Origin of the sequence: Thermus antranikianii DSM 12462 (assembly GCF_000423905.1) — a bacterium.
GTDB classification, from domain to species: Bacteria; Deinococcota; Deinococci; order Deinococcales; family Thermaceae; genus Thermus; species Thermus antranikianii.
In genome coordinates this window covers 1-56,118 of the sequence record NZ_AUIW01000006.1, presented here as the reverse complement: position 1 = coordinate 56,118, position 56,118 = coordinate 1, and the positions used below count along the sequence as shown (strand labels likewise).

Annotated in this window: 50 protein-coding genes and 5 pseudogenes (1 of these 55 only partly in view); 22 read left to right on the top strand and 33 right to left on the bottom strand. The window is 64.4% G+C overall.

Translation table 11 applies throughout. From position 1 onward, the window contains the following. The 5 genes and pseudogenes from G584_RS12055 to G584_RS12670 form a co-directional block, all read right to left on the bottom strand. Positions 1-479 (bottom strand): annotated as a pseudogene (locus tag G584_RS12055) (integrase core domain-containing protein) (its annotated part extends 209 nt beyond the left edge of the window); the annotation flags it as partial. After that, positions 475-1,410, bottom strand: a complete 936-nt coding sequence (locus G584_RS0106760; RefSeq protein WP_418954024.1) for a transposase — start codon at positions 1,408-1,410, stop codon at positions 475-477. The pseudogene G584_RS12055 and the gene G584_RS0106760, both read right to left, overlap by 5 nt. 103 nt (positions 1,411-1,513) lie before the next feature. Next, positions 1,514-1,810 (bottom strand): annotated as a pseudogene (locus G584_RS13095) (helix-turn-helix domain-containing protein); the annotation flags it as partial. A gap of 146 nt (positions 1,811-1,956) precedes the next feature. After that, positions 1,957-2,527, bottom strand: a pseudogene (locus G584_RS12050) (transposase); the annotation flags it as partial. Then, entirely contained in the window at positions 2,515-2,736 is a 222-nt protein-coding gene (locus G584_RS12670; RefSeq protein ID WP_015717266.1) for a hypothetical protein, read from the bottom strand. The gene G584_RS12670 and the pseudogene G584_RS12050, both read right to left, overlap by 13 nt. On the opposite strand from G584_RS12670, the gene G584_RS12835 reads away from it, so the two are divergent. Beyond that, entirely contained in the window at positions 2,719-2,931 is a 213-nt protein-coding gene (locus G584_RS12835; protein WP_015717267.1) for a helix-turn-helix domain-containing protein, read from the top strand. The two genes, G584_RS12670 and G584_RS12835, sit on opposite strands and share 18 nt — an antisense overlap. Positions 2,932-3,231: 300 nt before the next feature. Here G584_RS12835 and G584_RS0106740 read toward each other — a convergent pair whose 3' ends face one another. The 6 genes and pseudogenes from G584_RS0106740 to G584_RS0106715 all read right to left on the bottom strand — a co-directional run bounded on the left by G584_RS0106740 (position 3,232) and on the right by G584_RS0106715 (position 9,085). Beyond that, positions 3,232-4,824 (bottom strand): outer membrane protein assembly factor BamB family protein, encoded by a 1,593-nt coding sequence (locus G584_RS0106740; protein ID WP_028493940.1) that lies wholly within the window; start codon positions 4,822-4,824, stop codon positions 3,232-3,234. 75 nt (positions 4,825-4,899) lie between these two features. Next, positions 4,900-6,162, bottom strand: a complete 1,263-nt coding sequence (locus G584_RS0106735; RefSeq protein WP_028493939.1) for an MFS transporter — start codon at positions 6,160-6,162, stop codon at positions 4,900-4,902. A 90-nt stretch (positions 6,163-6,252) separates the two neighbouring features. After that, on the bottom strand, positions 6,253-7,074 hold the full coding sequence (locus G584_RS12365) for a C1 family peptidase (RefSeq protein ID WP_157626389.1): 822 nt from the start codon (positions 7,072-7,074) through the stop codon (positions 6,253-6,255). Further along, a pseudogene (locus G584_RS0106725) lies at positions 7,051-8,120 on the bottom strand (integrase core domain-containing protein); the annotation flags it as partial. The gene G584_RS12365 and the pseudogene G584_RS0106725, both read right to left, overlap by 24 nt. Before the next feature lie 77 nt (positions 8,121-8,197). Continuing rightward, positions 8,198-8,635: a type II toxin-antitoxin system RatA family toxin gene (locus tag G584_RS0106720; protein ID WP_015717586.1), complete on the bottom strand. Its 438-nt coding sequence runs from the start codon at positions 8,633-8,635 to the stop codon at positions 8,198-8,200. Positions 8,636-8,644: 9 nt separating this feature from the next. Continuing rightward, positions 8,645-9,085, bottom strand: coding sequence for a regulatory protein RecX (locus tag G584_RS0106715; protein ID WP_028493937.1), 441 nt, complete (start codon positions 9,083-9,085; stop codon positions 8,645-8,647). A gap of 17 nt (positions 9,086-9,102) precedes the next feature. Here G584_RS0106715 and G584_RS0106710 point away from each other — a divergent pair, with 17 nt between their 5' ends. From G584_RS0106710 to G584_RS0106685, 6 genes are all read left to right on the top strand, one after another. Next, positions 9,103-9,789 (top strand): metallophosphoesterase, encoded by a 687-nt coding sequence (locus G584_RS0106710; protein ID WP_028493936.1) that lies wholly within the window; start codon positions 9,103-9,105, stop codon positions 9,787-9,789. A gap of 4 nt (positions 9,790-9,793) precedes the next feature. Next, complete coding sequence (locus tag G584_RS0106705) at positions 9,794-10,072, top strand: Lrp/AsnC family transcriptional regulator (RefSeq protein WP_028493935.1); 279 nt, start codon at positions 9,794-9,796, stop codon at positions 10,070-10,072. Positions 10,073-10,084: 12 nt separating this feature from the next. Further along, positions 10,085-10,636, top strand: coding sequence for a CPBP family intramembrane glutamic endopeptidase (locus G584_RS0106700; protein ID WP_028493934.1), 552 nt, complete (start codon positions 10,085-10,087; stop codon positions 10,634-10,636). Positions 10,637-10,758: 122 nt separating this feature from the next. Beyond that, positions 10,759-13,959, top strand: a complete 3,201-nt coding sequence (locus G584_RS0106695) for a serine/threonine protein kinase (RefSeq protein ID WP_028493933.1) — start codon at positions 10,759-10,761, stop codon at positions 13,957-13,959. Further along, complete coding sequence (locus tag G584_RS0106690) at positions 13,956-14,999, top strand: DUF444 family protein (protein ID WP_028493932.1); 1,044 nt, start codon at positions 13,956-13,958, stop codon at positions 14,997-14,999. Before G584_RS0106695 ends, G584_RS0106690 begins: the two co-directional genes overlap by 4 nt. A gap of 3 nt (positions 15,000-15,002) precedes the next feature. Further along, positions 15,003-16,388 (top strand): SpoVR family protein, encoded by a 1,386-nt coding sequence (locus G584_RS0106685; RefSeq protein WP_028493931.1) that lies wholly within the window; start codon positions 15,003-15,005, stop codon positions 16,386-16,388. Here G584_RS0106685 and G584_RS0106680 read toward each other — a convergent pair. The 3 genes from G584_RS0106680 to pdo are packed head-to-tail and all read right to left on the bottom strand — an operon-like array spanning position 16,385 to position 18,241. After that, entirely contained in the window at positions 16,385-17,176 is a 792-nt protein-coding gene (locus G584_RS0106680) for a TlpA disulfide reductase family protein (protein WP_028493930.1), read from the bottom strand. The genes G584_RS0106685 and G584_RS0106680 overlap by 4 nt on opposite strands. After that, positions 17,176-17,550, bottom strand: a complete 375-nt coding sequence (locus G584_RS0106675) for a rhodanese-like domain-containing protein (protein WP_028493929.1) — start codon at positions 17,548-17,550, stop codon at positions 17,176-17,178. The genes G584_RS0106680 and G584_RS0106675 overlap by 1 nt, the downstream gene beginning before the upstream one ends. Position 17,551: 1 nt before the next feature. After that, positions 17,552-18,241: a protein disulfide oxidoreductase gene (pdo, locus tag G584_RS0106670; RefSeq protein ID WP_028493928.1), complete on the bottom strand. Its 690-nt coding sequence runs from the start codon at positions 18,239-18,241 to the stop codon at positions 17,552-17,554. A 164-nt stretch (positions 18,242-18,405) separates the two neighbouring features. Between pdo and G584_RS0106665 the strand changes: the two genes are divergently transcribed. From G584_RS0106665 to G584_RS0106650, 4 genes are read left to right on the top strand one after another with little or no spacing between them, the layout of a single operon-like run. Continuing rightward, positions 18,406-19,842 carry an MBL fold metallo-hydrolase gene (locus tag G584_RS0106665; protein WP_028493927.1) on the top strand — a complete coding sequence of 479 codons (1,437 nt, stop codon included), beginning with the start codon at positions 18,406-18,408 and terminating at the stop codon, positions 19,840-19,842. Between the two features lie 60 nt (positions 19,843-19,902). Next, positions 19,903-20,562, top strand: coding sequence for a rhodanese-like domain-containing protein (locus G584_RS0106660; RefSeq protein WP_028493926.1), 660 nt, complete (start codon positions 19,903-19,905; stop codon positions 20,560-20,562). After that, positions 20,559-21,320, top strand: a complete 762-nt coding sequence (locus G584_RS0106655; RefSeq protein ID WP_028493925.1) for a sulfite exporter TauE/SafE family protein — start codon at positions 20,559-20,561, stop codon at positions 21,318-21,320. The genes G584_RS0106660 and G584_RS0106655 overlap by 4 nt, the downstream gene beginning before the upstream one ends. Positions 21,321-21,329: 9 nt before the next feature. After that, positions 21,330-22,178: a carbon-nitrogen hydrolase family protein gene (locus G584_RS0106650; RefSeq protein ID WP_028493924.1), complete on the top strand. Its 849-nt coding sequence runs from the start codon at positions 21,330-21,332 to the stop codon at positions 22,176-22,178. Here the strand turns inward: G584_RS0106650 and G584_RS0106645 are convergent. Continuing rightward, the gene (locus G584_RS0106645) at positions 22,173-23,096 is read right to left on the bottom strand and encodes a peptidylprolyl isomerase (RefSeq protein WP_028493923.1); all 924 of its coding nucleotides are present in this window, start codon (positions 23,094-23,096) and stop codon (positions 22,173-22,175) included. The two genes, G584_RS0106650 and G584_RS0106645, sit on opposite strands and share 6 nt — an antisense overlap. 13 nt (positions 23,097-23,109) lie before the next feature. Here G584_RS0106645 and hemE point away from each other — a divergent pair, with 13 nt between their 5' ends. From hemE to G584_RS0106615, 7 genes are read left to right on the top strand one after another with little or no spacing between them, the layout of a single operon-like run. Next, entirely contained in the window at positions 23,110-24,141 is a 1,032-nt protein-coding gene (gene hemE, locus G584_RS0106640) for a uroporphyrinogen decarboxylase (RefSeq protein WP_028493922.1), read from the top strand. Next, entirely contained in the window at positions 24,138-25,091 is a 954-nt protein-coding gene (gene hemH / locus G584_RS0106635; protein WP_028493921.1) for a ferrochelatase, read from the top strand. The genes hemE and hemH overlap by 4 nt, the downstream gene beginning before the upstream one ends. Continuing rightward, entirely contained in the window at positions 25,079-26,434 is a 1,356-nt protein-coding gene (hemG, locus tag G584_RS0106630; protein ID WP_028493920.1) for a protoporphyrinogen oxidase, read from the top strand. The genes hemH and hemG overlap by 13 nt, the downstream gene beginning before the upstream one ends. A 35-nt stretch (positions 26,435-26,469) precedes the next feature. Further along, positions 26,470-28,710, top strand: coding sequence for a diguanylate cyclase (locus G584_RS0106625; protein ID WP_028493919.1), 2,241 nt, complete (start codon positions 26,470-26,472; stop codon positions 28,708-28,710). A 39-nt stretch (positions 28,711-28,749) separates the two neighbouring features. After that, positions 28,750-30,843, top strand: coding sequence for a bifunctional diguanylate cyclase/phosphodiesterase (locus G584_RS12360; RefSeq protein ID WP_245563346.1), 2,094 nt, complete (start codon positions 28,750-28,752; stop codon positions 30,841-30,843). 8 nt (positions 30,844-30,851) lie between these two features. Continuing rightward, positions 30,852-31,325, top strand: a complete 474-nt coding sequence (locus G584_RS12940; RefSeq protein ID WP_038050838.1) for an EAL domain-containing protein — start codon at positions 30,852-30,854, stop codon at positions 31,323-31,325. A 9-nt stretch (positions 31,326-31,334) separates the two neighbouring features. Next, complete coding sequence (locus tag G584_RS0106615; protein WP_028493918.1) at positions 31,335-34,289, top strand: PAS domain S-box protein; 2,955 nt, start codon at positions 31,335-31,337, stop codon at positions 34,287-34,289. Here the strand turns inward: G584_RS0106615 and G584_RS0106610 are convergent. The 13 genes from G584_RS0106610 to G584_RS0106550 all read right to left on the bottom strand — a co-directional run bounded on the left by G584_RS0106610 (position 34,286) and on the right by G584_RS0106550 (position 48,115). Continuing rightward, a complete protein-coding gene (locus G584_RS0106610) occupies positions 34,286-34,588 on the bottom strand; it encodes a metal-sulfur cluster assembly factor (RefSeq protein WP_028493917.1) in 303 nt (100 codons plus the stop codon). The two genes, G584_RS0106615 and G584_RS0106610, sit on opposite strands and share 4 nt — an antisense overlap. After that, on the bottom strand, positions 34,585-35,736 hold the full coding sequence (locus G584_RS0106605) for a hypothetical protein (RefSeq protein WP_028493916.1): 1,152 nt from the start codon (positions 35,734-35,736) through the stop codon (positions 34,585-34,587). Before G584_RS0106605 ends, G584_RS0106610 begins: the two co-directional genes overlap by 4 nt. A gap of 66 nt (positions 35,737-35,802) precedes the next feature. Next, complete coding sequence (locus tag G584_RS0106600; RefSeq protein ID WP_028493915.1) at positions 35,803-36,648, bottom strand: protoglobin domain-containing protein; 846 nt, start codon at positions 36,646-36,648, stop codon at positions 35,803-35,805. Then, a complete protein-coding gene (locus G584_RS0106595; protein WP_028493914.1) occupies positions 36,645-37,082 on the bottom strand; it encodes a hypothetical protein in 438 nt (145 codons plus the stop codon). The genes G584_RS0106600 and G584_RS0106595 overlap by 4 nt, the downstream gene beginning before the upstream one ends. A 31-nt stretch (positions 37,083-37,113) precedes the next feature. Next, entirely contained in the window at positions 37,114-37,938 is an 825-nt protein-coding gene (locus G584_RS0106590; protein WP_028493913.1) for a DUF2249 domain-containing protein, read from the bottom strand. Continuing rightward, positions 37,911-38,129: a DUF2249 domain-containing protein gene (locus G584_RS0106585; RefSeq protein ID WP_028493912.1), complete on the bottom strand. Its 219-nt coding sequence runs from the start codon at positions 38,127-38,129 to the stop codon at positions 37,911-37,913. Before G584_RS0106585 ends, G584_RS0106590 begins: the two co-directional genes overlap by 28 nt. 184 nt (positions 38,130-38,313) lie before the next feature. Then, positions 38,314-39,645, bottom strand: coding sequence for an MFS transporter (locus tag G584_RS0106580; RefSeq protein WP_028493911.1), 1,332 nt, complete (start codon positions 39,643-39,645; stop codon positions 38,314-38,316). Beyond that, positions 39,639-40,970, bottom strand: a complete 1,332-nt coding sequence (locus tag G584_RS0106575; RefSeq protein ID WP_028493910.1) for an MFS transporter — start codon at positions 40,968-40,970, stop codon at positions 39,639-39,641. Before G584_RS0106575 ends, G584_RS0106580 begins: the two co-directional genes overlap by 7 nt. A 3-nt stretch (positions 40,971-40,973) precedes the next feature. Beyond that, positions 40,974-41,651 carry a respiratory nitrate reductase subunit gamma gene (gene narI / locus G584_RS0106570; protein ID WP_028493909.1) on the bottom strand — a complete coding sequence of 226 codons (678 nt, stop codon included), beginning with the start codon at positions 41,649-41,651 and terminating at the stop codon, positions 40,974-40,976. 3 nt (positions 41,652-41,654) lie between these two features. Next, on the bottom strand, positions 41,655-42,167 hold the full coding sequence (locus G584_RS0106565) for a nitrate reductase molybdenum cofactor assembly chaperone (RefSeq protein WP_028493908.1): 513 nt from the start codon (positions 42,165-42,167) through the stop codon (positions 41,655-41,657). Positions 42,168-42,176: 9 nt separating this feature from the next. Continuing rightward, the gene (gene narH, locus G584_RS0106560) at positions 42,177-43,712 is read right to left on the bottom strand and encodes a nitrate reductase subunit beta (protein ID WP_028493907.1); all 1,536 of its coding nucleotides are present in this window, start codon (positions 43,710-43,712) and stop codon (positions 42,177-42,179) included. Positions 43,713-43,727: 15 nt separating this feature from the next. Continuing rightward, entirely contained in the window at positions 43,728-47,318 is a 3,591-nt protein-coding gene (locus G584_RS0106555; RefSeq protein ID WP_028493906.1) for a nitrate reductase subunit alpha, read from the bottom strand. A 2-nt stretch (positions 47,319-47,320) separates the two neighbouring features. Then, positions 47,321-48,115, bottom strand: a complete 795-nt coding sequence (locus G584_RS0106550; RefSeq protein ID WP_028493905.1) for a c-type cytochrome — start codon at positions 48,113-48,115, stop codon at positions 47,321-47,323. 96 nt (positions 48,116-48,211) lie between these two features. On the opposite strand from G584_RS0106550, the gene G584_RS0106545 reads away from it, so the two are divergent. After that, positions 48,212-50,023, top strand: a complete 1,812-nt coding sequence (locus G584_RS0106545) for an AfsR/SARP family transcriptional regulator (RefSeq protein ID WP_028493904.1) — start codon at positions 48,212-48,214, stop codon at positions 50,021-50,023. Between the two features lie 3 nt (positions 50,024-50,026). Next, the gene (locus G584_RS0106540; protein ID WP_028493903.1) at positions 50,027-50,680 is read left to right on the top strand and encodes a Crp/Fnr family transcriptional regulator; all 654 of its coding nucleotides are present in this window, start codon (positions 50,027-50,029) and stop codon (positions 50,678-50,680) included. Between the two features lie 270 nt (positions 50,681-50,950). Here the strand turns inward: G584_RS0106540 and G584_RS12020 are convergent, their stop codons facing one another. Next, positions 50,951-52,210, bottom strand: coding sequence for an NAD(P)/FAD-dependent oxidoreductase (locus G584_RS12020; RefSeq protein ID WP_083964867.1), 1,260 nt, complete (start codon positions 52,208-52,210; stop codon positions 50,951-50,953). A gap of 539 nt (positions 52,211-52,749) precedes the next feature. After that, positions 52,750-53,016, bottom strand: a complete 267-nt coding sequence (locus tag G584_RS0106530) for an indolepyruvate ferredoxin oxidoreductase subunit alpha (RefSeq protein WP_038050835.1) — start codon at positions 53,014-53,016, stop codon at positions 52,750-52,752. 140 nt (positions 53,017-53,156) lie between these two features. On the opposite strand from G584_RS0106530, the gene G584_RS0106525 reads away from it, so the two are divergent. Next, a complete protein-coding gene (locus G584_RS0106525) occupies positions 53,157-53,552 on the top strand; it encodes a hypothetical protein (RefSeq protein WP_028493901.1) in 396 nt (131 codons plus the stop codon). After that, positions 53,543-53,701: pseudogene (locus tag G584_RS13145) on the top strand (DUF488 domain-containing protein); the annotation flags it as partial. The gene G584_RS0106525 and the pseudogene G584_RS13145, both read left to right, overlap by 10 nt. A 27-nt stretch (positions 53,702-53,728) precedes the next feature. Here the strand turns inward: G584_RS13145 and G584_RS0106520 are convergent. The 3 genes from G584_RS0106520 to G584_RS12010 all read right to left on the bottom strand — a co-directional run. Continuing rightward, positions 53,729-54,856: a TIGR04053 family radical SAM/SPASM domain-containing protein gene (locus G584_RS0106520; protein ID WP_028493900.1), complete on the bottom strand. Its 1,128-nt coding sequence runs from the start codon at positions 54,854-54,856 to the stop codon at positions 53,729-53,731. A gap of 95 nt (positions 54,857-54,951) precedes the next feature. Next, entirely contained in the window at positions 54,952-55,794 is an 843-nt protein-coding gene (locus G584_RS12015) for a cytochrome D1 domain-containing protein (RefSeq protein WP_245563342.1), read from the bottom strand. A gap of 18 nt (positions 55,795-55,812) precedes the next feature. Beyond that, a partial coding sequence (locus G584_RS12010) for a transposase (RefSeq protein ID WP_038050833.1) occupies positions 55,813-56,118 on the bottom strand: 306 nt, incomplete at its 5' end.

The following is a 56,118-nucleotide window of genomic DNA, read 5'->3' as shown; positions in this document are numbered from 1 at the left end:
TATGCGCTCCACGTGACCGTTGAGCTTGGGGCTCCTGGGAGGCAGCACGAAGAGCCGGATGCCCAACCCCTCGCAGGCCTTTTCAAACCCGGCCATGAACTCAGCCCCCCCGTCCACCTGGATGGCCGGATGGGAAAGGGCGCTTGCGCAATCAGGTAGGCCAGGAAGCCGGCCGCAAGGTCGGCCGTAGCCCGGGTGTGCACCTCCGCCAGCGCAAAGCGGGTGGCAAGGTCCACGGCCGAGAAGTGCCGGATCATCTCCCCGGGTCCTAGGGTGACGGTGAAGGTGTCCACCTGGATGAGGTCGCCCGGCGCTTGGGCCTCGTAGCCCTTGGGCTTCCTTTGGGCGTAGGGACGCCGGGGTTTCCTCCTTGCCTTCCCCCGCCGGGCCCGCGCCGAAAAGGCAGCCACGCTCGCCACCCTCCCTAGCCTCTCCAGGTAGGCCAGGATGCGCCCCACCGTGCGCTCGCTCACCTCAAAACTTGCACCTCCCGCATATCCCGCATAAACACGCATCTTCTACCCCTTTCCCTGGAGGTGGAGGCCAGAGCCCCAGGAGCGAGAGCTCGCGCGAAAGGATCAGGGCCACCGGCTCAGGAAAGAGCCGTCTCGCCGCCTCCCACCAGGTACACCCTTTCTCCTCAGAGGCCAGCTTTACCCAGTGGGCCAGCAGGTAGGCCAGGGGGGAAAGCACCAGAAAACGGTGCACCCCCAAAGCTGTCCGCTGCCCAAACTGACCCAGGGAGAACTCGCTTTTCATGGCCTTGAAGAAGTGCTCGATGCTAAACCGCCGCATCCCTACCACCGCCTCCAATCCCAGCTCCCTGACCCCCCGCAAAAACCGGATGGTGCCGAATGCGGTATCGGCCACCACCCGCACCCGGAAGGCCTTCCGCATCCAAGGGGGCAGGGAGGCTAAGAGCCTGAGGGCCAGGAGGGAGAGGCTCTTTTCCCCCTTGCCCCGCCATACGCGGTAGCTCCAGGGGATGCGGAGCTCGCCGTGGACCAGGTAGACCACCCCCAGGTGGAGGCCCCACTTGCCGTGGAAGAAGGAGAGAGGCAGGGCCCTGAGGAGGCCCCGCTTCTCCAGGGTGACCAGGTCCAGGACCACCAGGAGCCTGGGCTTGGAACCCCGTCTGGGCCTGGCGCGGTCCAGGGCCCTTTCCGCCTCCCTTCGGGCGAGGCGGATGAGGGTGCGGGTGGGCCAGGCATACCGGTTGAAGAAGCGGGAGAGGGCGGCTGCTTTCCCGTGAGGGAAACACCTTGCGGGGGACTTGGTCTGGCTGTGCTGGGGTCTGGCTTTGCCGTGGCCCTGCAAGAGCAGGAGGAGGAGGGCTTCGAGGGACTCCTGGAGGTGGGGGCTTGGCAGAAGGGCTAGGATGGCCGAGAGTAGGTACTGGGCTGTGGGCATGGCACCCGTCATCAGACGGGAAACCCGCAGCCCTTTTCAAGTGCCCCGGTTGCATAGGGTTGAGAGGGATGGATAAGTGCAAGTTTTGAGTCACCCCAAAGCCCTCCTTCCTCAAAGCCTCCACCTTCAGGAGAAGCTCAGGAGTCCAGTGTCGCTTCCGCCGCAAGCGTTTGGGGCGCCTGGACCTGGGGACCAAACCCTTGAGCCCCTCTTCCTTGAGCCTCCTCTTCCAACGGTGGTAGGTGGCCCGGCTGAGGCCCACCAGGTCCTGGACCTCTTCCCAGTCCACCCCGTGGCGGCGTAGGGTCTCCACCTGCTTGAGCTTGCGCAGGCGTTCCTTGACTTTGGGGTCGCCGGCTTGAGCCTCGGCGAGCTGGAAGGCGAGCTTGGCCCCTCTTATGACCTCTTTGCTAACTGTGGCAAGCTGCGCTTGGGGGACCTCCTTTCGGAGTCGGTCCCCCTCCTTTTTATCCCATCCCGGGTCTCTAGAGTCTCACATGTTGAGTCTCACATGTTTCTGTCCGGGCTCAGGCCCCCTGGGCTTGCCTAGTAAATTGGCTTGAACCCCTTGGGAACAGGGGTGAGGGTAAGGAGGATCCGGAGGTCATAGGCGATGGCCTCCAGGAAGATCCGCTTCATCGCCGAAGAGGGCTTGCGCTCCATCAAGTAGCCCCCGGCCCACCGGCTCTTCATCCCCCCAAACACCCCCTCCACCACTCCACGAAACCGATACAGCGCATCCTCCCAGTGGAAAGCCGCCCAACGCCGCACTGCATCCCGGACCTCCCCCTTCTCCCGCAACCGGATCAGGGGCCGCACCCCAAGCCCCTTCACCACCCGCCAAACCTCCTCCCCGTCAAATCCCGCGTCCCCCAAAAGCACCCCACCCTCCCGACCAAACCGCCGCAACCCTCGGCCCAAGCCGGGGGTCCGAGGCATACCCTGGCCCCACCCAAACCCCCTCCAGAACCAGAAGCCTTAGCCCCCTCCACCATCGGGCAAGGGCCCAGAGCCTCCCATGCCCTCGCACCCGCCGCGCCTCCTGTCCCCTGCGCCACCGGGGGAGGCGGTCCTTGCTTCGGTAGGGAAGCCCCGTGGTGTCCCTTAGGCGAAAGGGCCCGCCTCATCCTCCCGGGAAAGCCTTTCCTCAGGTCTCGCCCGGAGCTTTTGCAGTAGGGCCTCCAGCATGGCCTCGTCCAGGTAGCGGTGGGCAAACCAGACCAGGGACTGGTGGGAAGGCGGGGGCTCGGGAAAGAGATCCTGGGCCCAGGCCTGGGTGGCGTGGTAGGTGATACCCTTTTTACCCCCATGACCGTCGTTGATCACCTGACCCTCCCCCAGCTCCAGCAACGGATCAAGAAGGCTCTGGCGGCGTACCACGCCAAGCAGGGCCTCACCGCCCAGGAGGTGGCCGCCATCGCCCTCCATACCTCCCGCTGGGTTTGCGCCACCGTGGCCCGCTACAACCGGGAGGGCCTCGAGGCCCTCCCGGATAGGAGGCACGACAACCGCCAAAGCTGACCCCAGAAGAACGGGAGAGGGTTCTGCAGGCCCTCATCTACCGCCAAGGCCTCCCGCCTGAAGGCGGCTTGTGGACGGGGCTCAAGCTGCAACGCTGGGTGGCGGAGGCGCTGGGGAAGGAAGTCTCTCTCTACCCCATCTACCGCCTCCCTATCTACCTGCACGCCCTGGGCCTGAGCCTTCTGGTGGACACCCGGGTGATGGGCTTACTGCAGGGGCTAAGGGCCTGGCTGAGGGCGGGGGAGGTAAAAGCGGATCCTAGGGGCCATGTAAAATCGAGGCGAGTTTTCCCGTTGACCTTTACGACGGCTTCTTAGCTCGCACATCGCGGGCGCCTGCGTGGGAAATTCGCATTGCCACGCCAGACCACTTGTGGTGTGGGTCCACCTGCCACGTTTCCACCAGATAGTCCGCCATCTCCTTGACGTGCTGCTGGGACACCTTCAGCCCAAAATGCCCAAGCAGCATCGACAACGCGGCAGCACCGCTGGCAGTTGGCTCGGCCTGGGGCTCAAAGATGAGATGTGAGACCCGCGCTTGCTGAGGTAACCCCAATGTAGGCACACGGTTCATTCCGAGATCGACGAGAATCGTGTTCCAGATGAGCTTATCCTGGCGCCACAGTGCCACAGGGAGGGCGTACTTTCCGATGCGCTTGCCGGGGGCGAGCGCAATGCGAAAGTAAGCCCGATCTGCCCGACGAACAGGACGAATCACCGCATCCGCCCCCAGGGGCCGTCCATCGAGCCAGAGGTCTGTAACCAAAGGTGGAACCCGGAAGGAAATCTGAATTTCCCAATCGTTAGCTTGGATTTCAAGATCGGCGAGGTTTTGGTCCGCCATGCTGGTGGGATCGGCCACCGCCAGGTCCACCGCGAAGAGATAGCCCGTGAACGGGGGATCCCCACCGCCCACGAATACATGAGTTCCGGAGGGAACGGGGGCGGAGTAGGGGCCATGACCCACCGCAACTTGTGCCACGGACGACCCGTTGGACGGGTCGATGGCCTCGAGGACACCACCACCCAGGACGATCAGAAGTCCAGCCGCCAGGGCTGGAGGGGCCCAGATCCCCTCCGCGTACAATTGCCGCTCCCACAACCGGGCCCCCGTGTGCAGGCTGTAAGCGAGAATGGAGCCCCCGAGTGTGGTGACGTAGACACGTTCCCCATCCGTAAAGGCAGCGCTGCGAATCGTGACCTCCCCCACGTGATCTGTCCACAATACCTGCCCCGTGGCGCATGCGAAGCAGGTAACTGTGCCGTCGAGCGATCCGATCACGATACGGTCGGCGCCCACGGCAGGTCCGGCCGTTTCCGACGACACAACTCCGGTCTTACCAATTGGCCGTTTCCACTCAAGACTGACGGGTGCTCCCGTGTCGTCTAGGGAGACGCAGTACAGGTAATTGTTTGACGGTTCCGCACCCAAGACAAACAACAAAGGATGGGAGTCAATAAGGGAGACGCAGGGGTTGCCGAACAGAAATGTTCGCCCCACCTGGAACCTTCGTGTTTCCCGCCCATCTTCTTTGTTGACGGCGATGATAGAGTCTCCAGCACATAGGTAGACCATGTCTTTAAAAAGAACCGGGCCGCTCCTGATCCGCCACGGTGTTTTCCATGCCCACTGCAGGTCTCCGTTCTCGACGTTTAGGGCAGCCAACCCGGACTGGCCCCAGAGCATGTAAAGCCTCGATCCGTCCGTTGCTGGACGTCCGTAGCCGCCGGCAGGGAGAGCTAACTTCCACCTGAGCTCCCCGTCGTGGGAGCGGCAGGCCATCACCTCGTACTGGTGTACCGTCCGGTTATATGCCACGATCATGACTTTGTCGCCAGCCAGAACAGGATACCGTGGGACTCCTTGGATGTACTGGATCCACCGCAGCTTCATCTTTGTATCACCTCCTCTTTGTAGCTTCTCCTCGCAGTCTCTCCCCAACCCGGATGGCCCTATTGGAACCCCACCTCATCGGTTTTTCTCTCGCGCACCCCGCACCCTGAGCTGGAGCAAGAGCGCCGCGATGAGAACAGTTATAGAACCCCCCACGATCAAGAACGTTTGCACGCCGAACGTTTGGAGAACAGAACCGGCACTCAGGAACACGACCGCGGGGACGATCCGTAGGGCCGTAAACTGGGCAGCAAAGGCCCGGCCCAGGACATCCGAAGGAAGGGTCCGCTGCAGAATGCTGGAGGTGTAGACCGAAACCAATTCGGCCGTCAGACCGATAAGCGTCATCGCCAGCAGCCCCCACTCCAGTGCCCTCACGAAGCCCAGGGAAACAACCAGGAGGCCGAACAGGACCGTGGCAAGCCCAGACAATCGGCCCTCGTCCATGCGTCCGACCAGCAGAGCGGCTATCAGGGTGGCAACGATGGCCCCGAGCGCCATCGCTCCGGTGAGGAGCCCATAGCCAGCGGCACCCTGGCGCAGGACCTCTTCAGAAATGACGGGAAGGGCTATTGCCAGGACCGGAATACCGACGTTGATCACCACCAGATCCGCCATGGCAAGCACAGCCGCGCTGTGGCGGCGCAGGATACCCACTCCACTCACAAAGTCCTGTAGTACCCTTGGCCGCCAGCCCCGCACCACTGGGGATCCCCCGTCTATGCCCCGGAGCGGCAACAACAGAGCCGCGGACGCGAAAGTCAAGGCGGCATTCGCCAGGAACGTGTACGCCGGGCCCAGCCAGGCCAAGAGTAGGCCGGCCATGACCTTGCCCAAGATGTCGCACAGGTTGCGGCTCAACCTGATGAGCGCGTTGGCGCGCGTTAAGTCAACCTGGTCCACGAGGGCCGGAATAGCAGCCCCGGCTGCCACGGTAAGAAAACTGGCGGTGACCGCATGGGCCACCACCGCGAGATACAGGTGCCACACCTGGAGGCTACCCAGGAGGGACAGCCCAGTCACAGCCAGACCGAGCAGTGCCCGGCAACCCTCCGAAACGAGCATCGCTCTTTTTCTGGAAGCGGCGTCCACGTAAACGCCAGCAAAGGGAGCTAGCAGCAGTGAAGGGACAACCTGGAGGGCAAAGGCCAGTCCGAGTTGTAGGGTGCTGCCCGTCAGCTGAAACACCAGCCACGGGACGGCGATGGAGAATACATTCTCGCCAATGCGGGACAGGGTCCTGCTGATGAAAAAGTACGAGAATGGGAGTTCTCGGGTGAGAAGTACTAGCCCTAACCTAGCCTTCAAGGCCTTCAAGGTGGCGATGGCTTTATGCATAAAACGCCCCCGCAGAGGCTAGTGTTTGAGGAAGCATGGCCTCCGTGAGATGACGGAATAGGGGATACGGTAAGGCTATGCGCTACCTGGCTAGACCATGGCCCGCTCAATAGCAGTGATACGATGACGGGAGACGACCCGGATGGTCTCCTTCCAGTCTCGCAACCAGAGGGAGCGGATGACAAGATCAATCTCTGCCGTAATCTCGCCGTTTACAGGGTCTTCCAAGATCACGGGAATAACCACGGAGCGTGTTTCCCCCGGCTGCAGCTGGCCAAGGCTTATCTGGTCCCCGTCCGTGTCCAGCTGCAAGCCTTTTGGCACGGTCAGCGTCAGGAATGCCTCCTCTGCAATAAAGGTCCGGAAGAGAGGCTCGGGACAAGAATACGTGACGTTGCATTGGAGTGCATCCACGCCGTCGAACTGGATTTCCACATTCGGCAAGACACCGGTAATCACAGCGTCTCTAGTGCAGTCCACGGCAAGGAGGCCAAGTTCACGGTAGCCGATACGCCACTCTCCGCCCCTGCTTCCCCCCCAGTGGCTTTGATCCCACGGGTCGAGAAGGATGAATTCCTCGGCGGCGTCGTCATAGCCCACCACCAGCACCGCGTGCCCAGTGCGGTCGACTTCCTTCCGGAGGATGTCCTCCTCCATAGGGTAGTTCCACCCCGGATGCAGACGGACCAGAACAGGCAGGTTCTGGGCCACCAGTAAGCGGATATAGTTGACAAAGCGCTCGTGATAGGGGTCATGGTACATGAAGCATGGGAGCCCCGTCACCGCCAGCTCGCCAACCTTACTAACAACAATTCCAATATCCCTGGTCGGTGCGCTCATGGTTTTTTCACGCTCCTTTCTATCATTAAATATCCTGGTCTGAGGTCGTGTCAAGAGTTTGTAATCGGTCAATACATCTGAGACTGGGGGACCGACTCCGCTTGCATTTTAGCCAAGAACTCCAGGGGCGCCAGCCCCCCCAGGGCCATGTGGGGCCTGCGGTGGTTGTAGTACGCCAGATAAGCGTCCAGCTCGGCCTGCAGGCGCACAAGCCCCCTTGGCAAGGGCAGGGTATAAAACTCGTCGCGGAAGGTGCGCTGCATCCGCTCCACGTGCCCGTTGAGCTTCGGGCTCCGTGGGGGCAGCACAAAGAGCCGGATTCCCAGGCTCCGGCAGGCTTCCTCAAACTCGGCCATGAACTCGCTCCCCCCGTCCACCTGGACGGCCCGGATGGGGAAGGGGGCCTTGGTCACGAGGGCGGAGAGGAATCCCGCCGCCAGGTTGGCCGTGGCCCTGGTGTGCACCTGGGCCAGGGAGAAGCGCGTGACCAGGTCCAGGGCCGAGAAGTGCTTGACCACCTCCCCGGGCCCTAGGGTCACGGTGAGGGTGTCCAACTGCACCAGGTCCCCGGGCGCCCTGGCCTCGTATCCCCGGGGCTTCCTCTGGGCGTAGGGCCTCTGGGGTCTTGGCCTCCCCTTGCCCCGCCTCGCCCGGGCCAGGAAGGCGGCCACCCTTTCCACCCGCCCCCTGGCTTCCAGATGGGCGAGGATGCGGCCCACGGTGCGCTCGCTGACCTCAAAACCTCCCTTCCTCAAGCTCCACCAGATGGGCCAGCGGCCCCAGGTGGGGTTTTGTCTCCGCAAGTCCTCGGTGGCGATGAGGAGTTCGGAGGTCCAGTGCACCTTCCGCCGTAGGCGTTTGGGGCGTTTGGGTTTCGGAAGAAGGCCTTTAAGTCCTTCGTCCTTGAGCCTGCTCCGCCAGCGGTGATAGGTGGCCCGGCTGATCCCCACCAGGGCCTGGATCTCGGGCCAGCTCACCCCGTGCTTCCTGAACGCCTCCACCTGCTTGAGCTTGCGCAGCCGTTCCTGGACCAGGGGGTCGCCGGCCCCCGCCATCTCCAGCTCCTGGGCCTTCCTCGCTCCTCGCCAGATCGCTTTGCCAACCGTGGTAAGCTGCACTCGGGGGGCCTCCTTCCGGAGTCGGTCCCCCTCTTTTTATCCCAGCCCAGAGTCTCACATGTGTTTGTCCGGGTTCACTAGGAAGCCAGAACCCGCTCCTCAAGGCCCTTGAGAAGGCTCTCTATATTCTCCTGCATGAGCTTTTGCACGAGCTTCTGCAAAAGCCCCCCGAAGATGGGGATGGTGAGCTCATAGGTAAGGCTCAGGACCACCCGGGTCCCCTCCCCCTCCGGCAGGAAAACCCAAGTGCCCTCGTAGCGGTCAAAATCCCCTTCCGGAGAGTAGAAACGGTTCCTTAGGTTCTGGTCGTCCCACTCCTCCTCCTCCAACCAGCGCACCTTCTTGCCCATGGCCACCGCCACCCATTCGCTTCGGGTGCGGTTGCCCTCCTGGGAGAGCACCTTGAGGCTTTCCACCTCCTTAAGGTAGGGCTTTAAGCCCTCCAGGTCCTTGGCCAGGGCATACACCTTTTCCGCTGGCGCCTTGATCAAGCGTTCCGCGCGCACCTCGGGCATGGGCTCTTTTTACCCGCTTTCCTCCTCCTTGACAAGCCGGTAGGCCTCTAACGCCACGGAAAGGGGAAAACCCCGGCCCTGGAGGAACCGCACCGCCTTGGCCTTGTCCAGGCGGCGGGGGTAGCGGCGGAGGACTTTAAGCGCCGCCTCCAGGCTTTCCTCCTCCCCATAGGCGGCAAGGACTTCCTCCACCACCTCCTCCGGCACCCCTTGGGCTTTCAGGAGGAAGCGGAGCTTACGGGGACCGTACTTCCGCCTGGTGGCCACAAAGGTTTCCGCAAAGGCCCGGTCGTCCAAATAGCCCAGCTCCTCGAGGCGGGCCAGAGCTTCCTCCACCTCCCCTTCGGAAAAGCGGCCGAGAAGCTTCTCCCGCAGGCGGGCCCGGCTCATGGCCCTTTGGGAAAGGAGCCTTAAGGCATAGGCCAGGGCCTCGGCCTTTTCCATACCCATAGGGTACGCTAAAGCCCATGCGGGTCTTCGCCATCGCCGACCCCCACCTCTCCCGCCTGCACCCCAAACCCATGACCATCTTCGGCCCCAACTGGCAGGGCCATCCGGAGGCCTTCTTCCGAGGCTGGCGGGAGGTGGTGGCGGAGGGGGACCTGGTGATCGTCCCTGGGGACATCTCCTGGGCCATGCGCCTGGGGGAGGCCCTGCCGGACCTTCTGGACCTGGCCGCCTTGCCTGGCAAAAAAGTGCTCCTAAAGGGGAACCACGACTACTGGTGGCCCTCCATAAGCCGCCTGAGAGCTGTCTTACCCGAAGGCATGTACGCCCTGCAAAACGATGCCTTGGTTCTGGACGGGGTGGCGGTGGCGGGAACCCGGGGCTGGCAGTACCCGCCCGCCACCCCGGAGGACGAACGGATCTTCGCCCGGGAGGTGGAGCGGCTTAAGCTCTCCCTACAGGACCTGAAGCGCAAACCCCACCGCCACCTGGTGGTGGCCTTCCACTTCCCCCCCTTCGGCCCCAAGGGGGAGACCACCTCCCTTTTGGAGCTGGCCGCAGAGGCCAAGCCCCAGGCCATCGTCTACGGCCACCTGCACGGGGCGGACCCGGAAAAGCTTCCCCAGGAGTACCGGGGCATTCCCCTCCACCTGGTGGCCGCCGACGCTCTGGCCTTCCGGCCCAAGCTGATCCTGGAGGTAGGATAAAGGGGTGATCACCGCCTTCGTACTCATCCGTGCCCGCGGGGACCGGATCGCCACCCTGGGCGAGGCCATCGCCGAACTCCCCCAGGTGGCCGAGGTCTACTCGGTTACGGGCCCCTTTGACCTGGTAGCCCTTTTGCGCCTTAAGGACCTCGAGGAGCTGGACGACGCCGTCACCCAGGGGATCCTATCCCTGGAAGGGGTGGAGCGCACGGAAACCCTCCTGGCCTTCCGCGCTTACCCCAAGAGGCTCCTGGACCAGGGCTTCGCCCTGGGCGGGGAATAGAGCCTTAAGGCCTTGGTCCCTCCACCCCTCGGCTTCCTCCTGGTCCTCCAGGGAGGGCTACTCCTCCTTGGGGCTTCGGGTATGCTTCTCTTGGACCTTCCCTTCGGCCAGGCGGACCCCAAGGAGCTTTTCTATGCCCTGGGCCTCTTCCTGGCCTTGGCCGCTTTGGAGGAAGCCTTTAGACATCTTTTCCCCGCTTCCTTCCGGGAAGCGGAAAACCTCCACCGGGCTTTGGGAGAAGCCCTGCGCCGGGCCAGGGTAGGACCCGCCATCCTCCTCCTCCTCGCCCTCCTCTCGGGGGTGGCGGAGGAGGTCTTCTTCCGAGGCCTTTTGCAAAGCCTCCTCTTGGCCTGGCTTGGACCCCCTGGGCTCTTCCTCCAGGCCCTGGTCTTCGCCCTCCTTCACCCCGCCCCCAGGCGGGCCCTTGCCTACCCGGTTTACACCGGGCTTGCCGGGCTCCTTTTTGGGCTCACCTACCTTCTCACCGGAAGCCTTCTCCCCAGCATCCTGGCCCACTTCCTCCACAACGCCCGGGGGTTCTACGAGATCTCCACAAGAAGCTAGGAAAGCTTAGCGCAAAACCCCCTTCCCGGCTAGAACCAGGGCCACATTCTCCGCCCAGAACCTGCTACAATAAAGGCAAAGCTATCAAAACCCGTCCCTAGCCGGTATGAAGGAGGGCGTCCATGAACGAACTGGAGCGCATCCGTCGCCGTCAAGACCTCGAGGCCTACCGGGCCCTAAGCTGGGAAGGCTCCTTCGCCGACTATCTAAGCCTTCTCAAGAAGGACCCCAGGCCCTTGAGAACCAGCTTCCAGCGGGTCCACGACATGATCCTCTCCTACGGGGTGGAGGAGTACACCCTTTTTAAGGAGAAGCTCCTCCATTACCGCTTCTTCGATGACCCCTTTGAGGGGGGGAAGGACGCCATCTTCGGCCTGGACAAGCCCCTCATGCGCCTGGTGGCCACCTTAAAGGCCGCCGCCCACCGCCTGGGGCCCGAACGGCGGATCCTCCTCCTCCACGGTCCCGTGGGCTCGGCCAAGAGCACCATCGCCCGGCTTCTCAAGAAGGGCCTCGAGGCCTACAGCCGCACGGAGGAGGGGAAGCTCTTCACCTTCTACTGGAAGACCCCGGAAGGCCCCCTTCCCTGCCCCATGCACGAGGAGCCCCTCCTCCTCCTGCCCAAGGAGATCCGGAACGAGTTTTTGGAGGAGCTTCAGCATCTCCATCCCGAGTACCCCTACCCCCTCGAGCTGGAGGGGGATCTCTGCCCGGTGTGCCGCTTCCAGATGCGGGAGGCCTTGGCCCGCCACGGCGGGGATCTGGCCAAGGTGCTGGAGGAGGAGATCGTGGTGAAGCGCCTGGTCCTTTCGGAAAAGGACCGCATCGGCATCGGTACCTTCCAGCCCAAGGACGAGAAGAACCAGGATTCCACCGAGCTCACCGGGGACATCAACTACCGCAAGGTGGCCATCTACGGCTCCGACTCCGACCCCAGGGCCTTCAACTTCGACGGGGAACTCAACATCGCCAACCGGGGCCTGGTGGAGTTCATCGAGATCCTCAAGCTGGACGTGGCCTTCCTCTACGACCTCCTCACCGCCAGCCAGGAGCACAAGATCAAGTCCAAGAAGTTCGCCCAGACCGATATCGACGAGATCATCCTGGGGCATAGCGTCTCCGGAGACACGCCGATCCTGTACCGCTACCAGGGCATCCCCGGGTGGACAACACTTCAAGGTCTCTGGGAAAGGTTCGGCCGCGACCCCACGGGACTCGAAGTGCTCGCACACGACTTCTCGTCGGGTAAGACGCGCTGGACCCCAGTCCGGTCGATCTTCCGGCACCGGTTTACAGGCGAGATGCTCACCACCTCCCAGAAGTGGGGCGTAGTGGAAACGACTCCCAACCACTCCCTATACGACCGCGACGGGCGGACTTTCTACCCGGAGGAGCGGCGCGAGATCGCGGCGGTGCGCCGGATCGATGTGGATCTCGCCTTACAGGACGAAGAGGCACTTGTGGATGTCGTGGAAGGTGTTGACGGCTTCATCCGCGAAGACGTTCGTGCAGCGGTGGGAAGCGGGCCCCTGACGCGCCCCGCCCGTCCGGGGTGGGCAAGGCTCGCCCTCCCACGGCACGCAACAGAGATCCGAGCGGTTTACCACCCGGTTCGGGACGAGAGCGCCCTCAAGGACCTCCTCACCGTCCTCATCTGGTACGCCACCGAGGGCCACGTGAACGGCAAAAACGGCGGCATCGTGATTAGCCATGCGGACCGGAACGAGTTGGAACGGGTCCGTAGGGCTTACGCTCGCATCACAACCGCACACGGGTACATTGACGCCGGCGCCAAGACCGATTCGGCATGGCGACTCTACCTTGGTTCGCAGGCTATCGCCGTGCTTGCTCGCCACCACTGCGGGGAACACGCAGCCTCGAAGAGGCTCCCGGACTTCCTCTTTCGGTTGCCAAGGCCGCTTCTCGAACACGCCTTTGACGAACTGATGCGCACCGATGGCTCCCGTAAGCTCTCCGCAGAGCTCGACCGGACCGCATCGGCCGATTACCGTGCCCGCTTCTTTGAATTCAAGACGATCTCGCCGATGCTGGCTGCCCAGGTCGGCACCCTGGCGACGTTGCTCGGTTACGACTATAGCGTTTACCGACAGGAGCGGCCTGGTCGGCCCCCGGCCTACCGGATTCGGTTCGTTTCGGGGGATGGCAAGCGCGGGGGCCGCCACCGCCGCTTCCAAGCCCGAGTGCACTCCCGGAGGGCGTTTGCGGAGTGGGTCTACGACATCGAATGCGAGGGCCTCCATAACTTCGTCTGTGGCGTCGGAAACGTTGTTTGTCACAACACCAACGAGCCTGAGTACCGGAAGCTCCAGGCCAACGAGTACATGGAGGCCCTCCGGGACCGCACCATCAAGATCGACATTCCCTATATCCTTCGGGTTTCCGACGAGGTGAAAATCTACCAGCGGGACTTCAGCAAGGTCAGGGCCAAGCACATCGCCCCCCACACCCTGGAGATGGCCGCCACCTGGGCGGTCCTCACCCGGCTGGAGCCTCCCAAGCGGGCGGGGCTCACCCTCATGCAGAAGCTCAAGCTCTATGACGGCAAGCTCCTTCCTGGCTGGACGGAGGAGGCGGTACGGGAGCTCATGGCCGAGGCCAAGCGCGAGGGCCTCGAGGGCATCAGCCCCCGCTACATCCAGGACAAGATCTCCAACGTCCTGGTCACCTCGGAGGAACCCTGCATCAACCCCTTCATGGTGATGAACGAGCTGGAAGAGGGCCTCAAGCACCACTCCCTGATCTCCGACGAGAAGACCCGGGAACGCTATAGGGCCCTTCTGCAGGAGGTAAAGGCGGAGTATGCGGAAATCGTGAAGAACGAGGTGCAAAGGGCCATCGCCGCCGACGAGGAGGCCCTAAACCGCCTCTTCCACAACTACATCGACCACGTAAAGGCCTACGTCCTGGGGGAGAAGGTGAAAAACCCCTACACCGGTGCCCCCGAACCCCCCAACGAAAGACTCATGCGCTCCATAGAGGAACGCATAGAGATCCCCGAGTCCCGCAAGGACGACTTCCGTAGGGAGATCATGAACTATATCGGCGCCCTGGCCCTGGAGGGAAGGCAGTTCACCTACAAGGACAACGAAAGGCTTCGCCGGGCCCTGGAGCTCAAGCTCTTCGACGACCAGAAGGACACCATCCGCCTCTCCGCCCTGGTCTCGGGGGTGGTGGACCCGGAGACCCAGGCCAAGATCGACGTGGTCAAGGCCCGCCTTATCCGCGACTACGGCTACTGCGAGCACTGCGCCAGCGGGGTTTTGGAGTTCGCCGCCTCCATCTTCGCCCGGGGTGAGCGATGAGGCCCATTGAGCGCGATCTTCTGCGCTTTAAGGAGATCGTTCGCGGGGAGGTGAAGAAACGGGCCCGGGAGTTTTTAACCCGGGAGGAGCTTTTCGGCCAGGTGGAAGGCCGCCTGGTCTCCATACCCCTGCCCCAGCTGGAGCTTCCCAAGATCGTATACAAGGAGCCCCTGGGGGAAGACCTGGGCCTTGGGGGCCCGGGGACGGAAAGCCTGGGCCCTGCGGGCCATGTGCCCGTAGCCGAGCTGGAGCTGGAGGAGTTTCTGGACCTGGTGGGCGAGGCCCTAAAGCTTCCCCGGCTCAGGCCCAAGGGGGAAGGGGAGGTCACGGAGGAGGCCTCCCGCTACACCACCATCGCCCGCAAGGGACCGAGGGGCCTGCGCCACGTGCGCCGCACCCTTAAGGAAAGCCTTAAGCGGGCCCTCATCACCGGAGAGTACCGCCCGGAGGAGCCCCTTTTGGTCCCCGATCGGGAAGACCTCCGCTACAAGGCCCCGAGGAGCAAGCCCAGGCCCCACGCCCAGGCGGTGGTCCTCTTCGCCCTGGACGTTTCGGGGAGCATGCGGGAGGAGGAGCTTAGGCTGGTGAAGACCCTATCCTTCTGGATCACCCTCTGGATCAAGCGCCACTTCCCCCGCTTGGAAAGGCGCTACCTCCTGCACGACGCCGAGGCCTGGGAGGTAACGGAGGAGGAGTTCTTCCGGGCCCGGGAAGGCGGAGGTACCCGGCTTTCCAGCGCCCTCCTCCTGGCGGAGGAGATCCTGAAGCGTTACCCGGAGGCCTTTTACAACCGCTACCTCTACCACTTCTCCGACGGGGAGAACTGGCAGGGAGACACCCCCGTGGCCCTCGAGGCCCTAAGGCGCCTCCTCCCCACCCTGGCCCTCTACGGGTATGCCCAGGTGCAGGGACCCTACGGCCAGGGGCGGTTCCTGGAGGACCTGAAGGAAGCTTTGGGCCAGGAAGAGGGGCTAGCCGCCACCGAAGTGCGGGGCAAGGAGGACCTGCCCTTGGCCTTGAGGCGGCTTTTGGGAGGCTAAAGGATGCGCAAGGAGCTTCGCCGCTGGGCCGAGATCCTACGGGAAAGAGCCTTGGCGGAAGGGCTTTCCTTTCCCCCGGTGCTCTTTGAGGAGGTAGGTCCAGAGGAGATGGCCATGCTGGCCGCCTACGGGGGCTTTCCCCGACGCTACCCCCACTGGCGCTTCGGCAGCGAGTACCTGCGCTACCGGGAAACCTACCGCTACGGCCTCGGGCGCATCTACGAGCTGGTGGCCAACACCTACCCCGTGCACGCCTACCTCCTTAAGGGCAACACCCTTCTCGCCCAGAAGCTGGTCATGGCCCACGTCTACGCCCACGCCGACTTCTTTCACAACAACCTGGCCTTTAAACCCATCCCCAAGGACATGGAAGCGGAGATGGCCCATCATGCGGCCTTCGTGGAAAAGGCCATGGAGCGGCATGGGGCGAGAAGCGTGGAGGAGTTTTTGGACCTGGCCCTTTCCCTGGAAAACCTCATCGATCCCCACGCTCCCTACATCCAAAGGCGGGAAGGAGAGGACAGGGAGGAAGAAAGAGAAAGACCCCCTGACCGCCTCCAGGTGCGCCCCTACCTGGATCCCTACGTGAACCCTCCTCCAGCGCCTCCCAAGGAAGCCGAGGAGGGGGCAAGCCCCATCCCCCTCCCCCCCAGGCCCACCCGGGACATCCTGGGCTTTCTGGCCCGGCACGCCCCCTTGGCCCCTTGGCAGAAGGGCATCCTGGAGATCATCCGGGAGGAAAGCCTGTACTATGTCCCCCAGGCGGCCACCAAGATCCTCAACGAGGGCTGGGCCACCTACTGGCACACCCGCCTCCTCCTCCCCCTCCTCTCCCCGGAGGAAGCCCTGGAGTTCGCCGAGCTCCAGGCCGGGCTTCTCGCCCCACACGGCTTCAATCCCTACCGCCTGGGCTACCTGCTCCTAAAGGAGGTGGAGGAACGTTGGGACAAAGGGCGGTTCGGCCCCGAGTACGAGGCCCTGCCCCTAGGGGAGCGGCTCACCTACGAGAGGCCCACCGGCCTGGGGCTCAAGCAGCTTTTCCAGGTGCGCACCATCCACACGGACCTGAGCTTCCTGGATAGTTTCCTGACCCCCGAGTTCGCCCTCAGGCAGAGGCTCCTCAACCCTGAGGACCTTCCCCGCTTCGCTGAGGCCAAGAAGGCCCTCCTCTTCCGCCTCACCAACGGGGGCTACCCCATCGTGGAGCTGGTGGACGCCAACTACGGGAACCGGGGAGAGCTTCTTCTGGAACACGCCTACGAGGGCGTGGAGCTGGACCTGAAAAAGACCCAGGCGGTGCTGGAGAACCTCTACCGCCTGTGGGGCCGGCCGGTGCACCTGAAGACGGTGGTGGGGGAGAAGGAAACCCTGCTTTCCGCGGGAAGCTAACGCAAAACCCTCAGGTACCCAAGAAGAAGGGCCTCGGAAAGCTCCCCCAGGTGCCGGGCCACCAAGCGCCCCTCCCGGTCAAAGAAAAAGGTGGTGGGGAGGCCCTGGGTCTTCAGGACCTGGGAAAGCTGGGTCTCCGGATCCAGGAGAACCCACTCGGGAGCGAGCCTCTCTTCCTCCAGAAAGTTCCGCACCACCACCGGCCCCTCCCCTTGGCTGGCGAAGGCAAAGCGTACATCCGGGTTTTCCTGGCTCAGGCGCACCATCATGGGTAGTTCCCGCCTGCAAGGAGGACACCAGGTGGCCCAGAGGTTCAGGACCAAAGGCTTCCCCCGGAAGTCCTGCAGGTTCACCGGGGTGCCCCCCAGGGTGGTGAGGGTGAGGGAGGGCAGGCGCACCTCCTCCCCTCCCCGCCTCTGCACCAGGAAGACCCCAAAGACCAAGCCCGCCGCCAAAGCGGCGAACAGGGCATACCGCCAGAGGTTCTTGGGCAATGCCATCAGCGTGTACCCCCCCGCAGCCAGGATACCCCAAAGGGGGTCAAACCCCCCTTGCCACACGTAGAGGATGGAAAGGGGATCCCGGGCGTAAACGGATGCGTTTTCCAAAACGAAGCCGATTCGGGCCCCAAGAAACCCCGCAAGGATGGCGTTGTAGGTCCACGGGGCAAGCCTCCGGTCCACCCTTCGGGCCAGGACCTCAGCCACCGCCACCATGGCCAGAAGGGCCAGGAACACCTGGAACCTGGCCCAGGGAATGGCGAAGGGCCCTACCTGCACCGCATCCATCAGCGAACCAAGGGGAAGCCCTCTCTTTGGATGGCCAGGATCCCGCCCTCGAGGTTGTAGAGGTTGGTATACCCCTTCCGCTTCAGGTACTCCGCCGCCTGGCGGCTGCGGTTCCCGCTACGGCAATAGAGGTAGACCGGCTTGTCCTTAGGAAGGGTATCCGCCCACTGGGGAATGGCTTCCACCGGGAGGTTGATGGCCCCGGGGACGTGCCCCTCGGCAAACTCCTGGGGGGTACGCACGTCCACCACCACCGCTCCCTGATCCACCGCCTGGTAGAGCTCCTGGGGGCCGATGTTCTGGTAGCTTCCCCTGGGCCCGCAAGCCACCAGGGCCAGGAGGGCAAAAAGCCCAAGTAGCGCCCGCCGGGTCATGCTAGGCGCTCACCCCCACCGCCTTGCGGATGGCCTGGAGGAACTGGGAAAGGGGCTGGGCCCCGAGGATCCTCTCCTTGCCGTGGTTCACGATGGTGTCGGGCACCCCGTGGATGTGGTAGCGGCTGGAAAGCTCGGGGAACTCGTTGGCCTCGATCATCTCGCCCCACACCTTGGGGGAGGCGTAGGCCATGCGGTGGGCGGTGCGCACCGCCTGAGGGCAGTAGGGGCAGGTGGGGGTGACGAAGACCTGGAGCACCACTTCCTCGGGGAGGTTGTTAAGCTCCTGGACCACGTTCTCCGGCAGGCCGTGGCCGTCGCGGCCCAGCATCTCGATGTCCTCGAGGAGGCTCGCGAACTCGTACCCCGCCGGGATACCCCGGTAGCGCAGGTTGATGGCCTCGGAGCCCTTCTCCCGCAGGATCAGGGTGGGGGGATCCTCCACCCTGTACTCCTTAGCCTTCTCCCTGCCCTCGGGGGTGGCCAGGTCGTAAACCACCAGGTGAAGCCTATCCGAAAGGGCGGCCAGCTCCTCCAGAAGCTGCTTGGTTTCCTTGCAGTATAAGCAGGGTTCCTTACCCGGGACGATCAGGGTGGAGGTGTCGGTGAAAAGCACCAGCTCCACATCCCGCGTCAGGTTGGCAAGCCGCTCGCGCACGATCTCCTGCTCCTTAGGTCCCAGTAGCGCCATCGTCTCCTCCTGGATACCCCCGTAGGGGTACATCCTTTGTTGAATATAGCAGATGTTTCCCGTAAAGAATAGACCTCCGCGCACGCTGTCTCTATTGACACCATGTACCCCCATAGGGTATATTGGCGACATGGGGACAATAGTCCCACACCGGAGGTAAAGCCATGGTTTTCAGGCAGATTTACGAGGAAGGCTTGGCCCAGATGAGCTACCTCCTGGGGTGCGCCGCCACCGGGGAGGCCTTGGTGGTGGATCCCAAGCGGGACGTGGACACCTATCTGGAGCTGGCGGAAAGCCTGGGCCTGCGCATCACCGCCATCGCCGAAACCCATATCCACGCCGACTACCTCTCGGGAGCCCGGGAGCTGGCCAAGGCCACCGGGGCCACCCTCTACCTCTCGGACGAAGGGGACGAGAACTGGAAGTACAAAGGACTGGAGGGCTTCTCCCATGTCCTCCTCAGGGATGGGGATGAGTTCAGGGTGGGAAATATCCGGGTGAAGGCCGTGCACACCCCGGGCCATACCCCGGAGCACCTTTCCTTCTTGGTGGCGGATGGGGCGGTGACGGACGAACCCCTCCTCTTCCTCACGGGCGACTTCGTCTTCGTGGGGGACATCGGCCGGCCGGACCTTCTGGAGGAAGCCGCCGGCATCAAGGGCACCGCCCTGCCCGGGGCCCGGCGCATGTTCCGAAGCCTCAAGGAGAAGTTCCTCACCCTTCCCGACCACGTGCAGGTCTGGCCAGGCCACGGGGCAGGTTCCGCCTGCGGCAAGGCCCTGGGGGCCCTTCCCGCCACCACCGTGGGCTACGAGAAGCGGCACGCCTGGTGGGCGGAATACCTGGAGAGGAACGATGAGGAGGGCTTCGTAAAAGCGCTTCTCGCCGGTCAGCCGGAAGCCCCCACCTACTTCAAGGAGATGAAGCGGCTCAACCGGGACGGCATGCCCATCCTGGGAGGCATCCCCCACCCTGGCCGCCTCACCAAGGCCCAGTTTGACCGGTACCTACGGAAGGGGGCCATCCTGGTGGACACCCGGGACAAGTTCGCCTTCGCCGGGGGGCACATCCGGGGGGCCATCAATATCCCTGCCGGAAAGAACTTCTCCACCTGGGCAGGCTGGCTTCTTCCCTACGACCGGCCCCTGATCCTCCTGGCCCATCCCTCCGAGGTGGAAGCCCTGACCCGGGCCCTGATCCGTATTGGCCTGGATGAGGTGGTGGGGTATATCCCTGGCCTCCAGGGGTATGCGGATGGGGAGCTGGAAACCGTACCCCAGATTACGGCCCGAGAGGCCAAGGCCCTCTGGGAGCGGGGCGAGGCAGTGATCCTGGACGTGCGGGGCCGGGACGAGTACCTGGCCGGGCACATCCCCGGGGCCTTGAACATCCATGCCGGCCGCGTCCTCGCCCACCTGGACAAGCTCCCCAAGGACAAGCCCCTCATCGTGCACTGCGTGGGCGGGGACCGCTCCAGCACCGCCATCAGCGCCCTCTTGTCCCACGGCTTCAGGAACGCCCTGAACCTCACCGGGGGGATTAGGGCCTGGCAGGAAGCAGGCTTCCCGGTGGAAAAGGGCGAGGAGCTGGTAAGCGCCTGAGCGTAGCGCCGGGGAACTGGGGTTCTGCCCCAGTTCCCCAAACACCCCAAGGTGGTAAACATGTACGAAGCCGAGGTCAAGGACCTGAGCCCAGAGGAAGCCAAGAAGCTCCACGACCAGGGCGTGGCGTTCATCGATGTGCGGGAGGTGGAGGAGTACGCCCAGGCCCGGATTCCTGGGGCAGGCCTAGTGCCCCTCTCTGAGTTCATGGCCCGCTACGGGGAAATCCCCAAGGACCGGCCCGTGGTCCTCTACTGCCGCACGGGAAACCGCTCCTGGCAGGCGGCCGCCTGGCTCACCGCCCAGGGCTACGGGAACGTCTACAACCTCGAGGGGGGCATCGTCCACTGGTACAGGGCAGGGCTCCCCGTGGACACCAGCCCGGTGGAGGTGGGCTACACCGCCACCCCGTACCAGGAGGTGGGCCCCCACGAGGCGGAAAAGCTTTTGCAGGAAGCCTTGGTGGTGGACGTGCGGGAGCCCTGGGAGTACGCGGACGGGCACGTGCCCGGGGCGGTGAACATCCCCCTCTCCTCCCTGCCGCAAAGGCTTAAGGACCTGCCCAAGGACCGGCCCATCCTCCTGGTCTGCAACTCCGGCAACCGCTCGGGGGTGGCGGCGGACTTCCTGGTGGGCCAGGGCTTCCCCGGGGAACGGGTGTACAACCTCGAGGGGGGCACCTACGCCTGGATGGGCGCGAGCTTGCCGATCGAGCGATGAGCCTAGCCCTTCTTGGCGCTCTTCTCATCGGGCTTTCCCTGGGGCTACTGGGCTCAGGGGGGTCTATTCTCACCGTGCCCGTGCTGGTCTACCTCCTGGGGGAGCCCCCCAAGCAGGCCATCGCCGAAAGCCTTCTCATCGTGGGGGGGATCGCCCTTCTGGGAGCCCTGCCCTACGCTCTAAGGGGCCTGGTGGACTGGCGCAACGTGTTCTTCTTCGGCCTTCCGGGCATGGCGGGCACCTACCTGGGGGCCTGGCTTTCCCGCTTCGTTTCCGGGGAGGTGCAGCTTCTCACCTTCGCCCTGGTGATGCTTCTTGCCGCCTACCTCATGGCCCGGCCAAGCCCCCTAAGGGCCGAGGGGGAAGGAAGCCGCAAGCCCTGGAAGATCCTCCTGGAGGGGCTTTCGGTGGGAGCCCTCACCGGCTTCGTGGGGGTGGGCGGGGGCTTTCTCATCGTGCCCGCCCTGGTCCTTTTGGGAGGGCTTCCCATGCACCTGGCCATCGGAACCAGCCTCTTCATCATCGCCCTCAAGTCCTTCGCCGGCTTCTACAAGTACCTGCACCTTTTGCCCGAGCTGGGCCTGGCCGTCAACTACGGGGTGGCCCTCCTCTTCGTGGGAGTGGGAACCCTGGGAAGCTTCCTGGGCGGCCGGCTGGCGGTGCGGCTACCCCAGGGGGGCCTGAGGCGGGGGTTTGCCCTTTTCCTGGTGGCCATGGGGGCCTTCATCGTGGCCCAGAGCCTGGCCCAGGGGCATTAGACTGAAGGGGTGCGCTTCCGCACCCTCTTGGCCATCCAAGCGGAGGTCAAGCCGGACTTCTACCGCACGGAGGAGGCCTTCCGGGAGCGGGTCTTCTCCTTGCTGGAAAGCCTCGAGGGCACTTCCTCTCCCCGCCTGGTTGCCTTCCCGGAGCTCTTTGGGCTTCCCCTCCTCCTCCACCTGGAAGGGGATTTTCATCCCAGGGACCTCCTGAAAAACCCCCTTCTCCCCTGGAGGCGGGCCCGGCGGGCCTACGGGGTTTTCCGGGAGGTGATGGCGGAAGCCGCCCAAGCCTTCGGCACCTATCTTTTGGCGGGCACCCTGCTCTCCCCGCCCTACGAGGAGGAGCTGGCCCGGGGGCGGTTTGCCCGCACGCTCCTTTTCCAGAACCTCGCCCTTTTCTTCAACCCCGAAGGCCGCCTGTTGGCCCAGGTGCCCAAGATGGAACCCACGCCCCTTGAGCGCTGGCTCAGGCGGGGCACTTTCGGCCCCCACCTGGTGGAAACCCAGGCGGGCAGGGTGGGCATCCTCATCTGCCTGGACGGCTTTTTTGAGCGGTACCTGGCCCGGCTGGACGCCCTGGGGGCAGAGGTTCTCCTGCAACCCTCCGCCAACCCCGCCCCTTGGAACCGCCCCTGGCCCTGGGATGGATCCCGAAGGGAAGGAGAGGTCTGGAGGGCTTCCGCCCAGGAGAGGCTCGTGGGCCGGGAACACCTCCGGCTCCTCCTGAACCCCATGCTGAACGGCGAGATTCTGGGCCTCACCTTTGAGGGGCAAAGCGGCATCTACGCCCCCGGGGAGGCCCTGGCCTTGGCCCCTGCCCCAAGGGGGGATGCGGCCCTCCTCCTAACCCTATAGGCGCTCGGGGAAAAGGGTGATGGGATAGGGGCGGATCAGGAACCGGACCAGCCTTTCCCAGGCCTTGTCCTTCACCCCCTGGGCCAGCTCCTCCGCCACCTCCTCCAAGGGGTAGCGGCCCGGGGGTACCAGCCTTTCCAGGAGGATCACGTGGAAGCCAAACTCCGTCCCCACGGGAGGGGAAACCTCCCCGGGCTTCAGGGATAGCAGGGCCTTTTCAAAGGCGGGGATGTAGGTGCCTTCCGGCTCGCAGCCAAGATCCCCCCCGGCTTCCTTGGAGCCCGGGTCCTGGGAAACCTCCTTGGCCACCTGGGCGAAGGCCTCCCCCTTGGCCAGGCGGGCCAGGACCTTCTTGGCCGCCTCGAGGGTGGGCACCAGGATGTGCCGGGCGCAGTAGAGGGCGGGGTGGCGGTACTCCGGGGAAAGGAGCCAGAGGGCCTTCAGGGCCGCCGGGGAAACCTTAAGCTCCGTGCGGTAATGGGCTTCCAGGGCCTCGAGGGCCATGGCCTCGGCCAGGAGGGTGCGGTAGGTGGCCAGGTCGGGCACCCCTGCCCCCTCCAGGGCCTTCCGCAGGGCCTCCTCCTCGGGGAAGGCCTTCACGAGCTCCGCCACCCGGGCCTCCACGCTGTCGGGCATGGGCCAAAAACCCTGGCGCCTGGCCAGCAAGAGAAGCGCCCGCTCCTCCGCCAGGGCCTGCAGGTAAGGGGCCCGGTACTGGGCCAGGAGGGCGCGGGTTTCCTCCGTGTCGGGGAGGCCAAGCTGCCGGAGTGCGCTTTTGACGAAGAGGCCAAAGCGGAGCTCAAACTGGCTTTTGGTGATGTGTTCGGGCCCCACCTGGGCCACCACGGGGTCTTCCTGGGCCCGGGCAAAGGGGGCTAGGCCTAGGCTTAAGGTTAGGAGGAAAAAAAGGAAGCGCATGCCCCATGCTAGCATGGAGGGCGTGAACGACCTCATCCTCCAGGCGGCCCGGGGCAGGCCCACCTCGAGGCCCCCCGTCTGGTTCATGCGCCAGGCGGGGCGCTACCAGAAGGAGTACCAGGAGATCCGACAGCGCTACACCCTACCGGAGATCGTGCAGAACCCCGAGGTCTGCGCCGAGGTGACCCTTCTTCCGGTGAGGCAGCTTGGGGTGGATGCCGCCATCCTCTTTGCGGACATCACCACCCCCCTCTACGGGATGGGGGTGGAGCTGGACCTGGTGGAGGGCAAAGGCCCCGTCATCCACCGGCCCATCCGGGATCCCAAGGGGGTGGAGGCCCTAAGGCCCCTGGAGCCAGAAGAGGCCGTGCCCTTCGTGCTGGAAACCATCCGCCTCCTGAAAAGGGAGCTTAAGGTGCCCCTCATCGGCTTTGCCGGGGCTCCATTCACCCTGGCCAGCTACCTCATCGAGGGCGGGCCGAGCCGCCAGTTCAAGGAGGTCAAGGCCTTCATGTACCGGGAGGAAGCCCTCTGGCACCGGCTTCTCACCAAGCTTACCCAGGCCATGGCCCGCTACCTGAAGGCCCAGGTGGAGGCGGGGGCCGATCTCCTCCAGGTCTTCGACTCCTGGGTGGGGGCCCTATCCCCTGCGGACTACCGGCGGTACGTGAAGCCCCACATGGCCAGGCTCTTCCAGGAGCTAAGGCCCCTTGGGGTGCCCGTGATCCACTTCGGGGTGGGGACCATGGGCCTTCTTAAGGAGATGCAGGAGGCCGGGGGGGACGTGATCGGCCTGGACCACCACACCCCCCTTGCCTGGGCCCGGGAGGCACTGGGGCAAACCCCCATCCAGGGCAACCTGGACCCCGTGGTCCTCTTCGCCCCCAAGGAGGTGATCCGGCGGGAGGTGGAAAGGATCCTTGCGGAAAACGCTGGCCGGCCCGGGCACATCTTCAACCTGGGCCACGGGATCCTGCCCGGCACCCCGGTGGAGCACGTGCGCTATGTGGTAGAACTCCTCAAGGAAAAGGAGGAAGCAGCATGAACGTACTCCTCATGGCCTACGGCACCCCCTACACCCCGGAAGAGATCGAACCCTACTACACGGACATCCGCCGGGGAAGGCGTCCTTCCGAGGAGCTGGTGAGGGAGCTGGAAGAGCGCTACGCCGCCATTGGCAAAAGCCCCTTGAACGAGATCACCCTGGCCCAGGCCATCAGGCTCCAGGCGCTTTTGAACCTCGAGGCCCCCGCCTACCCCAAGCGCCTCCTGGGCCCCTTCGGCCCCCGCATCCCCCAGGGACCGGCCCGGGTCTACGTGGGCACCAAGCACTGGCACCCCTCCATCGGGGAGGCCGTCGCCGCCATGCACGAGGACGGGGTGAGGCGGGCGGTGGCCATCGTGGCCGCTCCCCATTACTCCCTAAGGAGCGTGGCGGAGTACCAGGAGAAGGTGGAAGCCGCCCTAAAGTCCCTCCCCGAGCCCATCGAGATGGTCTGGGTGGAAAGCTACGAAGCCCATCCCGGCCTGATCGCCGCCTACGCCAGGAGGCTTGAGGAGGCCATATGGCGGCTTAGGGAGCCGAGGAAGGCCGCCTACGTCTTCACCGCCCACTCCATCCCCCTCTCGGCGGTGGAGCGGGGCGATCCCTACCCCCGCCAGGTGGAGAGGACGGCGGAGCTCATCGCCAAGAGGCTTGCCCTGCCTCGCTTTAGCGTGGCCTACCAGTCCGCAGGGCGCACCCCCGAGCCCTGGCTTGGCCCCGACATCAACGAACACCTTAAGGCCCTAAGGGAGGAGGGCTTTGAGGAGGTGGTGGTCCAGGCGGTGGGCTTCCCCGCCGACCACCTGGAGGTCTACTACGACCTGGACCTCGAGGCCCAGGCCACCGCCCAGGAGGTGGGACTAAGGCTCATCCGGGCCCGGAGCCTCAACGCCGATCTGGACTACATCCAGGTGCTTAAGGAGCTGGTGGAGGCAGCGTGGCTCAGGTAGCCGTGGTGGGAGGAGGATGGGCGGGGCTTTCCGCCGCCTTGGCCCTGAAGGAGGCAGGGGTGGACTTCCTCCTCCTGGAGGCAAGCCCCCGCCTGGGGGGCAAGGTGCGCACCCACAAGGGGGAGGGCTTCCTGGTGGAAGGGGGCCCAGACGCCAGCGTGCGGTACAAGAAGGAGGTCCTGGAGTTAGGGGAGCGCTTCGGCCTCACGCCCATAGGGACCCTCCCCGCCAAACCCGCAGCGTGGATCCTGCGCAAGGGTAAGGCCCATCCCCTCCCCGAGGGGCTTTTGCAAATCGTGCCCGGGGACCTCAAGGGCCTTTACCGCACCTCCCTCCTCTCCCTTTCCGGGAAGCTCAGGGCCCTATACGACCTCTTCCTCCCCCGGGGGGCCAAGGAGGACGAAAGCCTTAAGGAGTTCGTGGAACGGAGGTTTGGCCCCGAGGTCTTCGCCGCCCTGGTGGCACCCCTGGCGGGAGGCATCTATGGAGGGGAGCCCGAGGAGCTTTCCATGCGAGCGGCCTTCCCCCAGCTTTTGGACCTGGAGCGGAAGCACCGAAGCCTCATCCTGGGGGCCATGCGGGCGAGAAGGGCTCGGGGAAGCCGGGAAGGGGGAAGCCTGTTCTTCTCCTTCCAGGAGGGGCTTTCCACCCTAACGCGGAAGCTTGCCGAGGAGGTGGCGGGGAAAACCCTCCTGGGCACACCCGTCCTGGCCCTCGAGCCCCTAGGGGGCCGGTACCGCCTCCACACCCCCAGGGGACCCCTGGAGGTGGAGGCAGTGGTCCTGGCCACCCCCGCCCCCGTGGCGGCCCACCTGCTAAGGCCCTTCCTCCCCGAGGCCACGGCCCTTCTCAAGGGGATTCCCCACACCCCGGCGGCCACGGTGAGCCTGGCCTTTAAAGAAGCGCTTCCCGTAGCGGGGCATGGCCTCCTCATCGCCAAGGGGGAGGGCTACAGGGCCAGGGGGTTTACCTGGACGCACCAGAAATGGCCCGGGAGGGCCCCGGAAGGGTTCAGCCTGGTGCGGGCCTACTTTTCCGGGGAGGTGGCTCGGCTTTCCGAGGCGGAGCTTGCCCGGGTGGCCCTGGAGGACCTCCGCCGTTTTCTGGGCCAGGAGGTGCGGGCGGAGCGCACCTGGGTCTTCCGCTTCCCCGAGGGCATGCCCGCCTACCGGGTGGGGCATCTGGAGCGCATGGAAAGGCTGGAAATGAGCCTTCTCAAGGCCCCGGGCCTTTTTTTGGCGGGGAACTACCTGGAGGGGGTGGGCCTCCCCGAGGTGGTGCGCTCTGGCCGTAAAGCGGCCCAAAGAGCCCTGGGCTACCTGGCCCTGGCCCCCACCCCCTAGGCAAACTCAGGGCTTCCTGCTTAGGATAGACAAATATGGCTCTGCCCTACCCCGCAATCGCCTTGGGCTCCATCTTCTTGGGACTCCTGGCGGGGATTTTGGGCTACACCGGTCCTTACATTTTGCCGTGGCTCATGATCTTCACCGCCTCCACCGCCAGCATGCACGGCTTGGGGTGGGGGCTCCTGGCCGCCGGGGTTTCCACGCTCCTTCTTTTCCTCTTCCCCGGGTTTGACCTCGTGGCCCTGGCCCTCCTCCTCCTCTCCGCCTGGCTGGCCCACGGCGTCGGCGAAAGCCTGCGAAAGGCTCACCGCCAGGCCAAGGCCCTGGCCAAGAACCAGCGGTTTCTGGCCGAGGCCCTCGAAGCCCTGCCCCAGGCGGAAAGCCGCCAAGCCCTTCTGGAAAGCCTTCCCAAGCGCCTGGCTGCTTTGGGAGCCGGGGGGCATGTGGGGGTTTGGATACCCACCAGCCTAGGCTTCCACCTCCTTGCCAGCGTTCCCCCCTTAGCCCTGGAAGAGGTACCGGCCACGGGAGTCCTGGGCCGCGCCCTACAGGAAGCCCGGCCCATCCACGTGCCCGACGTGCGAAAGGAACCCTCCTACATCCCTGCACCTGGCCTCCAAACCCTTGCTGAGCTAGCCTTGCCCCTTTGGGAGCGCGGTGAAGTGGTGGCCGTGCTCAATCTGGAACGGCCTCAACCCTTCGCCCCTGAGGAAGTGGAAGGGCTTAAGCGCTTCGCCCAGGCGGTAAGCCTCCAGCTGGACCGGCTCGCCGACCTGGAGGAACGAAGGCTAATAAGCGAGCTTTCCTTACGCTTGCAAAGCGCCACCACCCTGAAGGAAGCGGCGGAGAAAGCCCTGGCCCTACTCCTCGAGGCCCTGGACCTGGAAATCGGCGTCCTTTGGGAAGCCCGGGGAGCCCATATGGAGGCCCTGGCCCATCAGGGTGTGGACGACCCCGCCCTGCTCCAGGTGCTAAGAGAAGGCCTCCCCTATGGCCAGGGCCTGGCCTGGGAGGTCTACCATCGGGAAAGCCCCCTCTTCACCGCCCGCTATGCGGAGGAACCCCAGGCCATACCCCCGCTTAAGGCCCTGGACTGGCGCACCCTGGCTGCCTTGCCCATCCCCTCCTCCAAGGCCCCACGGAGCCGGAGGGTGCTGGTTTTGGGAAAGAAGGAGGAGCGACTTTGGCGCAAGGCGGAGGTGGAGCTCCTCCTCCTGGCCTGCCGCACCCTGGGCCTGGGGATGGAACGGCTTACGGAGAAGGACCGGCACGAAAGCGTAAACCGGCTTTTCCTGGAGCTTTTGGAGAAACCTCCCGAAGAACTCTACGGACGCATCCTGGAAGAAGCCGTCCGCCAGGTGCCGGGTTCGGAAGCGGGAAGCCTTCTGGTGTGGGAGGAAGGAGCCTACCATTACAAGGCAGCCTTGGGCTATGACCTCGAGGGGTTGCAAACCGTCACTTTCAGCCAGGAGGACCAGCTTCTCTGGTACGGCCTGGGAGCGGAACGGGCCTGCCAGGGGGAGCCCCGCATCATGAGCTTGGAAGAGCGGCCCATCGCCGAGATCAGCCACCAGACCGCCCCGCCCGAGATCATCGACGCCGCGGGCAAAGCGCCGGAGATCAAGGCCAACCTCTGCCTCCCCATCCCCTACAAAGGGGAGGTGCTGGCCTATCTCAACCTGGACAACCTACATGACCCTCGGGCTTTTGGTGAGGATTCCCTGGAGGCCGCCCGCTTCTTCGCCGCCCCCCTGGCCAGCCTGCTCCACGAAAGCCGTAGCCGGAAGCTCCTGGAGGAATCCGCCCTGACCGATTACCTCACCGGCCTCGGGAACCGCCGGGCCTTTGACCGCTTTTTGGAAGAGGAGCTCAAGCGGGCCGAGCGCTACGGCTATCCCCTTTCCTTGATGATCCTAGACCTCAAGGGCTTCAAAGCGGTGAACGACCGGCTCGGGCACGCCGTGGGGGATTTGGCCCTCATGAAGGTGGCCGAGACCCTGGAACGGGAAAGGCGCAACGGCGACCGCCTCTTCCGCTGGGGTGGGGACGAGTTCGCCGCCATCTTCCCCCACACCTCCAAGAAGGGAGCGGTAGCGGTTGCCCTCCGCTACGCCAAGGCCATCCAGGACCTTTGCTTTAACGGCCTCTGCTTAGGGGTGAACATCGGGGTGGCCAGCTACCCGGAGGACGGCAGCACCCCGGACGAGCTCCTCTCCGCCGCCGATACCCGCATGTACGAGGCCAAGGCCCGGGGCCAGGTCATGGTGGCTTGAACCCCCACCAAGAAGCTGTATACTGGACCAGGCCTAGCCATGGACAAAAGCTGGGGCCTAGGTCCATCCCAAGCCCTTCTTCCCCTGCTGCGCCAGGGGGTTAAGGGGCTTCCCCAGGCCCTGGAGCAGGTGGGGCGGGCCCTTAGGGCCCACCGGGCCTACCTCTTCCGCCTCGAGGAGCGCCAGGGCATCTGGTACGCCAGCCAGCTTTCGGAGTGGGCGGGGTCCGATGCCACCCCTCAGATCCAGAACCCTGAGCTGCAAAACCTCCCCATGCGGGAAAAAGGCTACGGGCGCTGGCTGGACCGCTTCCTGGAGGACCGGGCGGTGGCGGGGCCCGTGGCCTCCTTCCCCGAGGAGGAGCGGCCCCTCCTCGAGGCCCAGGAGATCCAAAGCCTCCTGGTGGTGCCCATATGGGTAGAGGGAAAGCTTTGGGGATTCCTGGGGGTGGACGACTGCCAGAGGATAAGGGAGTTCGCCCCGGAAGAGGAGGCCTTCCTGCGCCTGGTGGCCGAGGCCCTGGCCCGGGCCCTGGAGCTTTGGGAAAGGGCCCGTGGCCTCGAGCGCCTTTTGGAAGCTTCCCCCCTGTACCTGGCCCGCCTGGATCGGGAAGGACGCCTTCTCTACGCCAACGCCACCTTCAAGCAGGCCTTCCCGGAAGGAATATTCCTACCCGTGGCCAAGGCCCTCGGGGCTCCAAACCACCTCCACACCTTGAGGACCCATGAAGGGCGGGTGGTGGAGTGGAGCCTTCTGGCGCTACCGGGCCCCGGGCAGGAGGTCCTGGAGGTGCTGGCCCTGGGCGTGGACCTCACGGCCAAGGAGGAGGCGGAAGCCCGGGAAGCCCGTTGGAACCTCTTCCGCAAAAACCTCCTCCGGGTCTACGAAACCCTGATGGCCGAGGGGCTTTCCGAGTCTATCTTTGGCTTGATCCTCGAGGCCGCCTTGGAAACAGTCCCCGCGGCCCAGGCAGGAAGCGTCACCGTCCTCCTGGAGGACGGCTGCTACCACTTCGTCGCCGCTCAAGGATACGACCTGGAGACCCTCCGCCAGGTGTGCCTGCGCCCCGACGAACCCCTCTCCCCTACCGGCCACAAGGGAGCCCAGGTCTTCACCTGGAAGGACTTGGAACGCTTTGACACCCACCTGGACGAAAGGAGGCGGAAGGTCATGGAGGAGGCCGGCCGGGTCCGGGAGATCAAGGCCATCCTCTCCGTCCCCGTGTACCTGGCAGGGGAGCGCAAGGCCTTTTTGTACCTGGACAACTTTGAGCGGGAGGATGCTTTCACCCCCCTGGACCTGGAGCTGGCCCAGGCCTTCGCCAGCCAGCTCGGCCTCCTCCTGAGAAGGCTGGAGCTGGAAGGCCAGATCCAGCACCTGGCCTACCACGATCCCTTAACGGGCCTGCCCAACCGCCTCTTCTTCCTGGAAAAGCTGGCCCAAGCCCTGAAGGAGGAGGGCCCGCATCTGGCGGTCATGTACCTGGACCTGGACGGGCTCAAGCTGGTGAACGACCTGGACGGGCACGCCGCCGGGGACGAGGTGATCCGGGTCATGGCCGCCCGCCTGCGGGCCGCCCTCCGACCCCGGGACCTGGTGGCCCGGCAAGGAGGGGACGAGTTCCTGGTCCTCCTCACGGGCCTTAAAACTTCTGCCGAGGCCGTGCGCATCGCCGAAAGGCTTCTGGAGGTAGCCCGCATCCCCATCGCCATGGGAGCACGGACCTACCACCTCTCCACCTCCCTGGGCATTGCCCTGGGGGAACCCGGCCTTTCCCCGGGGGAGCTGCTCAAGCGGGCGGACCTGGCCCTGTACCGGGCCAAGGGGGAGGGTAAGGACCGGCTCGCCTTCTTTGAACCCCAGTTGCAAGAAGCCCTCCGGCAGGAGATGAACCTCCTGGAGGCGCTAAGGCAGGACCTAGAGCGGGGAGAAGGCCTCTGGCTGGCCTACCAGCCCATCGTGGACCTGCGCACGGGGAAGCGGGTGGCCCTCGAGGCCCTCGTGCGCTGGCGCCTGGCCCCGCCTTCCGTGTTCATCCCCCTGGCGGAACGCCACCGCCTCATGCCCGAGCTGGGCGAGTGGGTCCTCCGCCAGGCCGCCAGGCTTGCCGGGAGCTGGACCGGCACGGCCTAAAGGTGCATGTGAACGTGAGCCCCCAGGAGCTCCTGGACCCCACCTATGCCTTTCGGGTGGCGGAAGCCCTGGAGGAAACTTCCTGTCCGCCTGGCCGCCTGGTGTTGGAGATCACGGAAACCACCCTGATCCCCGACGAGCGGGGCAGGGATGCCACCCGGGCCCTCGAGGCCCTCAAGGCTCTGGGCATAAGCATCTTCCTGGACGACTTCGGCTCAGGCTACTCCAGCCTGGAGCGTTTGGCCGAGCTTCCCGTGGACGGGGTCAAGCTGGGCCAGGCCTTCACCCAGCGCCTGGGCATCCCGCCCGACCCCCAAAGCCCCCCCGCCCGGGTGGTAGGGGCCGTCTTAGCCTTGGCCCAGGCCCTGGGGCTCCAGGCCATTGCCGAGGGGATAGAGGATGAAACCATTCTCCTTTACTTAAAGAATCTCGGTTTTCCCCTGGGGCAGGGCTACCTTCTCGGTAGGCCTGACCGCTTATAATGGGGCGGAATGAAGATCAGCCCATCCAGGGTTGTTTTCATCTTTAGCCTCTTCGCCCTCCTCTGGATCCTCGTGGGCGACCGATTCTTGCACCTCACAGCCCAGGACCTCGCCACGCTGACCCGGCAGCACTCCATCAAGGAAAGCATCTTCGCCGTTCTCTCCATCCTCCTGGTCTACCTCCTGGCCAAGGCCCAGGAGTACACGGAAACGCAGAGGCGGAAGGCCCTGGAGGCCTCAGAGAAGCGCTTCAGGGCCCTGGTGGAAAACAGCCGCGAACTCATCTACATCCTTGATGCGGAAGGGTACATGCGCTATGCCTCCCCCAACGTGGCCCATGTGCTGGGGTATGACCCCCTTGGGTACACCCGGGAGCGGATCCCCATCCTCTCCTTCGTCCACCCCGAGGACCGCCTCTACGCCGAGGCAGCCTTGGAAGACCTCGTCCGCCACCCCGGGACCACCCAAGAATACAGCCTTCGCATCTTGGACCACCAGGGTGGGGTACGGTACGTACGGGTCTGGGGGAGAAACCTCCTAAATGACCCTGCGGTCCAGGGCATTGTCCTGAACATCCGGGACGAAACCGAGGAGGTCCGGCTCAAAAAGGACCTGGAAGCCCAGTACCACCTCTTCAGGGACCTCTTGGAAACCCTGCCCGGCGTTCCCTGGCAGATCCTCGTAACGCCGGGCGAGGACCCCCTTCGCGCCCCTATTCTCTACCTTGGGCCCCAAGCTGCACGCTCTGGTTATGGCTTGGAAGCGCTTCTGCGAGATCCGGGGCTTTACTTAAAGCATGTCCACCCTGAGGACCTGGACCTTCTAGCGGAAGCCTTCCACAGGGCCATTGCCCAGCCGGGCACCGTGCAGGAGGTAACCTTCCGCTTCTTCCTGGATCCAAACGACCCGAGCCAGTGGCGCTGGCTCAAGCATAGTCTGTACTACGACGAAGAAGCCCGACACCTCACCGGATACACGCAGGATGTCACCGAAGAAAAGGCCCGGGAACGAGCCCTAAGGGAATCCGAGGCCCTCTTCCGCACCTTGGCGGAAACCGCCCCCGCTCTCATCCTCATGTGGCAGGAGGAGCGCCTCACCTTCGCCAACGAGGAAGCCGTTCGCCTCACCGGTTACACCCGGGAGGAACTCGCAAGCCGCCCCATCTGGGAATTCGTCCACCCCGCAGACCGCAACCTGGTGCGGGAGCGGGGCCTCGCCCGCCTCCGCGGGGAAAACCCCCCAAGCCGCTACACCTTCCGCATCCTCACCAAAGAAGGGGAGGTGCGCTGGCTGGACTACTCCGCTGCCCGGGTGGAAATTGGCGGCAAGCCCGCCATCATGGGGGTGGGCCTGGACATCACGGAGGCCAAGGAACGGGAGCTGGCCCTCGAGGCCTTCGCCCAGGTGAGCGTGGCCCTCCGGCAAAGCGAGGACCTAAAGGAGATGATGGAGGCCGCCCTAGAGGCCACCCTTAAGTCCCTGGAAGCCCCGGTGGGGAGCATCCTCCTCTACGATGCCGACACATGCCGCCTGGAGGAAGCCGCAAGCCGGGGCTGGCTCAAGGAGATCCCCACCCCGGATACCCTTGCCGAAGAGGGCCTGGTGGCCCGGGCCTTCCGGGGAGAGGTGGTGGTGAGCCAGGACCTAAAGCACGATCCCCGGGTACACCCCGGGGTCCAGCCCTTGGTCCCGGAAGGATGGAGCGGGGTGGTGGCCCCCCTCCTGGCGGGAAAAGAATCCGTGGGAGCCCTCACCGTGGCCTGGCCCCATCCCCGCACCCCCACCCCCGCCGAGGTGGAACGGGTCCTTCTCCTGGCCGAGGCCATAGGCAACGCCGTGCGTCGGGCCAGCCTACGGCGCAAGCTGGCCCGGCGGGTGGAGCAGCTGGAAGCCTTGAGGGCCGTGGACCAGGCCATCGCAGCCTCCTTGGACCTGGACCCCACCCTGGAGGTCTTCTTCAACCAGGTGATGCGCCTTCCCCTGGATGCCGCGGCCCTCTTCCTCTATAACCCCCGGGAAAAAACCCTGGAGCTACGGGGCCTTAGGGGGTTCTACACCCCCATGAAAGGCGTTCCGCACCGCCTTCTCCTGGGCCAGGGGCATATCGGGCAAGCGGCCCTTTCCGGCGAGACCGTCTTCGTCCCCGACCTGACCCAAGACCCTGGGGCCGACGCCCAGTTCACCCTGAGGGAAGGGTTGGTGGCGGAAAAGGCCTACCCCCTCTTCGCCAAAGGACGGCTCCTTGGCGTCCTGGCTGTTTTTACCCGGAGGCCCTGGGATCTTTCCCCCGAGGAGGAGGAGTTCCTGGAAGCCCTGATCGGCCAGGGAGCCGTGGCCCTGGACAACGCCCTCACCTTCCAGGAGCTTTTGAAAAGCCAGCGGGAGCTGGAGGCCGCCTACGACCTCACCCTATGGGGCTGGGCCAAGGCGGTGGAGCTAAGGGACCAGGAAACCGCGGGCCACACCGAACGGGTCACGGAGCTCACCCTGCGCCTGGCCCGGGCCTTGGGGGTACCGGAGGAAGATCTGGAGCACATCCGGCGTGGGGCCATCCTCCACGATGTGGGCAAAATCGGCATCCCCGACAGCATCCTTCTAAAGCCTGGCCCCCTCACCGAGGAGGAGTGGGCCGTTATGAAGAAGCACCCCGTCTACGCCTACGAGTGGCTTTCCGGCATCCCCTTCCTCAAGAAGGCCCTGGAGATCCCCTACTGCCACCACGAGCGCTGGGATGGCTCCGGCTATCCCAGGGGGCTAAAGGGCCTGGAGATTCCCCTTTCCGCCCGCATCTTCGCCGTGGTGGACGTGTACGACGCCCTTACCTCCGACCGCCCCTACCGGAAGGCCTGGCCCCGGGAGAAGGCCTTAGCCTACATCCAGGAGCAAGCCGGAAAGCAGTTTGATCCCGAGGTGGTGGAAGCCTTCCTGCGGCTGGTAGCTGGGGAGGAACCTCCTCTTCCCTAGATCCAGCCCAGAAGCCTCCTGGCCTCCTCGGAAAGCCGGGCAGGGGTCCAAGGGGGGTCAAAGGTGAGTTCCACCTCCACCGCCTCTACGCCCGGGATGCGGCTCAAGGCCTGGCGCACCGCCTCCCCCATGCTGTCGTGCAGGGGGCAGCCCGGGGTGGTGAGGGTCATGCGCACGTAGGCCCTGGGGGGTTCCACCTTTAGCTCGTAGACAAGCCCCAGGTTGACCACATCCAGGCCCAGCTCTGGGTCATAAACCGTCCGCAAGAGGTTCCATGCCTGTTCCTCCAAAGGGTTCATCGCCGCATCACCTCCCAAAGGGCATAAACATGGGGGAAAACCCCCAAGAGGTAGACCCAGCCCGCCCCGGGAAAGAGGGGAAAAAGGAAGGCCCCTAGGGCCAACAGGGCCCCAGCCCCATACCCCGCACCCTCCGGAAGCATCTCCTTCAACAGAGGCACCTTTTCCTTCCCTGCCCTTGGGGCATACCGGTGGGTCCAGACCAGAAAGGGCAGGATCTTGTAAAGCATCCCCGTCACCACCAGCCCCACGAAGCCCAAGGCAAACCAAAGAGCCGCCCAGACGGGGTTAAAGGGCAGGACCAAGAGGGCCAGGCCCAGGAAGAAGAGGCCAAGGAGGTAGTGCCGCACCCCGATATCCAGGGCTTTTTTCATGCGGTTTTTAAGGATGCGCCAGGTGTCGTAGAGGGCCAGGGCGTAGGAAAGAAGAAGGAGGAGATAGCCCAACCTCTCCCCCATGGCCAAACCCAGAAGCCCGAGGTTGGCCGCAAAGAGGAGAAGCCCCAAAACCCGCTCGTCCACCCCGTGGGTGAGGGTGAACATGGAAAGGAGCTTGTAGCCCACGCCCAGGATGGCGAGGAGGAAAACCCCGCCCAAGCCCGCAAGGAGGTGCCAGGTGAGCCTTTCCGGGTCGTAAAAACCATAGCGCTGGGAAAGAGCCTGCAAAAGCCCTAGAAAGGGGGTGAGGACCAGGTAGAAGACCACCCAGGCCAGGGCGGTGGCCACCCGGTTCCAGCGGGGAGCCTGGCGGAAGGTGAGGTAGGCGTGGTAAGCGAAGAAAAGAAGGGCAACCAGGACCAAGCCCCCACCCCAGGGCACAAGGGAAGGAACCCAGGCGAAGCCCGAGGCCAGGAGGACTACCCCCAGGCTCCAAAGGACCATCACCGGATACCCCCACTCCGGGCGGTAAAGGGAAGTCTCCAGGACCACCGGCAGAAGCTGGTGCATGGCCCCAAGGAGCACCCCCACCCCGAAGCCCAGGAGGAAGAGGTGGGCCCCGGCCAAGCCCAAAGGGTGCCGGGGAACGGCAAAGGCCTCGGGATGGAGGGCAAATAGGAGGCTTGCCGCCAGGAAAAAGGCTTCTCCCAGGAAGAGGAATCCGGCGGGGATGGCAAAGGGAATCACGCGGTTATAGGCCGTGGCCAGCATCGCCTTAATCCTGAGCCTGCTGCCCGGGATTAGCCATGATCCAGGTCATGGCCACCCCCTGGGCGGTCAGCGGCCCGGGGGCAGAAGGGTGAGGAGGTCCCCTTCCCGCAAAGGGGTAGCCAGGCCCTCGAGGTAGCGCACATCCCGGCCGTTGAGAAGCACCGTCCAGCGGGGCCTGAGCCGCCAGAGGGTCTTGGGCTCCAGCCAAAGCCCCACCTCCTCCTCGGCGGCCAGGACCTCGAGGGCGAGGTCCCTTAGGGCAGGGTTCACGGCAAAAGCCTTGAAGAGAGCTTCCTCCACGCTTCCCGCCCGCAAGGCGAGGGGCCTGGGCAAGGCGGGGTGGGCCAGGCCCAAGGCCTGAAAGCGCACCGCCACCTTCCCCTCCCTAAGGGCAAGGGCGGCGTCAAACCCCTTCCGCATCACCTCCTCCTGGGCGGAAAGGTAGACGAGCCAGGGGCGCACGTCCCGCACCCTCTCCGCCACATACCGCCCCACCTGGGCGAAGGAAAGCCCCACGTACTCAGGGGGGATCAAGGCCCCCTTGGGGCCCAAGCCCCCGTGCCAGAGCCCCGCCCGGTACACCTCCCGGGCGAACTCCGCCGAGGTGTCCACCCCGATGGTGCGGGCCAGCCAGGCGGAGAAAAAGGCCCGCCTTGTGTAAAGCTCCTCCTCCGGCACCCTTCCCTCCCAGCCCAGGGCCCGGGCGGTGCCGGGGTGGCGGCTTAGGTGGTCGTAAACCCCAGCCACAAAGGAAGCCGCTTCCTCAAGGAGCCTTTCCGCATCCAGGCGCATGGCCCTCTTCTCCTCCTCCCCAAGCCCGCCAAAGGCGAGAAGGTCGGCAAAGACCTCCTCGGGCAAGGGCGGAAGATCCAGAACAAGGGCTTCCTCAGGCCGTGAGGACACCTGCTTCATCCTCCCCTCCTTTCCCTTTCCTCCCGCATTTTCCTCAGCATATCCCCCGTGACCACCCGCCTATGCATGGCGAAGGCGAAGACCAAGGTGGCCAGAAGCTGAAGCCCACCGGAAAGCCCAAGCCAAGGGCGCAGGCCCTCCTGGCCCAGGAGGTAGAGGGGCTCGAGGACGAGCCTTAGGAGCAGGCCGGCATTGAGAAGAACGAAGGTGAGCCCCTCGAGGCGATCCTGCCTCAGGCCCCCGGGCCTGGGCATCATCCAGTAGGCCACCCCCATCACCATCTGCAGGAAGAAGCCCACGAGCCCTGCGTGCACATGGGAGGAGCGAAAAGGCCCCTGAAGGCCGGGAAAGAGGTAGAAGAGGGTGCCCAGCAAGGCCGTGTAGATCAGGTAAACCAAGGCCGCCCGCACGAAGAGGAAGTGCCAAAAGCCCACGGGTCCCTCCCGGGAAACCGGCCCTCAGGGCCTAGCCTCCCTTGCGGATCAGGATCTTCACCTGCCCCGGGCCCAGGTCCTTGAGAAGGTAGGCGTGCCCCTCCTCCTCGAGGCGGGCGAGGAGGTGCACTGGCCTTCGCACGTGGTGGACCAGGAGCTTCTCCCCAGGCCTTAGCCTGGCCAAGGCCTCCAGGACCCGCATCATGGGCAGGGGGGGCTCGAGGTTCTCCTCAATGAACACCTCCGCCTGGTAGTCCCGCCAGTCCTCCTCGCTTAAGGAAGCAGGACCCGCGGCCACCCCTTGCCCTTGCCTGACCTCCTGGCGGTAAAAGTGAACGCGGTAGTGCCTCTCCCCAAGCCGCTCGCACCAGGCTAAAAAGCCTTGCTTTCCCAGGACCTTGTAAAGGGGAATGGGCTCAAAGAGCACCTCCAAAACCAGCTTCGTTCCGGGTCCCACCTCCCGGGCCGCCGCCATGATGGCCTGGAAGGGCTCTCCTCCCTGCTCCAGAATGGGCCGCACATCCAGGTGGAAGCCCACGGGAGCGGACAACCAGGGAGGAGGCGGGGTACCGAGGAGGCTTTCCCCTTCCTTGGCCACCGGCACCTCCGGCCGGGCCTCCACCCCTAGGGCCCGGTTGAGGCGGGCCACCAGCTCCTCTGGCTCCAGCCCCCCGATCCTGGCCGCCTGGGCCACGGTGACCAGGTTGGGCATGGTCCTGCGCAGAAGGGGGTTTTTGAGCTTTTGGAAAGCAGGGCTTGCCTCCGCCAGGACCTCGAGGAGCTCTGGCCAGCGCCGCAAAACCTCGGCCACCTTCATCTCGGGCCGGACTACCTCTTGCCGATCCTCACCCGCCATACCTCCGGTCCCTCCTCCAGGTACGCCCAGTCCACCTGCCCAGGCCTTTCCGCCATGAGCTGGTAGTAAAGGGGCTTGGGGTCGTGGTCGTTAACCAGGACGAAGCTTTCCCCGGGCTTCAGGGCATCGAAGAGGGCAAAAATCCTAGGGTGCCGTTCCCTTGGGGGTAGGGTGCGCACATCCAGCTCCATGGCCCAAGCTTCCCCCGCCTTCGCCCTATCCGCCATGACCTGGGTCAAGGGAAGACCCAGGCAAGGATACCTTGCCCGGGAGCTTTCCCTATCCCACCCTCGCTATCGCACGCCTTCCGACCTTCCAGCTTATGGAAAGCCCTCACCGACGCTCCCACCCTGGCAGAGCCCGGGTGGGGTGGCCTCAACAGGGCTTCTCCGCCCCTTTGCGGGCGTAGTAGTACCAGTTCAGGAAGAGGTTCAAGGCGTAGAAGACCATGAGGCCATAGAAGAAGGCGGTGAAACCCCCCGTGGCCTTCTGGGTGTAGCCGGCAAGGGTGGAAAAGATGAAGGGGCCATAGGCGGCGATGGCCGCGGTCCAGCCGATGACCCCTCCCGCCTGCCTGGGCGGGAAGATCATGGGCATTTGCTTGAAGGTGCTGGCGTTCCCCACCCCGCTGAAGAAGAAGACCAGGAGCATGGCCAGGACAAATAAGGGGAACTGCTCCAAGGAAGTGGGCCGGGTGAAGAGGGTGACCAGGAGAGCGGAAAGGAAGATGCCGAGAGCGGAAACCTGGGTGACGATGGCCCCGCCAAAGCGATCGGAGATCGGCCCGGCAACGATGCGGGCCAGAGACCCCACCAACGGACCCAAAAAGGCATACCTCAAGGGATCGGGCGCCCCATCGAACTTCCCGTATACCTCCCGGATCAGAAGAGGAAAGATGGCGGAAAACCCGGAGAAGGAGCCGAAGGTCATGATGTAGAGGCTGGTCATGATCCAGGTGTGCTTGTCGCGGAAGATGTCAAACTGCTCGCGAAGGTTGGCCCGCACCGGAACGCTTCTTAAGTACACCCACGCCAGCAAAGACCCCACCAGCACAAAGGGCACCCAGAGGAAGGTGGCGTTTTGCAACCAGATGGGCTGGGAAACCCCGGGCTTGGGGGTGAAGGTCTGCGGACCCCCCAGGAGGGAGCCGAAGAGGGCAAAGCCGATGACCCAGGGGGTCACGAACTGGACCACGGAAACGCCGAAGTTGCCGATACCCGCTTGCAACCCCAGGGCCGTCCCCTGGAGGCGCTTGGGGAAGAAGTAGCTGGTGGAGGGCATGAAGCCGGAGAAGTTCCCCCCGCCGATCCCCGCCAAGAAGGCCAAGAGGAGAAGAACCCAGTAGGGAGTGTGGGGGTTCTGAACAGCGAAACCCCAGCCCAGAAGGGGTATGAGCAAGAGCAGGGTGGAGAAGGTCACCAGATGCCGGGTACCCAGGATGGGGGGCAGGAAGGTCCAAACGATGCGCAAGGTCCCCCCCGCCAGCCCCGGCATGGCCGTGAGCCAGAAGAGCTGCAGGGTGGAAAGCTCAAACCCCACCTTGGGAAGCCGGACCACCAGGGCGCTTACCACGAACCAGGTGATGAAGGCCAGGGTGAGGTTAAAGGTGGTGATCCAGAGGGTGCGCCAGGCCAAAGCGGCATCCCAGCGCTTGGGATCCTCGGGGTTCCACTCGGGGATCCAGGTACCCTTCGCTACCTTCAGCATGGGCGGTCTCCTTTCAACTCAAACTCGTCTTTAAGGTGCCTGGCCTCTTGTTGCAGAAGCTGCAAAACGGTGAGGTGCATCCAGAGGAAGCTGAGGGCGGCAAGTATGAAGAGCACGAAGAAGGTCATCTGGGGCAGTCCAGTCCAGGCTTGGGCGTAGGCGAAAAGAGGCGGCAGGAAGAAGCCTCCCAGGGCCCCCAGCATTCCCACCAACCCCCCCACGGCCCCCACGTCTTTGGGGAAGTAGGTGGGGATGTGCTTGTACACCGCCGCCTTACCCACACCCATCCCCACACCGATCAGGAACACCAAGGCTGTAAAGAGCCAAACGTTCATGGTGAACTGCATGACCTCCCTGCTCCCCTGCTTGGTGTAGAGGACGATGTGCCCCTCGGGCATCATGAGAACCCCCGAGGCCAGGAGGATGATGCCAAAGGTCCAGTACATGACCCGCCGAGCCCCGAAGCGGTCGGAAAGGTAGCCGCCAAGGGGCCTCAAGAGGCTTGCGGGGAAGATGAAAAGGGCGGTGAGAAGGGCGGCTTCATGAAGGGGCAAGCCGAAGACATCCACGTAGTACTTAGGAAGCCAGGCGCTCAAGGCCACGTAGGCCCCGAAGACCACCACGTAGTAGAGGCTGAAGCGCCAAACCCTTACGTACCTAAGGGGCCTTAACATCTCAAGAAAAGGCCTCCCCTGCCCCGGACGCTTATCCTGTCTGGGAGTACCGAACCACATGAGAAAGCCCATGAGCATCAGGAGCACCGCATAGAGGAAGGGAATGAAGCGCCAGCCCCCGGGGATTAAGCCCCCCAGGTACCCTGCCGGCGGGATGCTGGCGATGAGGGCGGGCCCGATGAACTTGGTGACGCTGGCCCCCACGTTCCCCGCCCCAAAGACCCCCAAGGCAAAGCCCTGCTGCTCCTTGGGGAACCAGGCGGAGTTCCAGGCGATGCCCACGCTGAAGGAGTTCCCGGCAAAGCCCACCAGGAAAGCGTACAGAAGAAGCTCCTGGTAGCTTCCCGCCCGGGACACCAGATAGGCGGGAATGGCGGTGAAGAAGAGCATGAGGGTGAAGACCAGCCGCCCCCCGTACCGGTCCGTGAGGATGCCGGTGAAAAGCCGCCACAGGGAGCCGTTCAGGATGGCCACCGCCGAGAGCCAGGAAAGCTCCACATCCGTGAGGCCGAACTCCTTGCGGATGGGCACCCCCAAGACCCCGAACATCAGCCACACCGCAAACATCACCGTGAAGCCGAGGGTGGAAAGCCAAAGGACCCGAAGCCGTTCAGGACGCTCTTTCTCCAGCTGAATGGGGTCGTGGACCATAGTTCACCTCGCCAGCTTGCGCACCCAGATGACGATCTGCCAAGGCCTCACCACGTAGCCCAAGGGCACCGTGATGATGTGGACCAGCCGGGAGAAGGGGAATACCGCCAGAAAGACCCAGAAGTTAAAGACGTGGAGCTGGATCCAGAAGGGCAGGTCGGCGATGAGTTCCGGCCTGGGTTGCAGGGTAAGGATGGACCAGAGGTAGGGGGTCATGACCGCGGGGAACCAGTAGCTTCCGTAGCGGTAAAAGAGGGCGGTGAGGACGCCGGAAAGGACGGATACGAAGATCACCACCAGGACCACATAGTCCATGGAGGTGGAAGCCGCCCGCACCCGGGCCACGGAAACCCTTCGGGCCAGGAGCACGTAGGTGCCCACCAGGGCCCAAAGCCCCAGGCCGAGCCCGGTGATCTCCAAGAGGTAAAGCCTCAAAGGAACGGCGTTCCAGAGGAGAAGCCCCTTGGGGATTAAAAGGGCCAGAAGGTGGCCCAAAAGGACCAGGACCAGCCCCCAGTGCATGGCGATGGAGCCGAAGAAAAGGCGCTTTTGCTCCAGAAGCTGGCTGGACTGGGCGGAGATGGAAAAGGGCCTGTAGGCCATGCGGTAGGCGGTGACCGCCACCGCCAGGGTGAGGGCGATGTAGGGGAAGACGCCAAAGAGAAGGGTGTTCCAGTTCATCCTTCACCTCCCTGCCAACACTCCCTGCAAGGCCTCCTGGACCCCCTCGAGGACCAGGAGGTAAGGGTTCTTGGCGTCCAGGGTCTTGAGGGTCTTGTGCATCTCATGGAGGGCCTTGGGCAGGATCTCCAAGAGCTCGGGAAGGGGGTTTTCCGAGCGGGCCAGGTAGCGGAGGACGTTGGCCAGGTGGTCGGGAAGCTCGCTTCCCGGGTCCAGGTTGATCTCCCGGAAGGCCCGCACCAAAGCGGCCAGGAGCTCTCCCCGCTGGTAGCTTTCCCCGTAGACGGCAAAGCCCACATAGGGGGCGGTGGTGGGGGTGAGGTCCAGGGTACGGGTGTAAAGCTCCTCCCACTCCCCCAGGGAAAGCTCCTCCACCTGGCGCAAAAAGCGCTCCAACTTCTGCTTGGCAGGCCCCCGGGGGCAGGCGATCCAGCGCCGCCAGAGTTCCTCCAAGCGCCCCGGCATGGGGTAATCCAGGGCCAGGGCCAGGGTTTCCAAAAGGGTGGCGTTGCCCATGGCTTCCTCCTACTCCCCCCTCAAGGGCGGCTGGATGTAGCCGAAGCCCGTCTCCCCCTTGTGGGCCAAGGGATCCTTCCACACCTCCGCCGCCATCTCCCGGTGGTAAGGGGGCAACACGAAGCGCTCCTCCAGGGTGGGGAGGGCGGTGAGGCGGTAGATGGCCTCGGCCTCCTCGAGGGTGAGCCCGGCATCCCGCAAGACCCTCTGCGCCTTCTCCGTCACGCCGCCTTCCAGGCTTTCCTGCCTTTTCAGGATGCGCACCGCCAGCATCTTCTTAAGGGCGGGCACGATAAGGCTTTCATTGCCGGCTGTGAAGAGGTTGGCCAGGTACTTCACCGGCATCCTCGCCTTTTCCAGGCTCTCGTACACCTCAAAGTCCAAGTCGGTCTCGGGGATATCCAGGCGCACCAGCCCCCCATTCTCCTGGCTAGCCCTTAAGGCCTTCTCCAAGGTGGACACCACCGGGGAAAGAGGCGGGACATAGAACATCATGGCCAGGGTGCGGTACTCGGGGTGCAGGGGGAAGGCCAACCCCCAGACCTTCACGAACTTGTAAATGGGGGAGTTCTGAGCGGCCTTAATCCAACCCTCGTCAATCCCCTCAGCCTTGGCGGCGGCGATGACCTCGGGGTCAAAGGGATCCAGGATGATCCCAAGCTGGGACTCCACCAGCCGGTCATCGGGCACCATGGCCGCCTCGGGGATGCGGTCGGCATCGTAAAGAAGCACCCCCATGTAGCGGATCCGCCCCACGCAAGAGTGGGCGCAGGCCGGGGCCTGGCCGGTTTCCAGCCGGGGGAAGCAGAGGATGCACTTCTCGCTCTTCCCCGTGGCCCAGTTGTAGTAGACCTTCTTGTAGGGGCAGGCGGCCACGCACATCCTCCAGGCCTTGCACTTGTTCTCGTTGACCAACACCACCCCGTCCTCCGCCCGCTTGTAGATGGCCCCGGAAGGGCAGGCGGCCACGCAAGCCGGGTTCAGGCAGTGGTTGCAGATGCGGGGCAGGTACTGAAACACCACCCCCTCGATCTCGGAAAGCTGGGCCTGCACCTCGGGGTCCAGCCCCTTCAGGTTGGGATCGTTGGCGGCGTAGAGGGGGCTTCCCCCAAGGTCGTCGTCCCAGTTGGGCCCGGCCTCTGGGGTCATGGGCTCCCCCGTGATCATGGAGATGGGGATGGCGGTGGGCTGATCCTCCCCTTCCGGGCTGGTGAAGAGGTCGTTGTACCGGAAGGTGTAGGGTTCGTAGTAGTCGTCCAGGGAAGGCAAGGCGGGGTTGAAGAAGAGGCGGGCTAGCCCCTGGGTGCGGGAGTGCAGGCGGAGGTCCAGGTGGCCGTCCTGGTACCTCCAACCCCCCTGGAAGCGCTCCTGGTCCTCCCAACCCGTGGGGTAGCCGGCACCGGGCCGGGTTTCCACGTTGTTCCACCACATGTACTCCGCACCCTTGCGGTCGGTCCAGAGGTTCTTGCAGGCAATGGAGCAGGTGTGGCAGCCGATGCACTTGTCCAGGTGGAAGAGCATGGACATGTGGGCTCTAACCTTCATGGCGTTCCTCCTTTCTCACCACTCCGGGGGCCTTTCCAGCTTGCGCACGAAGACCCAGGTGTCCCGGTTCACCCCCACCGGCCCCCAGTAGTTGAAGGCGTAGGTGAACTGGGCATAGCCCCCGGACATCAAAACGGGCTTGAGGCGGGCGCGGGTGATGGAGTTGTTCATGCCGGCCCGCTTGCCCCTTAAGGGGCTCTTGGGAATGCCCACCGTGCGCTCGGTGGCGTGGTACACGAAGACGGTTCCCCTGGGGATGCGGGCGGAGACGATGGCCCTCTGCACGAAAACGCCGTTATCGTTGAAAAGCTCCACCCAGTCGTTGTCCTTGATGCCCAGCTCCGCGGCATCCTTGTCGTTGAGCCAAACCGGGTAGCCTCCCCGGGAAAGGGTCATCATGCGGTGGTTCTCCGAGTAGGTGGAGTGGATGGACCACTTCCCGTGGGGGGTGATGTAGTTGAGGAGCTTGCCCTGGGCCTCGAGGGCGCTCTTTTCCGTTTCCTGGAGCATGAGAACGTCCGGCCGCGGCTTGTAGGTGGGAAGGTGTTCACCCCAAGCCAGGTAGTTGGGGTGGTCCAGGTAGAAGTGCTGCCTCCCCGTAAGGGTGCGCCAGGGAATGAGGCGCTCCACGTTTAAGGTGTAGGGGCTGTAGGCCCGGCCCTGGTTGATGATGGCGCTCCAGGTGGGGGTGGTGAGCTGGCGGCGGGGCTGGGCCACCAGGTCCTTGAAGGAGATGCGCACGTGGCGGTTGCCCTCGGCTAGGTCCGTGAGCCTGACCCCGGTCTTCTTCTCCTCGTCCAAGAAGGCCCGGTAAGCCAGTTCCCCGTTGGAAACCGGGTCCAGAAGGAGGATGGCCTCGGCCACCTGGCGGGCCTCCTCGAGGCTCGGCCGCTTCTCCCCCTGGAAGAGCCGGGGCTGGCGCTCGGCCAGCTCCTTGTAGAAGTCCTCCACGGGGATGGTAAGGCCGTGCATCCCCACTCCCGCCTTCTCCACCACCGGCCCCAGGGTGACCATCTTCTCGTAAAGCTTGGTGTAGTCCCGCTCCACCACCCGGAACTTGGGCATGGTCTTGCCGGGAATGGGCTCTACTTCCCCTTTCTTCCAGTCCAGGTCCTCAGCCTGGGCCAGCTCGTCCGGGGTGTCGTGCTGCAAGGGGATCATGACCAGGTCCTTCACCGGGTTGGGCAGGTGCACCTGTGCCAGTTCCGAGACCTTCTTGGCAATGGCCTTGAAGATATCCCAGTCGGGCTTGGATTCCCAAGCGGGGGGCACGGCCGCCTGCAGGGGGTTGATGAAGGTGTGAAGGTCGGTGGTGTTGATGTCGTCCTTCTCGTACCAGGTGGCGGCGGGGAGGACGATGTCGGAGTAGAGGGCGCTGGTATCCATGCGGAAGTTGAGATTCACCACCAAATCCAGCTTCCCCTCGGGGGCCGGCTTGCGATAGACCACCTCCTGTACCTGCCCCTCGGCCTTTTCCTCGGCCACGGCGTTGGTGTGGGTGCCCAGGTAGTGCTTCAGGAAGTACTCGTGCCCCTTGGCGCTGGTACCGATGGCGTTCCCCCGCCAGATGAACCAGACCCTGGGCCAGTTCTCAGGAGCGTCGGGGTCCTCCACCGCGAACCTCAGCTCCCCCCGCTTAAGGGCCTCCACCACGTACTGGATGATTTCCTCTTCGGTCTTGGCTCCCCTGGCTTCCGCCTCCTTGACCACCTCCAGAGGGCTCTTGTTGAACTGGGGGAAGAAGGGAAGCCACCCCTTGCGCACCGCCCGGACCTGGTGGTCTATGGTGTGGTCCGTTAGGCCGGCTGCCGTCTTGTCGTACGCGGAAAAGCCCCGCTCGTAGCGCCACTGGTCGGAGTGAACGTAGTGGAAGCTCGGGGTGTTCTGCTGCCTGGGGGGGTAGCCCCAGTCGGTGGCGAAGGCAATGGGACCCCAAGAAGCCTGATTGGCCAGCTTCTCCTGCCCCACGTAGTGGGCCAGGCCCCCGCCGTTCACCCCCACACTTCCCGTGAGCATCAAAGCCACGATCCCCGCCCGGTACATGAGGTTGTTGTGGTACCAGTGGTTGATGCCCGCTCCGATGATGATGAGGTTTTTCCCCTTGGTCTTGAGGCCGTTTTCCGCCCAGGAGCGGGCGTACTTAAGGAGGGTATCCCGGTGGATCCCGGTCCACTTCTCCTGCCAGGCAGGGGTATAGGGCAGTTCATCCCCGTAATCCCTGGGGTAATCCCCCGGAAGACCCCGCCCCACCCCGAACTGGGCCATGAGGAGGTCAAAGACCGTGGCCACCGCTACCTTTTCCCCCTCCTTGGTCACCACGTACTTGACGGGCACGCCCCGCTTGAGCTTTTGGTCGGAGGAGAAGTCGTCAAACTCCACAAGAAGGACCTCGTCCTCCGCCCCCAGGAGGCTAAGCCGGGGGTTTAAGGGCTCGCCGGTTCTCGGGTCTTCCAGCTTCAGGTTCCACTTGCCCTTCTCCTTCTGCCAGCGGAAGCCGAGGGTCCCTCCGGGCATCCTGGGGCCTTTCTCCTCATCCCAGAGGAGGAGCTTGAAGTCCCCGTTCTCCTCCTCGGCGTACTCCGAGAGGCGGTTAGCCCTGAGGTAGCGCCCGGGGCGGCCATCCCGGATCTCGATCAGGAAGGGGGCGTCGGTGTACCGCTTCAGGTAGTCCAGGAAGTAGGGCACCTCCCGCTCGGCGTAGTACTCCTTGAGGAGGACATGGTTCACCGCCATCCAGAAGGCCCCATCCTGGCCGGGATGGATGGGAATCCACCAGTCGGCGTACTTGGAAACCTGGGAGAAGTCGGGGCTAAAGACGGTGAGCTTGGCCCCCGCATGCCGCACCTCGGAAATGAAATGGGTGTCCGGGGTGCGGGTCATGTTGAGGTTGGAGCCCATCACCGCGATGAAGCGGGCGTTGTACCAGTCGGCGGACTCGTGAACGTCCGTCTGTTCCCCCCAGATCTCGGGGGAGGCGTTGGGCAGGTCGCAGTACCAGTCGTAGAAGCTCATGGGCACGCCGCCCAAGAGGGAGAGGAAGCGGCTTCCGGCGGCGTAGGAGATCTGGCTCATGGCCGGGATGGGGGAAAAGCCGATGACCCGGTCCGGCCCGTAGCGCTTCACCGTGGAAACCACGGCGGCGGCGATGAGCTCCAGGACCTCGTCCCAGCTCACCCGCCTGAAGCCTCCCTTTCCGCGGGCCTTCTGGTAGCGCTTGCGCTTATGAGGATCGCTCTGGATGGCCTCCCAGGCAGCCACGGGGTCGGGATGCTGCTTTTTGGCCTCCCGCCAGAGGTCCAAAAGAGCCCCCCTGGCGTAGGGGTACTTCACCCGGATGGGGCTATAGAGGTACCAGCTGAAGCTGATGCCCCGCTGGCAACCCCTGGGCTCGTAGGGGGGAAGGCCCGCCTCGAGGCTCGGGTAATCCGTGGCCTGAAGCTCCCAGGTGACCACGCCGTCCTTGACGAAGACCTCCCAGGAGCAAGAACCCGTGCAGTTCACCCCGTGGGTGGTGCGCACCCGCTTGTCGTGCTGGAACCGGTTGCGGTAGAACTCCTCCCACTTCCTTTCCGCTGGACTTTCTATTTCCCTGATCCAATCCTTCATGCTTACCTCCTAAGCTGGCTTTGGATGCGCTCTGCCAGGCTCTTGGGCCTTAGCTGCCAGAGGATGGCCTGGTAAAGCAACAAGAGTCCCAAAAGGACCAATCCCGCCACCAAGAACCGGCCCAGATACAGGGAAGCGGGCCTTGGCACCTCGTTGGAAACCTGAACCAGGAAAGCAGCCAGAGCCGCCGCTTCGGCCTCGGTGAGGGGCCTCCCCTTGTAGGCCTCCCGCATTACGGGAAAAGCGGGATTCTGCAATATCGCCGTAAGCCCCGCCTCGCCCCCCAGGCGCTTGGCGGCGTCCGTGAGGTCCCTGCCCAAGGATCCTCCGCCCAGGAAGCCTACCCCCGCCACCGTGTGGCAGGCCTGGCAAGGGGCCCCGCCGTTTTGCAAGGCCTTTTGCCCCAGGTATAGAGCCCGGCCTAAAGCGGGATCCCCTTGCACCTGGGGAGCCGGGGCTTTGGCCCCGGCCTGAGTACCCGATAAACCCTTGAGATACTGGGCGATGGCCCGGGCTTGGGCCTCAGACACCTGGGGCATGGGGGGCATGACCCCGCTATAGGTCACCCCACCCACCTCCAGGGGGCCAGAAAGCCCCTGCCGCACCACCCTCACCACATAGGCCTCGTCCTGCACCTTGGGGTTCCCCGCCAAGGGGGGAATGGCCCCGGGGATGCCCTGTGCCTCTGCACCATGGCAGGAAGCGCAGTACTGGCCGTAAAGGGCCTTCCCCCCCTGGGCAAACGCTGGGGAAAGAGCCAGGAGCAAGGCCAGGGGAACGAACCGCGTGCCCTTCATCCTCACCTCCGGCTTCCAGTTTGGGGAGGAAGCCTGGCACCCACTTTCCTTCCCTGGGACATAAGTCCTAGAAGAAGCCCCCTATCCTGGGAGGCGATGAAGCCCTTGGCCCGGCTACGGCTAGACCCCAAGGGAGTGGCCACGGTCCTCGAGGCCGACCCCTCCTTGGGCTTGGAAGGAGGAGGCCTCCCCTGCGCCCTTCTGGTCCAGGGGCAGGATCCCTTTGGCCGCCCCCTTTGCCCCCGGTGCCCTGTGCAACGGGAGCTTAGGCGGGGGGCCTACCGGGCCAGCACGCCCCTTCTCCTCAAGGGCAGGCGCCTCCGGTGCCTGGGCTACCGGGAGGAGGGAGGCTTTCTGGTGGAACTCCATCCTGAGCGGGCTGAACCCTCTGACCTCCTCTTGGAGCTCTCCCGCCTTACCCAGCACCTCCTGCAAAGCCCGGAGAACTTCCCCAGTGCCCTGGAGGAGTTCCTCAAGGCCCTGCGCCTGGCCCTAGGCATGGAGGCCGCCGAACTCTTTCTGATCGACCCCGAGGGCCACCACCTGATCCTCACCGCCTACGAGGGCCTCCACCGCGAAGCCTTCCTGGAACGACCCTGGTTCCAGCTGGGCGAGGGGTACCCCGGCATCGTGGCCCTGAAGCGGGAACCCCTCTTCACCCACGCCCTGGGGGAGGACCCCAGGTACCTGCGCCAGAAGGTAAAGCAACTGGGATACCAAACCTACATCTGCTACCCCCTAGAGCTTCCCCAAGGGCTCATCGGCGTCCTGAACCTGGCCTCCCGGGATCCGAACCTGGACCACCAGGAGCCCTTGGAAACCCTCTCCCGCATCGGGCCTCTCTTCGCCAGCACCCTGTACACCCTCCTCACCCGCTTAGGGGAGGTAGGCCTACAGGCCCTTCACCAGCACCTCTACCGGGGCGAGGTTTCCGAGGCCCGTTTGGCCTTCCTCAGGGAGATCCGCCGCCTAAGCCAGGCCACCGGGGTCCGGGTGGTGGCCAGAAGCGGGGAGAGGTGGGAAGCCGGTCTGGTCCCCCCGTGCGAGATGCAAAACTGCCCCGCCTGGAAAGGGGAAGTGGTGGGCTACAAAAACGGCCTTCCCCCCTGCCCCGAAGCCCATGGACGCCCCAGGACCTGTCTGCCCCTTTGGGCCCGGGGGGAGGTGGTGGCCATGGTCACCCTGTTCCACGCCCGTCCCCCCAAGCCCGCCACCCGTCCTGCGGCCCCTACCCTCTGGTTTTCCCGCCTGGCCACTCCCTTCCTCTTTCCACCCCTACACCCGCAGGAGAAGCCTGGCTCGCCGGAGCTGGAGATCTATGCCCTGGGCCAGTTCCGCCTGCGCTATCGGGGGAAAGAACTCACTCCCAAAAGCTTTGGGCGGGCTGGAGCCTACCAGCTTTTCAAGTACCTTCTGGCCAACAAGGACCGGGCCCTTTACGTGGAGGATATCTGCGAAACCCTCTGGCCTGACCTCCCGCCAGCCAAGGCCCGCCAGGAGCTCTACACCCTGGTTTATCACCTGCGCAAAACCCTGCCCGGCATTGTGGAACGGGAAGGGGAATACTACCGCTTGAAGCTTCCCGAGGATCGTTTCCTGGACTTTGAACGCTTTGAGGAGCTCATGCGCAAGGCTGACCTCGAGGACGGGCTTTCCGCCTTTAAAACGCTAAGGCAGGCCCTGGACCTCTACAAGGGCCCCCTCTTCGGGGATGACCCCTATGGGGAGTGGGCGGAGGCGGAAAGAAACTACCTGCAGGACCGGGCCCTTGCCGGCCTCCTGCGCCTGGGGGAGCTGGCTGAGGCCCTGGGTTACCTCGAGGTGGCCAAGGAAGCCTACGCCAGGGCCCTAAAGCTGGAGCCCTTCCTGGAGGAGGCACAAAGGCGCCTGAGCTTCTTGAAGGGGTAAGGAATGGATCTTAAGCAGGTTCCCCTCTTCCGAGACCTGAACCCCGAGGACCTCAAGGCCTTGGAAGGCGAGGCCAGGACCAGGCGGCTAAAGCGGGGGGAGGTGCTTTTCCTCGAGGGGGAGCCCGTGCGCTCCCTCTTCGTGGTGGAAAGGGGCCTCATCAAGGTGTACAAGCTGGACCCCGAAGGGCGCAAGCAGGTGGTGCTCCACCTGGAAGGTCCAGGACGGGTCCTGGCCGAGGTGGCCCTCTTCCTGGACCGGCCCACCTACCCCGCCAGCGCCGAGGCCCTGGAGGATAGCCAGGTCCTGGCCATTCCCAAGGAACGCTTCTTCCAGCTGGTGGAAGCCCGCCCTCCTTTAGCCCGGGCCTTGATCCGGTACCTGGCCCGCCGCCAGGGGCAGCTTCTGCACCTTCTGGACCGCCTGGTCTTCCACGAGGTGCGGGAGAGGCTTTGCGAGTTCCTCCTGGAGAAGCTTTCCCAGGAAGGGCAGGGCTTCCACCTGCCCACCAACCCGGAGCTCGCCGCCCTTTTGGGAACCGTGCCCGAGGCGGTTTCCCGCAACCTGGGCCAGCTCTACCGCCAGGGCCTCATTCGGCTTAAGGGAAGGCGGGTGGAGGTTCCCGATCCTCAGGCTTTAAGGGAGCTGATTAAGTGAAACGGGCCATCCTTCTTCGCGAGGGAGCGGAGTCTACGGGCTAGCTGGAGCCATCTCCAAGGCTGGGGGCTCCCTTCACCGGGGCCCTCATGACCTGGGTCATGGTCAGGACACCCCTATCGGCCCCACCATCAAGCCATGGCGATGGGTAGGTATTTCTTTCAGGCCCAATACGAAAAGCTCGTGCGCCAGGGCTCGTACGGGAGCTACTGGCAGAGCTTCTCACTACCCTGAAGGAAAACCGGCCCACGGAAGGCATCGTCCAGAGATTCAAGACGGCTCTTCTGGCCCACGCCGAGGCGGAGCTGGAAGGATGAGGGGTCCTTCGCCAAGGAACGTGCCGGGCATCGGTCCCCCCAGGAGAACCCGTACCCCTGGCTCCCGAAAGAAATAGGTGTAGGCCCAATCCAAAAGGACCAGGAGGCGGTTGCGGAAACCGACGAGTTCGGCAAGGTGCACCAAGGCCCAAAGGAGCCATGCGGGAAGGCCATAAAACCCCAAGTCCCCTATCTGGGCCACGGCCCGGTTACGCCCGATCACTGCCAGCTGGCCGCGGTCCCGATAGCGGAAGGGCAAGGGCTCCTTTCCCCGCATGGTCCGCACCAGGTTAAAGGCGGCATGCCGGCCCTGCTCTAGGGCCACCGGGGCCAGCTGCGGCCAGGAGAGGCCGTTGAGGTCCCCCACCACGTACACTTCGGGGTGTTGGGAAAGCCGCAGGCAGGGATCCGTGGGCACCCGCCCCCTGGGGTCCACAGGGAGACCCACGAGGGCATTCCCCTTAACCCCCACCGCCCACAGGATCAGATCCCCCGCCAGGCGGGCCCCACCCTGCAAACAGATCCCTCTTGGAAATACCTCCGCCACCTTCGCCCCAAACCGCACCTCCACCCCTAGACGCTCCAGGGCCCCCAGGGCATAGCGGGCAAGGCCTGGACTAAAGGAGGGTAGAAGCCGCTCTCCGGCCTCCAAAAGGGCCACCTGGGCTTTGGGCACCTCCGGGTAGTCCCGGGGAAGCACGTGGCGGAGAAACTCCGCCATGGCCCCGGCAAGCTCCACCCCTGTGGGCCCGCCTCCCACCACCAGGACCCGGAAGGGTGCCCCCCTACGGGCGGCCTCCTCCAGGCGATAAAGCAGGGCATACCGGATCCTAAGGGCATCCTCGAGGGTCTTCAAAGGGTAGGTATAGGCTGCGGCCCCGGGTATCCCCAGAGGGTGAGGCCTGCTCCCCGTGGCCACGATGAGGCGGCGGTAGGGAAGCCTTTCCCCACCGGCCAGCAGCAGGTAGCGCCCCTTCAAGTCCACCGCCTCTACCCGGGCTAGGAGGAAGCGGCCTCCCTTCACCAGGGACCTCAAGGGATGGGCCACGGCAGGGGCCTCCAGAAAACCGGTGGCCACCTGGTAGAGGAGGGGCTGGAACAGGTGGTGGTTTCTGGCGTCCACGAGGAGGTAGGGAACCCCGAAGCGGGCCAAGACCCTGGCCGCGGCCAGCCCCGCAAACCCACCCCCGACAACCACCACCTCGGGTTCCATCAGATGGCCTCCTCTAGGATCCGCCGCTTCACCTCCGTGATCAGCCGGTTCACGTCAATCCCCCTGGGGCAGGCCTCGGTGCAGCTGTGGGCGTTCCGGCAACGCTATATCCCATCCCTTAGCCAGCCCTTAACCCGCTCGGCAAATCCCAGAGGAAACTGGGAACCTAGACAAGGGCAGCAGAGCCAATGTATCGGCCATTGGCCCAGTATACGGGGCAACGCAAGTGCAGGCAGCACATGGGGATACAAGGGATACTGCACCTGCGGGAAGGGTCTTCTTAACCTCACCTAGCCCGGACCAAGCCCAAGGCACAAGGGGCTTTACGGTTATCCAGGCGGTGAAGAGGCCGCACCCTAAGGTACACGCCCCTTACGGGCGAGCACCGGCGATACAGGGGATAGGCGATGAAGACCGGGATGAGGCCCAGGCGAAGCCCGGTAAACACCGCCCCCCCACGGAAGCCAGGGATATGAGAGCAAAGGCCACCTTGGGCAGGAAGGGAACCTCCTGGCGCACCTCCACCCCTAGGCTCGGCATCAACTTTCCTCCAACACGTGCACGTTGGGTAGGGTCTGGGCCCACTGGCGGTTTTTCTCGATGTAGACCCTCCACGGCTCGGGAACATCCTCCTCGGGGAAGATGGCGTTCACCGGGCAGGCGGGCACGCAGGCCCCGCAGTCAATGCACTCATCGGGGTGGATGTAAAGCTGCTCCCCGGCATCGTAGATGCACTCCACGGGGCAGACCTCCTGGCAGGACCGGTCCTTTACGCCGATGCAGGGCTCGCAGATCACGTGGGGCATAGCTACCTCCAAGGCCCAGCCTGCTCCCTGGCCTTTGGCCCGTCCATGACCGGGGTCAAGGGGATCCCGGGGGCCAGCCTGCTAGGGCTGCCGGGAACAAGCTCACACTCGTGCGCAAGCGGGTAAGACGAGAATGGAGCATGGTGGCTTTGAGAAAGCTCCTTCCCCCCTACACCCTCCACACCCCAGGGGGAGAAAGGGTATACCTGCCGGACCTTAAGGGGAAGATCCTGGTTCTCCTGCGGGACCCCGGGGTGGCCCAGGCCCTGGCCCTCCGCCAGGAAGAGCTTGCGGCCCTCGAGGCCCAGGCCTTCCTCCTCGCCCAAGAAGCCCACGAAAGCCCCTTGCCCCTCCTCTTGGACCGGGACGGCAACCTGGTCCACGCCATCCCGGAAAAGGGCGTGCTGGTGGCCGATCCCTTCCTGGAGATCTACCACCTGGGGCCGGTAGAGGGTGTGGAGGAAGTCCTGGAGTGGGTGCGCTTCACAGGAGCCCAGTGCCCGGAGTGCGTCCTCCCGGAGGCGGAATGGCTTTAAGGGTAAAGCGCGTTTTCGAGCCGGCTTCCCCAGAGGACGGGGTGCGGGTGTGGCTGGGTTGCCTCTGGCCTCGAGGGCTCAGCAAGGAGAAGGCCCGGGTGGACTGGTGGGCCAAAGAGCTTTCCCCCTCCAATGTCCTCCGCTTGCCTAACCGCACCCCACCCCCGCCCAAGCCCTCATCCTGCGCTGGAAACTTTGCCCACCTTCTCCAACCAAGCCGGGGGCACATAGACGCACCGGGGCTCGCTGGCCAGGTAATCCCCGGTTTCCGCCCAGGCCCTGGCCCGGCTTCCCCCGCACACAAAGCGGTACTCGCAGACCCCGCACTTCCCTTTGAGGAGGTCCTTATTGCGGAGTTCTTGAAAGAGGGAGCTATACCGGTAAATCTCCAGGAGAGACTTCTCCCGGATGTTGCCGGCGTAAACGGGCAAGAACCCCGAGGGGGCCACATCCCCGGTGGCGGACACGAAGACAAAGCCGTTGCCGTCCGTAACCCCAAGCCGGGAGTGCTCCATACCGTCTTGGAAGTACTCCCGGTGGAGGCTTTCTCCCGCCGCCAGGGCCCGGTCCTGCGCACCCAGTTCCCTCCGCCTCTCCAACACCACCCGGCGAAAGTGGTGGGCTTCGGTGGTCTTTACATGGAAGGGGTAGGAAAGGGAAACCTCGTAAAGCCAGTGGAGCACCTCCTCAAACTGCCTGGCGGAGAGTTGCTTTAACAAGGCCCCCCGTCCCACGGGCACCAGGAAGAAAAGGCTCCAAAGGACCACCCCCTTCTCCGCCAGGAGATCGGGTAGAGCCTGGATCTCCGGCCAGTTTTCCCGGGTCACGGTGGTGTTCACCTGGGTGGGAAGCCCCGCTTCCTTGGCCCATTCCAGGGCCGCCAGGGTCCGGTCAAAGGTGCCCTCCTCTCCCCGGAAGGCATCGTGGCTTTTCGGGCTTGCCCCGTCCAGGGAAAGGGCCAGCCGGGTCACCCCTGCCTCCTTGAGCTGGAACACCTTTTCCCGGGTGAGAAGGGGTGTGGCCGCCGGGGTGAGGCCCACCTTAAGCCCCAGCTCCCTGGCCCTTTGGATGAGGAAAAGGAGGTCAGGGCGGGCAAGGGGGTCTCCCCCGGTGAGGAGGAGGAGGGGTTTAGGGCGGTAGGTGGCCACCTCCTCTATAAGCCTCAAGCCCTCCTCCGTGGAAAGCTCCCCAGGCAGGGGGTGGGGCATGGCCGAGGCCCGGCAGTGGCGGCAGGCAAGGAGGCAGGCGTTGGTCACCTCCCAGGCCACCAGATACGGGTACTGGGCGAACTCGGGACGCTCCATGGGAGCAAGCTAACCGGAAGACTCCCTGCCGACCATGACCGGGATCAAGGCCAAGCGGGGAGCGCCTGGGCGCTCCCCGCCCTCACCCCAGCAGGCTAGTAGATGTCGTAAGCGGTGTTGTACACGTTGAACTTCCCCGTAGGGGTGCGCACCCAGTCCCCGGTGATGCGGGCCTTTTCCCTGAGGGTAAGGGCATCGTAGACCACGATGAAGGTAGGGGTGTCCTTAGAGCCCCAGGCGGAAACCCAGATCTCGGTCCCACCCTTGTTGAACTCGGGATGCACCATGCGGGCCTTCAGCTCCTGGGCTCCCGGCACCTCCCAGCACTTGGCCACCTCCAGCTTGCGCTTGTCTATGGCGCAGAGGCTGGCAGCCGCCTGGGGACTCGGGCTCATGGGGAAGTCCACGATGACCCAGGGGCTATTGGGGTGGGTCTTGATGAAGAGGTTGCCGGTATAGGGCAGGGTGATCCGCTTGACCACCTTCCAGGCGTACTGGGGATGCTTTTCGGGATCCACCCCCACCACGGTCACCTCGGGGCTACCGATGTTCCCCGTGGCCCAAACCGGCCCGTAAGTGGGATGCTCCCAGTTGGAACCCCGGCCCGGGTGGGGCCTGACCCCCGCCTCCACCTCGGCTGCGAACTCCCGGGTCTTGGTATCTATTACGATCAGCTTGTTCAACGCGTTGGCCGCCACGATGAAGTAGCGCTTCAGGGCCCAGCCCCCATCGTGCAGGAAGAGATCGGTGTCGATCATGGTGATGGGCAGGGGCCGGCCTTTCTTGTGCAGATTGGAGTAGTCCACCAGCCAGGTCTGGCCCGACTCCTTGAGGTTTACGATCCACTCGGGGTTAAAGTGGCTCGCCACGATGGCGGCCACCCGGGCTTCCATCACCAGTTTCCCGGCCCCCTTAGCGTAGGAGATGGTGGAGACCATCTTGAGGGGCTGGTCGTGTCAAGAGTTATGTGTAAGAGTCTGTGTACGGGGGGCATACCGCTCCTGAAGCATCTTCTCCAGCACCTCCTTCACCTCCGAGAACCCCTTTAGTTTCCGTTCTGCCCACCTCCCTTCCTGCCTCTCCGACTCCAGGTAAAGAAGCTTGTACACCGCCTCTTCCTTAGGAAACTTGTGGTCCCGCACCTTCGTCCCCCGCCGTAGCTCCCGGATAAACCGCTCCATCAGGTTGGTGCTCCGCAGGTACGGCCAAAGCACCTTGGGGTACCCGTAGAACCGCAGGAAGGCCCCCGAATCCTGTACCCA

Bases quoted from the DNA above. Each gene is read 5' to 3' on its own strand.
- G584_RS0106760 (WP_418954024.1), bottom strand. From the start codon at position 1,410: ATGCCCACAGCCCAGTACCTACTCTCGGCCATCCTAGCCCTTCTGCCA.
- G584_RS12835 (WP_015717267.1), top strand. From the start codon at position 2,719: ATGACCGTCGTTGATCACCTGACCCTCCCCCAGCTCCAGCAACGGATC.
- G584_RS0106740 (WP_028493940.1), bottom strand. From the start codon at position 4,824: ATGAAGCTGCGGTGGATCCAGTACATCCAAGGAGTCCCACGGTATCCT.
- G584_RS0106735 (WP_028493939.1), bottom strand. From the start codon at position 6,162: ATGCATAAAGCCATCGCCACCTTGAAGGCCTTGAAGGCTAGGTTAGGG.
- G584_RS0106720 (WP_015717586.1), bottom strand. From the start codon at position 8,635: ATGCCCGAGGTGCGCGCGGAACGCTTGATCAAGGCGCCAGCGGAAAAG.
- G584_RS0106715 (WP_028493937.1), bottom strand. From the start codon at position 9,085: ATGGGTATGGAAAAGGCCGAGGCCCTGGCCTATGCCTTAAGGCTCCTT.
- G584_RS0106710 (WP_028493936.1), top strand. From the start codon at position 9,103: ATGCGGGTCTTCGCCATCGCCGACCCCCACCTCTCCCGCCTGCACCCC.
- G584_RS0106695 (WP_028493933.1), top strand. From the start codon at position 10,759: ATGAACGAACTGGAGCGCATCCGTCGCCGTCAAGACCTCGAGGCCTAC.
- G584_RS0106690 (WP_028493932.1), top strand. From the start codon at position 13,956: ATGAGGCCCATTGAGCGCGATCTTCTGCGCTTTAAGGAGATCGTTCGC.
- G584_RS0106685 (WP_028493931.1), top strand. From the start codon at position 15,003: ATGCGCAAGGAGCTTCGCCGCTGGGCCGAGATCCTACGGGAAAGAGCC.
- G584_RS0106680 (WP_028493930.1), bottom strand. From the start codon at position 17,176: ATGGATGCGGTGCAGGTAGGGCCCTTCGCCATTCCCTGGGCCAGGTTC.
- G584_RS0106675 (WP_028493929.1), bottom strand. From the start codon at position 17,550: ATGACCCGGCGGGCGCTACTTGGGCTTTTTGCCCTCCTGGCCCTGGTG.
- pdo (WP_028493928.1), bottom strand. From the start codon at position 18,241: ATGGCGCTACTGGGACCTAAGGAGCAGGAGATCGTGCGCGAGCGGCTT.
- G584_RS0106665 (WP_028493927.1), top strand. From the start codon at position 18,406: ATGGTTTTCAGGCAGATTTACGAGGAAGGCTTGGCCCAGATGAGCTAC.
- G584_RS0106660 (WP_028493926.1), top strand. From the start codon at position 19,903: ATGTACGAAGCCGAGGTCAAGGACCTGAGCCCAGAGGAAGCCAAGAAG.
- G584_RS0106655 (WP_028493925.1), top strand. From the start codon at position 20,559: ATGAGCCTAGCCCTTCTTGGCGCTCTTCTCATCGGGCTTTCCCTGGGG.
- G584_RS0106645 (WP_028493923.1), bottom strand. From the start codon at position 23,096: ATGCGCTTCCTTTTTTTCCTCCTAACCTTAAGCCTAGGCCTAGCCCCC.
- hemE (WP_028493922.1), top strand. From the start codon at position 23,110: ATGGAGGGCGTGAACGACCTCATCCTCCAGGCGGCCCGGGGCAGGCCC.
- hemH (WP_028493921.1), top strand. From the start codon at position 24,138: ATGAACGTACTCCTCATGGCCTACGGCACCCCCTACACCCCGGAAGAG.
- G584_RS0106625 (WP_028493919.1), top strand. From the start codon at position 26,470: ATGGCTCTGCCCTACCCCGCAATCGCCTTGGGCTCCATCTTCTTGGGA.
- G584_RS12360 (WP_245563346.1), top strand. From the start codon at position 28,750: ATGGACAAAAGCTGGGGCCTAGGTCCATCCCAAGCCCTTCTTCCCCTG.
- G584_RS0106615 (WP_028493918.1), top strand. From the start codon at position 31,335: ATGAAGATCAGCCCATCCAGGGTTGTTTTCATCTTTAGCCTCTTCGCC.
- G584_RS0106610 (WP_028493917.1), bottom strand. From the start codon at position 34,588: ATGAACCCTTTGGAGGAACAGGCATGGAACCTCTTGCGGACGGTTTAT.
- G584_RS0106605 (WP_028493916.1), bottom strand. From the start codon at position 35,736: ATGCTGGCCACGGCCTATAACCGCGTGATTCCCTTTGCCATCCCCGCC.
- G584_RS0106600 (WP_028493915.1), bottom strand. From the start codon at position 36,648: ATGAAGCAGGTGTCCTCACGGCCTGAGGAAGCCCTTGTTCTGGATCTT.
- G584_RS0106590 (WP_028493913.1), bottom strand. From the start codon at position 37,938: ATGGCGGGTGAGGATCGGCAAGAGGTAGTCCGGCCCGAGATGAAGGTG.
- G584_RS0106585 (WP_028493912.1), bottom strand. From the start codon at position 38,129: ATGGAGCTGGATGTGCGCACCCTACCCCCAAGGGAACGGCACCCTAGG.
- G584_RS0106580 (WP_028493911.1), bottom strand. From the start codon at position 39,645: ATGCTGAAGGTAGCGAAGGGTACCTGGATCCCCGAGTGGAACCCCGAG.
- G584_RS0106575 (WP_028493910.1), bottom strand. From the start codon at position 40,970: ATGGTCCACGACCCCATTCAGCTGGAGAAAGAGCGTCCTGAACGGCTT.
- narI (WP_028493909.1), bottom strand. From the start codon at position 41,651: ATGAACTGGAACACCCTTCTCTTTGGCGTCTTCCCCTACATCGCCCTC.
- G584_RS0106565 (WP_028493908.1), bottom strand. From the start codon at position 42,167: ATGGGCAACGCCACCCTTTTGGAAACCCTGGCCCTGGCCCTGGATTAC.
- narH (WP_028493907.1), bottom strand. From the start codon at position 43,712: ATGAAGGTTAGAGCCCACATGTCCATGCTCTTCCACCTGGACAAGTGC.
- G584_RS0106555 (WP_028493906.1), bottom strand. From the start codon at position 47,318: ATGAAGGATTGGATCAGGGAAATAGAAAGTCCAGCGGAAAGGAAGTGG.
- G584_RS0106550 (WP_028493905.1), bottom strand. From the start codon at position 48,115: ATGAAGGGCACGCGGTTCGTTCCCCTGGCCTTGCTCCTGGCTCTTTCC.
- G584_RS0106545 (WP_028493904.1), top strand. From the start codon at position 48,212: ATGAAGCCCTTGGCCCGGCTACGGCTAGACCCCAAGGGAGTGGCCACG.
- G584_RS0106540 (WP_028493903.1), top strand. From the start codon at position 50,027: ATGGATCTTAAGCAGGTTCCCCTCTTCCGAGACCTGAACCCCGAGGAC.
- G584_RS12020 (WP_083964867.1), bottom strand. From the start codon at position 52,210: ATGGAACCCGAGGTGGTGGTTGTCGGGGGTGGGTTTGCGGGGCTGGCC.
- G584_RS0106530 (WP_038050835.1), bottom strand. From the start codon at position 53,016: ATGCCCCACGTGATCTGCGAGCCCTGCATCGGCGTAAAGGACCGGTCC.
- G584_RS0106525 (WP_028493901.1), top strand. From the start codon at position 53,157: ATGGTGGCTTTGAGAAAGCTCCTTCCCCCCTACACCCTCCACACCCCA.
- G584_RS0106520 (WP_028493900.1), bottom strand. From the start codon at position 54,856: ATGGAGCGTCCCGAGTTCGCCCAGTACCCGTATCTGGTGGCCTGGGAG.
- G584_RS12015 (WP_245563342.1), bottom strand. From the start codon at position 55,794: ATGGTCTCCACCATCTCCTACGCTAAGGGGGCCGGGAAACTGGTGATG.